This is a genomic window from Vibrio marinisediminis, assembly GCF_014050145.1.
GTDB lineage: Bacteria > Pseudomonadota > Gammaproteobacteria > Enterobacterales > Vibrionaceae > Vibrio > Vibrio marinisediminis.
Window position 1 is genome coordinate 1 of sequence record NZ_JACFYF010000017.1, and the last position, 57,671, is coordinate 57,671.

Consider the following 57,671-nt stretch of genomic DNA (forward strand, 5'->3'; position numbering starts at 1 on the left):
GGATTCGAACCTCCGACCGCCTGGTTCGTAGCCAGGTACTCTATCCAGCTGAGCTAAGGGCGCACGGAATGTGAACTATATCACAAAATCTTAGTTTTGAAACAAAAAAATTGGTCAACGACCAATTAATGGCGGTGAAGGAGGGATTCGAACCCTCGATACGGTATCAAGCCGTATACTCCCTTAGCAGGGGAGCGCCTTCAGCCTCTCGGCCACCTCACCGTTTTAATCTCTGGTAGTAAAAAATTATGGCGCGTCCTGGAGGATTCGAACCTCCGACCGCCTGGTTCGTAGCCAGGTACTCTATCCAGCTGAGCTAAGGGCGCACGGAATGTGAACTATATCACAAAATCTTAGTTTTGAAACAAAAAAATTGGTCAACGACCAATTAATGGCGGTGAAGGAGGGATTCGAACCCTCGATACGGTATCAAGCCGTATACTCCCTTAGCAGGGGAGCGCCTTCAGCCTCTCGGCCACCTCACCGTCTTGCGGAGGCACATATTACGATTTACCAAAAATAAGTCAAACACTTTCTTGGCAAAAATAGTAAAAATTCTTTCAACCGTTGGCTATTTAACCAAAGCGGTGTTTATTCGTGCTTTTCTGAAAGATTTTCCGTAATTTAGCCACAAAAAAAGCTGACAATATGTCAGCTTTTTTTTAGTAATTAATAGTTACCTGAAGCAACGTTACCATTACCTTTTTCTGCCTGAATGCGCATGTAGATTTCTTCGCGATGAACAGACACTTCTTTCGGAGCGTTTACACCGATACGTACTTGGTTACCTTTAACGCCCAGTACCGTTACAGTGACTTCATCACCGATCATTAGAGTTTCACCAACACGGCGAGTTAAAATTAGCATTCTGTGCTCCTTGAGTAATCTCTTAAAATTTCTTGCTACAAAGCCATTATCCAACAAAAGTTATATTTTCGTAAACTCTATTCTTATTCGAATCTAGTTTAGAAAGGCATGTTTTGGTAGGCAAACGTGTGCTTCGCTCTGTGTTATATAAGCTTGATGCAAAATATTTGCAGCACTATCTACACAGTCAGGGAACAATGCAATAGTAAATGACTGATTATCTAGTTTTTGATGAATTGTCATTATCTCATTATCAATTAGTAACTGATAACAAGACCCCGCCAACTCTTCTGCTTTTGCACCAACAGCGGTCAACAAGCTAATAAGCTGACGGTCCGCTACTTTTCCTTGTAAAACCAACTCTAGTTTAGAGTAAGCCTCTTGCTTGACAACAATACCAATCCAATCTGGGTGCTCAATCACATCCCAAATTGCAATACCGATCAGTTGACACTGTTTGGTTACCGCTAGCAACACTTCGCTGGCTATTTTAATCAAGCACATATCACGTTGAATTGCCAATCCACATACAGGCAATAAACAGGCATCACCTTTCACCAAGCTACCTTGATTGGCGCTAAAAGTCGATAAAACTCGTAATGGGACTTGGTTTTTCCATGCATACTGCACAGAAGGGAGATGAAGCACTTTTGCTCCGTGCTTAGCCATGCGCTCCATTGAAGGAAAATCTATTACATTCAACTTCTTTGCATCGCTAACCACACGAGGGTCGCAAGTATAAACACCGTCGACGTCCGTGAAAATTTGGCACTCATCTGCTTTTAAAACTCCGGCTAAAGCAACGGCTGTCGTATCGGAACCACCTCGTCCTAATGTGGTGATATCCCCCTTCTCCGTAATGCCTTGAAAACCGGCAACAATAACAATTTTATCTTGTTGTAATAGATCCGTAATTGGCGCCGCGTCAATATGTTGGATCACTGCGTCATTATACTGGTTATCAGTGACAATCTTGGCTTGAGCACCAGTGAGCGAACACGCTGCGTAGCCCATCTTATTCAAAGTAATCGCTAAGAGTGCCATGGATATCTGCTCACCAGCAGACAGCAATACATCAAGCTCTCGGGCATCAGGCACACTATCAATTTGCTTAGCAAGACCTAACAAGCGATTCGTTTCACCAGACATTGCTGAAACAACCACTACGACCTGATTGCCTTCATTTTTTGCATTGATAATGTGTTCTGCTACTTTGTAAATTCGTTCAATTGAACCTACTGAAGTACCGCCAAACTTCTGCACGATAAGAGGCTTTTCCACCAGTATTAACCTTCCTAAGAGCTTTGTCTTAATCTGCTGCTCGATGTGTTTTCGAGTCGCTATTTTACAAACCAGAAAATTCAGGTTTGCTACAAAAAAGAACGCTCAATCAAAAATGATTGAGCGTAAGTATGTTTTTATGGGGTTTTATAGACGCTCGGCAATCCAAGCATCTACTGACTCCAACGCGCTCGGTAGCGCTGATGCATCAGTACCACCTGCTTGAGCCATGTCAGGACGACCGCCACCTTTACCACCAACTTGCTGAGCAACCATATTAACCAGTTCACCCGCTTTAACTTTACCAGTCAGGTCTTTTGTTACGCCTGCAATCAGACCGACTTTATCATCCGCTACGTTACCTAGCATGATGATACCGCTACCTAGTTGGTTTTTAAGCTCATCAACCATGCCACGAAGTGCTTTGTTGTCTGCGCCGTCTAGTTTAGCAACCAGAACTTTAACGCCAGCAATCTCTTTCACTTGGTCAGTTAAACTTGCGCTAGCTTGAGAAGCTAGCTTGTCTTTAAGCTGCTGAATCTCTTTTTCAAGTGCTTTAGTTTTACTTGCTGCATCAATCAGTTTTTCTTCGTATTTCGCTGTTTGCGCTTCGATTACATCTAGTGCAGCTTCGCCCGTTACCGCTTCAATACGACGGATACCGGCAGCAATACCACCTTCAGAAGTGATCTTAAATAGTCCAATATCACCCGTGTTTGATGCGTGGATACCACCACAAAGCTCTGTTGAGAATTCGCCCATTGAAAGTACGCGTACTTCATCGTCGTATTTCTCACCAAATAGTGCCATTGCGCCTTTTTGCTTAGCAGACTCGATATCCATTACATTGGTTTCGATGTCATGGTTGCGACGTACTTGTGCATTTACAAGACGTTCAACTTCTTTAAGTTCAGCGGCTGTCACACCTTCTAAGTGTGAAAAGTCGAAACGTAGGTTTTCTGCTTTAACTAGAGAACCTTTCTGCGTAACGTGCTCACCCAGTACTTTACGCAATGCTGCGTGCAATAAGTGTGTTGCCGAGTGGTTCAACGTGATCGCAGCACGACGAGCAGCATCAACCAATGCTTGTGCTTTATCGCCTTTCGCTACAACACCTTCAGTCAGTTCACCATGGTGAGCAATTGCGTTGCCTAGTTTTTGTGTATCTTCTACTTTGAACAAACCTGATTCAGTTTTGATCAAACCAGCATCGCCACACTGACCGCCCGATTCTGCATAGAATGGCGTTTGCTCTAAAATAACAATCGCTTTATCGCCTGCTGATAGTGATTCAACTTCCTCACCTTCAACAAACATCGCAACAACGGCACTGTCACCTTCTGTACCTGTGTAACCACAGAACTCAGTTTGTGCGTCTGTTTTAATGACTGCATTGTAGTCGGTGCCGAATTGACCTGCTTCACGTGCACGTTGACGCTGCTCTTCCATTGCTTTCTCGAAACCTTCTTCGTCGATAGCAAATTCGCGCTCGCGTGCCACATCGTTCGTCAAATCAGCAGGGAAGCCGTAAGTATCGTAAAGTTTAAATACGGTTTCACCATCAAGCACTTTGCCGTCAAGGTTATCTAATGCTTCATTAAGAATTGTCATGCCACGTTCAAGAGTACGTCCGAAGTTCTCTTCTTCAATACGCAATACTTTTTCAACGACAGCTTGTTGACGCTTAAGTTCATCACCCGCGGTGCCCATGATTTCAGCAAGAATGCCAACCAATTTATGGAAGAACACACCTTGCGCACCAATCTTGTTACCGTGACGAACCGCACGACGGATGATACGACGTAGTACGTAGCCGCGACCTTCATTTGAAGGCATAACGCCATCAACGATTAGGAATGAGCATGAACGAATGTGGTCAGCAATAACGCGTAGAGACTGGTTTGATAGATCATCACAACCAATCACTTCAGCAGCAGCTTTAATTAGTGCTTGGAATACATCGATTTCGTAGTTTGAGTGAACGCCTTGCATGATTGCAGAAATACGCTCAATACCCATACCCGTATCAACCGATGGTTGTGGTAGCGGCTCCATAGTACCGTCAGCTTGACGGTTGAACTGCATAAATACGTTGTTCCAGATCTCGATAAAACGGTCACCATCTTCTTCTGGTGTGCCTGGACGGCCACCCCAGATGTGATCACCATGATCGTAGAAGATTTCAGTACATGGACCACAAGGACCAGTGTCACCCATCTGCCAGAAGTTATCTGACTCAAATGGCTTACCACCTTTCTTGTCGCCGATGCGAATAATACGATCCGCTGGGATACCTACTTTTTGATTCCAAATATCAAATGCTTCGTCATCTGTTTCATAGATAGTAACCAGTAGACGATCTTTTGGTAGCTGTAGTGTTTCAGTTAAGAATTCCCATGCAAAAGCAATCGCATCTTCTTTGAAGTAATCACCGAAGCTGAAGTTGCCTAGCATTTCAAAGAAAGTATGGTGGCGAGCGGTGAAACCAACGTTCTCAAGATCGTTGTGTTTACCACCAGCACGTACACAGCGTTGGGCCGTAGTTGCTCGTGTGTAGGCGCGTTTTTCTAAACCTAAGAAACAATCTTTAAATTGGTTCATACCTGCGTTAGTGAAAAGCAAGGTTGGGTCGTTATGCGGTACTAACGATGAACTTTCTACGATTTGGTGTCCTTTGCTTTCAAAGAACTTAAGGAACGCGTTACGAACCTCATCTGTGCTCATGTACATGCAGCTCTTCCTGAAAATAGTCGAGATAGAATTTTGCTGTATTGTACACATAAGCGAGTGGTAGATGCTAGCGTGGCAATTGCTCTATTTTGTCGCTTTTGACAATGATTTTTGCCTCAGCAAGACAAAAGCGAATGAATCACTGAGAAAACAGGCAATTAGCCTAGGATGTCACCATTGATTTTCTTCACAATCGTCCAATGCATCTATGATTTGTTCCATACGAAAAACACGATATTGCCGTAAGAGAAGTGGCTGCAGAGACGGCTTACTATTTTAATCTTTTTTACCCTTCAATTATTGTTCTTTGAGTCGTTGACTCCTCTCATATTTCCGCCGTTGAACCCCCTATTTCATTGCCGATAACACTATTGATTTTAGTGATTACACAAATTCCACATACAAAAAAAGCCCCCTAAATTAGGGGGCTTCGAATCTTAGCTATAAGCTAACTAATTAAGCTTCAATGTACTCGAAACGAGAAGTGAAGAAACGTAGTTGCTTAGGCTCGTATACAAAGTTTAGACCTTTGATTGAATCACGGTTTTTGTATAGCTCGATGATGCCGTCAGCTACTGCGTCCATGTGTGCGTAAGTGTAAACACGACGTGGAATAGTTAGACGGATTGTTTCTAGAGCTGGACGGTAGTGATCACCAGTCTCACGGTTACGTCCTGCAGATACGATACCACGTTCCATTGTACGTACACCTGTCTCGATGTATACAGACGCAGCTAGAGTTTGAGCTGGGCACTGATCTTGAGTTAGGTGTGGTAGGAAGCGACGTGCGTCAACGAATACTGCGTGGCCACCGATTGGTTCAATCATTGGAACGCCTGCATCACGTAGCTTGTCACCTAGGTAACGGATTTGCTTGATACGGTGGTCAAGGTAAGGGAACTCTAGAGCTTCTTCTAGACCAAGTGCTAGTGCACCCATGTCACGACCAGCAAGACCGCCGTATGAAGGCATACCTTCGTATACTACAACTAGTTCTTTAGATTCTTCGAATAGGTGCTCATCACGTAGTGCTAGGAAGCCACCGATGTTTGCAAGACCATCTTTCTTAGAAGACATTGTTGCGCCGTCAGCGTAAGAGAACTGCTCTTTACAGATTTCTTTGATTGACTTGTCAGCGTAGCCTTCTTCTTGCTCTTTGATGTAGTAAGCGTTTTCTGCACAACGAGTTGCATCGTAGAATACTTTGATGCCGTTTGCTTTACAGATTTCGCTAACGTCACGCATGTTAGCCATAGATACTGGCTGACCACCTGCTAGGTTAACAGTGATTGCTAGACATACGTAAGCGATGCTTTCAGCGCCGTGCTCAGCGATAGCTGATTGTAGTTTGTCTAGGTCGATGTTACCTTTGAATGGTACGTCTAGTTCAGCGTTGTGTGCTTCATCACGGATGATATCGATGAATTTCGCGCCGTTGTGCTCTTGGTGGAAACGTGTAGTAGTGAAGTACATGTTACCTAGAACGTATTGCTGACCTTTATCTTTAGGGATAGCAATTTGAGAAAGGATGTTCTCAGCACCACGACCTTGGTGAGTAGGAATTAGGTAAGGGAAACCGTATAGACGCTGAACAGCTTCTTCTAGTTTGAAGAAATCTTTAGAACCAGCGTAAGCTTCGTCACCAGTCATTAGAGCAGCCCACTGCTTGTCAGACATTGCAGATGTGCCTGAGTCAGTTAGTAGGTCGATGTAAACATCAGCACTGTTAAGAAGGAAGGTGTTGTAACCAGCTTCTTTCATTTTTTCAGCACGCTCTTCGCGACCAATCATTGAAACGTTTTCAATAGTCTTAATACGAAACGGTTCAGCAGGGTAACGTTTATCCATTTTCTTACTCCAATTTATTTAATGGTCATATTCTTTATTTAATTGGGTGTATCCCCAAACTTCGAAGCTATTAAAGTCTTTTTTTTGGATTAAGGGAATACCTCGCCAATCGGTATATTTTGATAGTTTCGTATAGAAAAATAGACGCGGACTTTATTGCTAAAATTAGATATCAGAGACGTTGTTTTTTTCATTTCTATGATTGATCGGTATTGCACGAGAAAGTCCATTTTGATAGCAAGTGGCTATAATGAGACGTGGTTAACGCTTTAGTATGTACATTTAGCTGTACTCATTTCTTTACACCCCTCCTGTAAAGCCCCTCTTTTGTTCAAATAGCCCTCTCTTTTACACAAAACTAACAATAAGGCCGCAAGTAATTAATTATTTGTATCGCAAAAATCACAACAAAAAGTAGAAAATCACCCTTTATGAAGCCCCGATGGTCTAAAATACCACCAACCACCACCCCACCAACTCCTGCTTTATAAAATAAATATCAATTTACAATCAGCTCTCCACCTGCTTATGTTGCCTATTTGTTGGTGAATATGTTTGATGTATTTATTACCAATGCAAAATAAATGGATTTAGCATTTAAATAATCATAATTATTAACAATTATATTAAATGTATTTTTCTGCCTACCTGATCGGTTTCATTTAATGAATAAAAATAAACTCAGAATCTACTGATAAATAAAAATAGGAATTAAAAAACACTTGAGAATCTTATGATCTTAATTAAATAAGTGCTCTGGATCACAAAATAATATGGGTGACGCTACTCTCGTATTCTTAGTCAAAAACAAATACTAATAAAAATATTCATATCTGAATTAAAGACTGGTAATAGCGGTATTATTTTTAGTTAGAAAAGCCCTTCAGCTAACCAGCCATGGAAGCGCACTGATTTTCGTACGCATTGATTGAAAACCACTCACGTTCAAAAGGAAGAATGATATTGAACAACTTTGGGGAAATGACATCAGGAGTAAGTAGAGTGGTGAGAATAGACGACTGTTACTCGCTAGGGTGGCAATGCACTTACAATAGTAACAATCACCGCCGCAACCTATATGCTCGACTAGAGTTCCTTATATCACTCACAGAAGCACTCTGGTGCTTGAGAGCGACTCACTGAGCTGGTGGTACTGGTAGTGCAGATAAAACAAAGCCCCGCTCAGTTAGAGCAGGGCTTGATATAGAAGCTAATATAAGAGAGTGAGGTGTTAGAACTCTTCTTCTTGAGGCATTTCACCCGTTTCAGGCTCATCAGGTTGAGCTGGAGTCAGCAGCATTTCACGTAGCTTGCTATCAATCGTTTGAGCAGCTTCAGGGTTCTCTTTTAGATACTTACAAGCATTCGCTTTACCCTGACCGATCTTATCGCCGTTATAGCTATACCATGCGCCCGCTTTTTCAACCAACTTGTGCTTCACACCCAAGTCAACCAGCTCACCTTCACGGTTAAAACCTTGACCGTATAGAATCTGAGTTTCAGCTTGTTTAAATGGCGCAGCGATCTTGTTCTTAACCACTTTAATACGTGTTTCGTTACCAACTACTTCATCGCCATCTTTAATCGAACCCGTACGGCGGATATCAAGACGGACAGAAGCGTAGAACTTAAGTGCATTACCACCAGTCGTGGTTTCTGGGTTACCAAACATCACACCAATCTTCATACGGATTTGGTTAATGAAGATACACATACAGTTAGACTGCTTTAGGTTACCAGTAAGCTTACGCATTGCTTGCGAAAGCATACGAGCCTGAAGACCCATGTGGCTATCGCCCATTTCGCCTTCAATTTCTGCTTTTGGTGTTAATGCAGCAACTGAGTCGACAACCAGAACATCAATCGCACCAGAACGAGCTAATGCATCACAGATTTCTAGCGCTTGCTCACCCGTATCAGGCTGAGAGACAAGCAGTGCATCAATATCAACACCCAATTTCTTAGCGTAGATTGGATCAAGAGCGTGCTCAGCATCAATAAACGCACAGGTTTTACCTACACGTTGAGCCGCAGCAATAAGCTCAAGAGTCAGTGTTGTTTTACCTGATGACTCTGGACCATAAACTTCAACGATACGACCCATTGGCAAACCGCCAGCACCTAATGCGATGTCTAGAGAAAGTGAACCAGTAGAAATGGTTTCTACGTCCATGGTGCGGTTATCACCAAGGCGCATGATTGAGCCTTTACCGAATTGCTTTTCAATCTGACCTAGCGCAGCGGCGAGGGCTTTTTGTTTATTCTCGTCCATTACTTTCTCCAAACTATCCATCATGGTTGGTGGATAAAAAATCTAATTCGTTCTGTTCAGCATCTACCGAACAATTTATGAATGCCATTATACTGTTGATTCATACAGTGTCCATACCTGTATGGATTTTTTTTGCTCTTGCACGCTAGAGTACTGATCTAGCAGCAATTTTAAAATTTATTAACAAAAACTATGAACTTTCGCCCAAATACTCACACAGGGTTTTTAGGGCATATTCAACGGCTTGTGAGCGAACCTTCGCTCTATCACCCATAAAATACTGTGTACTCACCTTCTGCCAACCTTTTTTGTCTGCAAAAGCAAAACAAACCGTCCCTACGGGTTTATCATCACTGCCTCCTGCTGGTCCAGCAATGCCACTGATTGAAACCGCAATAGTCGCATTGGCATGATTCAATGCCCCCTGCACCATTTCGATTACCACAACCTCACTTACCGCACCATAAGAGGCTAAGCTCGACGCTTGCACAGCAAGCATTTCCATCTTAGCTTCATTGCTATAGGTGACAAAAGCACGGTCAAACCAAGCTGAGCTCCCCGCGATATCGGTTACCGCTGTCGCAACGCCACCACCAGTACACGATTCAGCGGTAGTTAAAATATGCTGATGCTTTAACAACAATTTACCTAACTCAATACTTAATGTTTGGTGTGATTCCATGTTCAAAATCCTCAATGTGACTTTTCGCCCGAGATCGATTCACGTATCCTAAGCCGCAATTGTCATAAACGAAAGAAGTTAGCCGTGAAAGCCGAACAAAAACACACTCCAATGATGCAGCAATATCTTAAGTTAAAAGCTGAAAACCCTGAGATCTTGTTGTTCTATCGTATGGGTGACTTCTACGAGCTTTTTTATGATGACGCAAAACGCGCTTCGCAATTGCTTGATATCTCGCTAACCAAGCGCGGTTCATCAGCAGGGGAACCGATCCCTATGGCAGGAGTTCCTTACCACGCCGTTGAAGGCTACTTAGCGAAACTCGTCCAACTTGGCGAGTCGGTTGCTATCTGTGAGCAAATTGGTGACCCAGCCACCAGCAAAGGCCCTGTCGAGCGTAAAGTGGTGCGTATCGTTACCCCAGGCACAGTCACTGACGAAGCATTGCTTTCCGAGCGAGTCGATAACCTGATTGCAGCAATTTATCACCATGATGGTAAATTCGGTTACGCCACTCTTGATATTACTTCTGGTCGATTCCAATTAACTGAACCAGAAACAGAAGAAGCAATGGCAGCGGAGCTACAGCGCACCTCTCCGCGAGAACTGCTATTTTCCGAAGATTTTGAACCCGTACACCTAATGGCTGCACGCAGCGGAAACCGCCGCCGACCAGTGTGGGAGTTTGAAATTGATACAGCCAAGCAACAATTAAACCAACAGTTTGGTACACGTGACTTAGTCGGTTTTGGCGTTGAACATGCCAAACTCGGTTTGTGTGCCGCGGGTTGTTTGATTCAATACGTAAAAGACACCCAGCGTACTGCTCTGCCACATATTCGCTCTTTGACTTTTGATCGCCAAGATCACTCCGTTATTCTGGATGCGGCAACTCGTCGTAACCTAGAAATCACCCATAATTTATCTGGTGGCTCAGACAATACGCTGGCAGATGTACTGGATAAAACGGCTACGCCTATGGGTAGCCGAATGCTCAAACGCTGGCTACATCAGCCAATGCGTTGTATTGATACTCTCAACCAACGTCTTGATGCCATCACAGAGATTAAAGAACAAAGCCTATTTGGTGATTTGCAGCCAGTATTAAAGCAAGTTGGTGATATCGAGCGTATTCTTGCTCGATTAGCGCTCCGCTCTGCTCGCCCGCGCGACTTGGCGCGTTTGCGTCATGCGATGCAGCAACTGCCAGAACTTGCCGATGTATTGTCGGCATTGAATCACCCATACCTTGCTAAGCTCACTCAGTACGCCGCACCAATCGATGATGTGTGCGAATTATTAGAACGAGCCGTCAAAGAGAACCCTCCGGTTGTGATTCGCGATGGTGGCGTGATTGCCGAAGGTTACGACGCTGAGCTTGATGAGTGGCGCGATCTTGCCAATGGAGCGACCGAATACTTAGAGAAGTTGGAGCGAGAAGAGCGTGAACGTCATGATATTGATACGCTAAAAGTCGGCTATAACGCGGTTCATGGTTTCTTTATTCAGGTAAGCCGTGGTCAAAGCCATTTGGTGCCTCCACATTATGTTCGCCGTCAGACACTGAAAAACGCTGAGCGTTATATTATTCCAGAGCTCAAAGAGCACGAAGATAAAGTACTCAGTTCTAAGTCGAAAGCACTGGCAATTGAAAAAAGGCTTTGGGAAGAGTTGTTTGACTTATTGATGCCAAGCCTTGAGAAGTTGCAAAATCTTGCCTCTGCTGTTTCTCAACTTGATGTGCTGCAAAATCTTGCCGAGCGTGCTGATAGCCTAGATTACTGCCGCCCTACAATGAGCGAAAAACCGGGCATTACTATCCAAGCCGGTCGCCACCCTGTGGTTGAGCAAGTTATGGATGAGCCTTTCATTGCTAACCCGATAGAACTCAATGCTCAACGTAAAATGTTGATCATTACAGGTCCAAACATGGGTGGTAAGTCTACTTATATGCGTCAAACAGCATTAATTGCTTTGATGGCACACATAGGCTCGTATGTGCCAGCCGAATCGGCGAACATTGGTTCAATTGACCGCATATTTACTCGTATTGGCGCATCTGATGATCTTGCATCAGGTCGCTCTACTTTTATGGTTGAGATGACAGAAACCGCCAATATTCTGCACAACGCCACTGAGCGCAGCTTAGTGTTGATGGATGAAATTGGCCGCGGTACCAGTACCTACGATGGCTTATCACTGGCTTGGGCAAGCGCAGAGTGGCTAGCAAAACAGATTGGTGCGCTAACGCTATTTGCAACTCATTACTTTGAACTTACCGAACTGCCAAGCCAAATAGAGCACCTAGCCAACGTTCACCTAGATGCGGTTGAACACGGTGACAGCATTGCCTTTATGCACGCCGTACAAGAAGGTGCAGCAAGTAAATCTTATGGTTTAGCTGTCGCAGGGTTAGCCGGTGTACCGAAGACAGTGATCAAGCAAGCTCGCGCTAAATTAACCCAGCTTGAGCAACTTAGTCATGCTAATGACGCAAATAGCGTACGAACAAGCGCTGTAGATATTGCCAATCAGCTCAGTTTGATCCCTGAACCGAGTGAAGTTGAAGAGGCATTGGCTAATATTGACCCAGATGATCTAACGCCACGCCAAGCGCTTGAAGAGCTGTATCGCTTGAAAAAACTGCTTTAGAAACCTCATACATCCAATGACTAGCCGCATCTATGATGCGGCTTTTTTATCACGCGACGAATGACGGTTATCGATCGGGCTCAAAGGTCTCAATGATAATTTGTAACAATGAATTTCAATAACCATTAACGCCTCGGAATAAAACCTCTCGCTAATATATCCCCATAACGGTTCATTCTATGCTAACTCCAACTGAACTAACTCACTTGGGGATTGTTATGAACAACCAAACTAAGAAGTTACAACGCGGCTTTACACTCATCGAACTAATGATCGTGGTGGCAATTATTGGCATTCTTGCCGTTTTTTCTGTTCCGGCTTATCAGGACTATACCAAAAAGGCGACTCTCGCCGAATTTCCTACTCTCGCTGCTGGGGTAAAACTCTCTGTCGATATCTGTGCTCATGAGCACGCGAGTGATAACGCAACATTTAAAACGAACTGTATAACCTCTGCTGGCAACGTCCCTAGTGCGTCAATCAACAACGTAGATGTAGTGGCGAAGATCATCTCATCGGCAGTAGCGGTCGAAGCAAAAGCCTCAGCAGATAAAGGACCAATTAAATCGGGTGAATCGTACATTCTCACCGCCACATACTCGGCAAACGGAGTTACTTGGAAAGCCAGTTGTAAAGATGATGGCGGTAACTCACAGAGCAGCTATTGCCCTGATTAGTCGACCGTTCTCTTTATGAGTCAATCACTAATAAAGGTTTTAATAGACACTGGCGAGCTTGATGACGAACTTGCTCGCCAATTGACATCGCTTTTGAAAGCACCACAGCTTAATAACGATGCCATTTTGCAAGTGATAACAGCAACGGATTTAGCACAAACGACAAGTCGATTACTGGGGATTCCTTTAGTCAACCTTCAAGAGTATGACTTTAACTCTTTATGTCATCACTTGGGTTTAAGCTCGTTGATTCAAAAATACTGCGCTATTCCTATTGGACATAGCGACCAAACTCTCACGTTAGCCACCAGTGACCCAACCAATAGTGAAATCGAAAACGAATTCCGTTTTGCCACGGGGTTAAACATCGAACTGGTGATCGCCGACATCAATTCAATCAAAAAAGCCATTCACTCCCTCTATGGGCGTAATATTCCTTCAGGAGGATCCAGTAAGAAAGAGATCAATGCACTGGATCTTGCCCGCATGGTCGATCTCTCCGACGAAGAGTTGGGCAATATAGAAGACTTAAGCCAAGACGATGCGCCAGTCAGCCGGTATATACATCAGGTATTATTAGAGGCAGTGCGTAAAGGCGCTTCTGATATTCACTTTGAGCCCTATGAGGATAGCTACCGCATACGACTACGCTGCGATGGCATCTTACTGGAAACTCATCAACCAGCAGTACAACTTGGGCGACGTCTGTCGACTCGCGTTAAGATTCTATCCAACTTAGACATTGCAGAACGACGGTTACCCCAAGACGGGCGCAGTAAGCTTAAACTCAACTCCGAACTGTCGGTTGATATGCGAGTATCCACACTACCTACACTGTGGGGAGAAAAAGTCGTACTTAGATTATTGGAAAGCAGCGCAACCCAACTCGACATCAACAAGCTAGGTTATAACGAACAGCAAAAACAGATTTACCTAAACGCGCTTAAAAAGCCGCAAGGTTTAATCTTAATGACCGGTCCTACAGGCAGCGGCAAAACCATATCGTTATATTCAGGACTCGCCATACTCAATACCACACAAGTCAACATCGCCACCGCTGAAGACCCCGTTGAAATCAACTTACCTGGAATAAACCAAGTACAAGTGCAGCCGCACATCGGTTTCGATTTTGCCGCTGCGCTGCGTTCTTTCTTGCGCCAAGATCCTGATATTGTGATGGTGGGTGAAATACGAGATTTGGAAACAGCTGAAATTGCCATTAAAGCCTCACAAACTGGTCACTTAGTGCTTTCTACATTGCACACAAATTCAGCCGCCGAAACCTTAGTAAGGTTGCAAAATATGGGGATTCAACCTTACAACATCGCTTCTTCGCTCAGTCTTGTAATTGCCCAAAGGTTAGTTCGGCTTTTGTGCCCAAATTGTAAACAGCGCTACCACATCAGCGCTGAACAATCCCAACAACTCAACCTTCCGAGTAGCCAAACACTATTTCAAGCCAATAGGCATGGCTGCGAAAACTGCAATAGTGGCTATTCAGGGCGAGTCGGTCTGTTTGAAATGATGGAAAATACCTCAGATCTGAATCAGGCAATATTAACCAGTGCTGATGCGCGCACAATCGAAGCAATAGCTGTCAAACAAGGTATGACAACGTTAAGAATGTCAGGTATTGAGAAACTTGCTCAAGGCTTAACCAGTTTCGAAGAGTTACAACGAATCCTCTATTTCTCGTAAGGATTAGCCAATGAAGCCCAAGCGCCCAATTGAACTGAAAAACTATCGCTGGAAAGGGATCAATAACCTTGGTCGACCGACGTCTGGCTACATGTTGGCACTTAGTGAAGCGGAAGTGCGTGATAAGCTAAAACAACAAAAAATAAGCATCAAAAGCTTAAAAGCCAAGAAAATTTCATCTATCCGCAAGCAACTAGAACGAATCAAGGCTAAAGATATCACTCTACTCACTCGTCAATTAGCCACTATGCTAACCACGGGCATACCTATAGTTCAAGCACTCAAACTTGTCAGCGATAATCATCGCAAAGCTGAAATGAAGTCTCTTTTATTGTCATTGAACAAAAGCATTGAATCAGGCACACCACTCTCGATTGCGTTGAAAGCCAACCGACATTTCGATTCGCTCTATGTTGAACTTGTTGCTTCCGGCGAAGCGGCAGGTAATCTTGCTGGCATATTTCAACGTATCGCCAGTTACCGTGAGAAGTCTGAACGATTAAGAACGAAAGTCATTAAGGCGATGATTTATCCGTGTATGATCTTATTGGTTGCGATTGTCGTCAGTTATTTAATGCTCGCCGTGGTTATCCCTGAATTTGAAGGTATGTTTCATAGCTTTGGTTCAGAACTACCATGGTTTACACAGCAAGTCTTATCTGTCTCACATTTCACCCAATCACACAGTCTCAACATTGCCGGAGGGTTATTCGTACTCATCATTACGCTAAAAGTGCTCCGTTCGCGATCGTCGCGATTTCGACTGTTATTAAGTCGCCTTAGCCTCAAAATACCTATCACTGGCAAGATTATGTCAAAAGCAGCCATTGCCAAATTCAGCCGAACCTTAGCCACCAGTTTTGGTGCTGGTATTCCCATCCTTTCATGCCTACAAACCTCAGCAAAAACAGCCAATCAACTGCACTATCAAATCGCGTTAGACTCTGTCTACAAAGATACTGCCGCAGGGATGCCACTGTATTTAGCGATGCGATACGCGGATGTGTTTCCTGAAATGACACTGCAAATGGTGATGATTGGTGAAGAGTCGGGGCAATTGGACGATATGCTCAACAAAGTCGCCACTATCTATGAGACCGAAATTGACGATACAATCGACAACTTAGGTAAAATCATTGAACCAATGATCATCATCTTTCTCAGTCTCATTGTCGGCAGCTTAGTCATCGCTATTTACTTGCCCATCTTTAACTTGATGGATGTAATAGGCTAAGATAGCAGCTTAACGGTTCTTTCCATCTCTTTCATATAACTGAGTTTTCTATGGCTGTATTTCTTCACTACCCTTGGCTGTTTCCAATGTTAGCCACTATTTTCGGTCTTATTGTCGGTAGTTTTCTCAATGTGGTCATACATCGCCTACCAATTATGATGGAGCGTGAATGGCGCAAAGAGTGTAATGAGAGCTTTGCTGAATGCAACCTAGAGATAGATAACAACACCTATAACCTCAGTATTCCGCGCTCTGCCTGCCCAAGCTGTCACACTCCGATCCGCGCCATTGACAACATACCTGTGTTAAGTTGGCTCATGCTAAAAGGCAAATGCCGCCAATGCCATGCCAGTATCAGTGCTCGCTATCCGCTGATTGAAATGTTAACCGCAACACTCTGCCTATTAGTGGCTTGGCAATTTGGATTTAGCTACTTCTCCGTCGCGCTGTTATTCTTTACTTTCGTGCTCATTGCCGCCACTTTTATCGATTTAGACACCATGCTACTGCCAGACCAGCTGACACTACCTCTGGTGTGGGCGGGCATCAGCTTATCACTATTTGGCATAAGCCCTGTCCCTCTTCAAGATGCCGTTATCGGTGCAATGGCGGGGTACCTATGTTTATGGAGTGTTTATTGGGGCTTCAAACTAATAACAGGCAAAGAAGGTATGGGCTATGGGGACTTTAAATTATTAGCGGCTCTTGGTGCCTGGTTAGGGTGGCAATATCTGCCAATGATTATTCTTATATCATCACTTGTTGGTCTCGTTTTTGGCATCATCCAACTTAGAATGCAGAAAAAAGGTATCGACAAGGCGTTTCCATTTGGTCCTTACCTAGCCATTGCAGGATTAATAGCCATGCTATGGGGAGATGAAATCCTACAACACTATTATCGTTTTTTACTGGGAGCCTAACATGACTTTAGTCATCGGATTAACGGGTGGTATTGCCAGCGGTAAAACCACCGTCGCTAACCTTTTTCGCGACCAATTTGCGATCGATATAGTGGATGCGGATGTCGTTGCTCGCGAAGTGGTTGAGCCAAACAGTGAAGGGTTAAGAGAAATAACCCAGCGCTATGGGCAAAAGATACTGCAACAAGATGGTAGTTTAAACCGCCCTGCACTGCGTGAAATAATCTTTGCCAATAAAGAAGAGAAACAATGGCTCGATGCACTGCTTCACCCAATGATCCGTCATGAAATGAAACAGCAACTCAAACAAGTAACTTCTGATTACGCATTGCTGGTGATCCCGCTAATGGTTGAGAACAACTTGCAACAGTTAGCCGATCGCGTATTAGTTGTCGATGTGGAAGAAGAAATACAGATCGAACGCACCATGAACCGTGATGACGTCTCCCGTCAGCAAGCGCAATCAATCGTTCAATCTCAAGCTAGCCGAGAACAACGCCTCGCAATCGCGGATGATGTGATTAAAAACCATACACAAAACCAACAACTTTTGCCCCAAATCACAGAATTACACAAAAAGTACCTAGAAATGTGTAGGGCAAATCTGTGAAAATAAAGCTTCAAATTTCCAGGGCGACCGCTTAATGACCACGCAATATTTCGAACATCCATTGAATGAGAAAACTAGAATCTACTTGCGTGTAGAGGCGTTGCTACATCAGTTAGATGTCTCTTCGAAATTTAGCAATGAATTGCAGCATCTCAACTTCTTCCGTGCCCTGTTTGATTTACTGGAAATCTTTGAACAAATCCAATTGAAAAGTGAACTGGCAAAAGATATTGAGAAGCAACGATTGACCTACCGTACTTGGCTCAACGTCGAAGGTGTCGATCAAGATATGCTACAAAGCATCTTGCAAGAGGTTGATCAAGCACACAGCGAATTAATGTCAGCAGAACGCTTTGGACAAAGTTTAAAAGAAGACCGCTTTTTAAGTGCCATTCGACAGCGCTTTAACTTGCCCGGTGGCGCATGTTGTTTTGACCTACCCGCACTGCATCATTGGCGTCATTTGCCTAATGACGCTAAACAGCAAGATACCCGTAGCTGGATGGAAACACTCAGTTCACTTTCTAATGCTCTCAAATTGTGGCTACGTCTTACCCGAGAAACGGGGCGATTCCAAGCTCAGCTTGCCCACAATGCATTTTTCCAAAGTGATGCTGAAGAAGCGAATATCCTGCGACTAAATATCCCTATGCACTACAGTGTTTACCCGATGATTTCCGGTCATAAGAACCGTTTTGCCATCAAGTTTATTGATTTTAAATCAGGTCAAGCATACACCGGTGATATTGAGTTTGACCTTGCGGTGTGTTGCTAACTTACCGAGCGATAGCAGAATTGCTATACTGCCTTTAACTTTTTCTATTTAGATAGTGTTATGACTAAAATAACCAAAGTAGCTTGCCCACAATGTGGTACTCAAGTCATTTGGGGTGAGCAAAGCCCTTACCGACCATTCTGCAGCAAGAAGTGCCAAATGATTGATTTTGGCGAATGGGCTGATGAAGAAAACAGTATTGCAGGTGCGCCTGATATGTCTGACAGCGATGGTTGGTCCGAAGACCAGTATTAAGTCAGCTGCTCTTAAAAAATCCTAAAGGTTGATGTTATCCATCAGCCTTTTTTATTGCCTCTAATTCATCACTCTAGAAGAAGCCCTTGCTAGCCAACCTATCTTTTACAAATCATAGAGATAAAAAAACGGGGTTGATTGCTCAACCCCGTTAATTACTATGAGAACGCTAGTTATAGCATTACTTCTTAGCAAGTTTCTCTTTGATACGAGCTGACTTACCAGAACGCTCACGTAGGTAGTACAGTTTGGCACGACGTACTGCACCGCGGCGTTTAACTTCAATGCTATCAACGATTGGAGAGTGAGTTTGGAACGTACGCTCAACACCTTCACCGTTAGAAATTTTACGTACAGTGAATGCAGAGTGTAGACCACGGTTACGGATTGCGATTACAACGCCTTCGAAAGCCTGTAGACGCTCACGTTCACCTTCTTTTACCTTAACTTGAACTACAACAGTGTCACCTGGTGCAAATTTAGGTAGGCCTGATTTCAGTTGCTCTTCTTCAAGAGCTTTGATGATGTTACTCATTTTATTAAATTCCTAGAATAAACTGATACTAATTAAATTAGGTTACTAAGCCTGATATTCTTTTATGAATTCAGCCAGTAATTGTTCCTGATCGTCAGTCAGAGCTAGGTTTTCCAGAAGCTCTGGTCTTCTTAGCCAAGTACGGCCCAGCGACTGCTTTAATCGCCAGTGACGAATATCCTTATGATTGCCTGACATCAGTACCGCAGGTACTTCTTTGCCATCCAATACTTCAGGACGCGTATAGTGAGGACAATCCAACAAACCATTTGCAAAAGAATCTTCTTCTGCAGACGCAAAGTCTCCAAGCACTCCAGGTATAAACCTTGAGACCGAGTCAATAAGCGTCATGGCTGGGATTTCTCCCCCCGTCATCACAAAATCCCCAATCGACCATTCTTCGTCGACTTCAGATTGAATGATGCGCTCATCTACCCCTTCGTAGCGACCACATATAAGAAGTAAATTCTCATTTGTTGCCAGCTCTTCAACCCCTTTTTGGTCAAGTTTTCGACCTTGAGGTGATAGATAAATGACTTTCGTCTTACCCGGTGAAGTCTGTTTGGCAGCATGAATGGCATCGCGCAAAGGCTGCACCATCATCAACATACCTGGACCACCACCGTATGGTCTATCATCGACAGTGCGATGTTTGTCATGAGTGAAATCACGAGGATTCCAAGTCTCAATAGACAATAGACCTTTTTTAACCGCTTGACCTGTTACTCCAAAATCAGTAACGCTGCGGAACATTTCAGGAAAAAGGCTAATTATGCCAACCCACATTGTTCAATCGCTCCGTTACTTGGAGTTAGAATCCAGGATCCCAGTCAACTTCGATCCGTTGAGCTTCGCGATCAACTTTAATGATCACTTGCTCTTCAAGGAACGGAATTAATCGTTCCTTTTGCCCGAAAGCATCTTTAAGATTTGCTTTAACTACTAGAACATCGTTTGAGCCAGTTTCTAGAATGTCTGTAACAACACCTAGATCGTAACCTTTAGTGGTTGCGACTTGCATACCAAACAATTCACGCCAGTAGAATTCATCTTCTGACAATTCTGGTAGTACTGCAGGGTCGATAGCAATTTCAAAGTTTGTCATCAGTTGCGCGTCTTCACGAACATCTAATCCAGCTAGTTTACAAACATAACCTTGGCCATGACGTTTCCAGCTTTCTACTTTGTACTCAACCCACTCGCCCTTATGGCTTAAATACCAAGGGCTGTAATCGAAAATGCTTTCAGCATTGTCTGTGTAGGAAAAAACCTTGAGCCAACCTCGAATGCCATAAGTAGCACCAAACTTGCCTACAACAATCTTGTTATCGCTCATTGCTTCTTTACCTTTCATCGACATAAGCTAATTTCTACTTCTTAGTAAGAATTAAGCCGCTTTTTGAGCGTCTTTAACTAGCTTAGCAACGCGGTCAGATACAGACGCGCCTTGACCAACCCAATGGTTAACGCGGTCTAGGTCTAGACGTAGACCTTCTTCTTGACCTTGAGCTGTTGGGTTAAAGAAACCAACTTTCTCGATGAAACGGCCAGTTGCAGCGTTGCGGCTATCCGCAACTACGATTTGATAGAATGGACGCTTTTTAGCGCCGTGACGTGCCAAACGAATGGTTACCATGTCGTCCTCTTTGCTTTCTCAAAAATTAAATTAACCCCAATAACCGTCTAGCTTTGCTATACAGTTTGGGGTCTCGTGCCAAAATAAAGCTCCGGAATTTTACTCTTATTCAGGAGCAATGCAAGGTCTTTAGCTATTTTTTCACCACCACAAATTGGCTAATAAGTGTGTGACATAGCTAACACCTTGAAACTTCAATTATGCTTGGATGATTATCGACCAAATGGGTTGAATCCACCGCCCATTCCGCCACCCATCATTCCTTGCATATTACGCATCATGCCTTTCATGCCACCCTTCTGCATTTTCTTCATCATCTTTTGCATTTGAGTGAACTGTTTCAGCAGACGGTTAACATCTTGTACTTGTGTACCAGAACCCGCTGCGATACGTTTTTTACGTGAACCTTTAATCAATTCTGGGCGCTGACGCTCTTTCATCGTCATTGAGTTAATGATTGCTTCCATCTGGTGGAACATTTTGTCATCAACTTTATCTTTGACGTTGTCTGGTAAGTTGCTCATGCCTGGCAGCTTATCCATCATGCCCATCATGCCGCCCATGTTTTGCATCTGACCAAGCTGCTCACGGAAGTCTTCTAAATCGAAGCCTTTCTTTTCTTTGAACTTCTTCGCCAGCTTTTCAGCTTTTTCGGTATCGACATTACGTTGCAGATCTTCGATAAGCGACAGTACGTCACCCATACCAAGAATACGTGATGCTACACGATCAGGGTGGAACGGTTCTAGCGCGTCAGTTTTCTCACCAACACCCAAGAATTTAATTGGCTTACCCGTGATATGACGAACAGACAGCGCAGCACCACCACGAGCATCACCATCGACTTTCGTCAGGATCACACCCGTTAATGGTAGAGCATCACCAAAAGCTTTCGCCGTATTCGCCGCATCTTGACCTGTCATTGCATCAACAACAAACAGTGTCTCTACTGGTGTAATGGCAGAATGTAGCTCTTGAATCTCTGCCATCATCTGCTCATCGACAGCTAGTCGACCTGCAGTATCGACAACCAATACGTCGTAGAATTTTTTCTTCGCGTGGTCGATGGCTGCATTAGCAATATCAATTGGTTTTTGATCTGCCGAAGATGGGAAGAAATCTACGCCCACGTCAGTGGCTAAGGTTTCTAGCTGTTTGATCGCCGCAGGGCGATATACGTCAGCAGAAACAACCAGGACTTTCTTCTTGTCGCGCTCTTTTAATAGCTTAGACAGTTTACCTACCGATGTGGTTTTACCCGCACCTTGTAGACCTGCCATTAAGATCACTGCTGGTGGTTGAGCTGCGAGGTTTAATGCCTCGTTCGACTCACCCATAACTGCTTCAAGTTCAGTTTGAACGATCTTAATAAATTCTTGGCCTGGCGTAAGAGATTTAGATACCTCAACACCAACAGCACTCTCTTTAACACGCTTAACAAATTCACGCACAACAGGTAGGGCAACATCCGCCTCTAGCAATGCCATGCGCACTTCGCGCAATGTCTCTTTAATGTTGTCTTCAGTAAGACGCCCTTTACCACTGATGTTTTTCAGGGTGCGGGATAGGCGATCCGTTAAATTATCAAACATCTTTTTCTCTTCGCTAAATTCGGCGATAAATTATTGTGAGTATACCTTAGCCAGCCCTTGCTTGGCACTATCCGATTGGAAATTGATATCTCATCTCTCATAATTCAACATCGATCTCCCATAGCCCAAAAGCCGGATGCAAGGTATAATTTGTTAAAAATCCACCAGCTTAATCGAGAGTAATGGACAACTTAGTCGCAGTCAGCGCAGCAATTCTCTATATTTTGGCAATTGCTACGATCATTCCTGGTTTGGTTCATCAAACGGGTATTCGAGCAAAAACCGTGATGGTTAGTGCCGCACTTGCCTTGGCATTTCATGCTTGGTCTTTAGGTGATCTCATCTTGTCCGGTTCAGGGCAGAACTTGAGCATCTTAAATGTGGCATCGCTGATTAGCTTTATCATCTCAATCGTGATGAGTGGCGCCATGCTCAAAACTCGCATCTGGTTTCTTTTGCCCGTGGTATATAGCTTTTCTGCTATCAACCTTCTGGCGGCAACCCTATTGCCAAGCAGTTACATTACCCACTTCGAGAATGACCCTAAGCTACTTATCCATATCTCTTTGGCGCTGTTCTCTTACTCTACGCTAACCATTGGCGCTTTGTATGCATTGCAGTTGGCTTGGCTAGACAATAGCTTGAAAGCCAAAAAAGCACTGGCCATTAACCCTAATGTGCCGCCACTGATGTTAATTGAACGCCAGTTATTTAAGATCATTTTGATTGGTAACCTACTGCTCACGATGACGCTAGCCACCGGCTTTACCTTTGTACAAGATATGTTTGCTCAAGGTAAAGCGCATAAAGCGATACTCTCATTCATTGCTTGGATTATTTATTCAGTTCTGATTTGGGGGCACTACCATAAAGGTTGGCGAGGAAAGAAAATCACTTGGTTCGCCGTCGCTGGTGCAACACTACTCACCATTGCCTATTTTGGTAGTCGATTCGTTCGAGAGATCATTCTTAATTGATAGAAGGTGCAAGTCGCACCTTTTTTCATACCCAATATATAGTATGGGATTCTATATTTACAATTGACTTACAATGGCTGTTAGGTCATAAATTAAGCTAAACATCAAAAGGAACAGGTTAGTTTTGGACGACATATCAACGGGTATCTTATTTGCGCTACTCGCGTGTCTCATTGTAATTTCAGGTTATTTCTCAGGTTCAGAAACCGGCATGATGGCCTTGAACCGCTACCGACTAAAGCACTTATCCAAGAGTGGTCATAAGGGTGCCAAACGAGTAGAAAAACTCCTCGACAGACCGGACCGTTTAATTGGTCTGATTCTGATTGGCAACAACCTCGTTAATATCTTAGCTTCTGCCATTGCAACCATCCTAGGTATGCGCCTATATGGCGACCTTGGTGTTGCCATCGCAACCGGTGCGCTTACCTTAGTAGTACTGGTGTTTGCAGAGGTCACACCAAAAACATTAGCCGCCCTTTATCCTGAGCGCGTGTCATACGCCAGCAGTATCGTCTTAACCTTACTGATGAAACTGTTGTCACCACTAGTCATCTTCATCAATTTTATTACCAATGGTTTTATTCGCATGCTCGGTGTAAAAGCAAGCCATGGCGATGATGACCACCTAAGCTCAGAAGAACTTCGCACTGTGGTTAATGAAGCGGGCAGCCTAATTCCACGCCGCCACCAAGATATGCTGGTGTCGATCCTTGATCTAGAAAATGTCACGGTAAATGACATTATGGTGCCGCGTAATGAAATTACGGGTATTGATATCAATGATGATTGGAAATCTATTGTACGTCAGCTCACTCACTCACCTCATGGTCGAGTGGTGCTTTATCGAGACCAAATCGATGAAGCGGTTGGAATGCTTCGCCTTCGAGAAGCGTACCGCTTAATGCTTGAAAAAAATGAGTTTACCAAAGAGCGACTACTTAGAGCTGCCGATGAAGTTTACTTTATTCCCGAAGGAACGCCCCTTAACGTCCAACTGCTCAAGTTCCAACGTAAGAAACAGCGTATTGGACTGATTGTCGATGAATATGGCGATATTATTGGTTTGATTACCTTGGAAGATATATTGGAAGAGATTGTTGGGGAATTCACAACGTCGATTGCACCTAGCCTAGCAGAAGAGATTGTGCCTCAAGGTGACGGTAGCTTCTTGATTGAAGGGAGTGCCAACATTCGAGATATTAATAAAGGGCTAAAATGGACGCTCCCAACGGATGGTCCTCGTACACTTAATGGATTGATCCTTGAACACTTGGAAGATATCCCAGAGAGCCATTTGAGTGTGCAGGTGGCTGGTCACCCGATGGAAGTGGTTGCGCTGGAAGAAAACCGCATTAAATTGGTCAAGGTTTTTCCCAAATTCAAACAAGCATCATAACCTCAGCATCGTTCTCCGTTAAAACTAAAAACGCCTTGGCTTGCCAAGGCGTTTTACTTTCAATCAGTCATGATTAATCGTCTTCTACACTGAATAGGTTTTCCATACTCAAACCTTGTTTGATTAGGATTTCACGTAGTCGACGTAGACCTTCCACTTGAATTTGACGGACACGTTCACGAGTTAAATTAATCTCACGCCCCACCTCTTCTAGCGTTGACGGCTCATACCCTAGCAATCCAAAACGGCGTGCTAAAACTTCTTTCTGCTTAGGGTTAAGCTCATCTAACCAGCTGATAAGCGAATCTTTGATATCGTCATCTTGAGTCGATACTTCTGGGTCTGAGTGCTTCACGTCTGGAATAATATCCAGTAACGCTTTCTCACCGTCGCCACCGATAGGGGTATCAACTGAACTTATGCGCTCATTTAAACGTAGCATCTTACTTACATCGTCAACCGGCTTATCTAGCTGAGTGGCTATCTCTTCTGCGGTTGGCTCATGGTCAAGCTTTTGAGAAAGCTCACGAGCAGTACGCAGGTAAATATTAAGCTCTTTAACGACGTGAATAGGCAAACGGATAGTACGAGTTTGGTTCATCAACGCGCGCTCAATGGTCTGACGGATCCACCAAGTTGCGTATGTAGAAAAACGGAAACCTCTTTCTGGGTCAAACTTTTCAACCGCTCGAATTAGACCAAGGTTGCCCTCTTCAATAAGGTCAAGTAGTGCTAATCCACGATTGCTGTAACGGCGAGATATTTTAACCACTAAACGTAAGTTACTCTCGATCATACGTTTACGAGCAGCTTCGTCACCACGCAATGCACGACGAGCATAAAGTACTTCTTCTTCAGCGGTTAATAGTGGAGAAAAACCAATTTCTCCGAGGTAAAGTTGAGTGGCATCGAGATTCTTACTCGATACTTCGAATTCTTCTTTGACAGTGTCATTTGATGATGCTGGTTTATTTGTATTTTGTTGTCTATTTTCGAACGATTCCATGTTCTCAATATCAAACTCTTCTACTTTTGCTGCTGTGTTGCTGATACTCATAGTGCCTCCCCCTGGCGAGCTAGCAAGACATTTTATACATCTAATGCCCTTGGTCGTCCTCTTCTAGCAAATCTTATGGTAAGTAACGCTTCGGATTTACCGACTTACCCTGATAGCGAATTTCAAAGTGCAAGCGAACACTGTTGGTTCCAGAACTGCCCATCGTTGCGATTTTTTGGCCAGATTTAACACTTTGACCTTCTTTTACTAGCAACTGATCGTTGTGCGCATACGCGCTTAAAAATTTATCATTATGTTTTATTATCACGAGGTTTCCGTAACCTCTTAACGCATTTCCTGAATAAACGACGGTACCCGCAGCGGTTGATGATATGGATTGTCCTCGCTGTCCTGCGATATCAATCCCTTTATTGCCTTGGTCTCCCGACGAAAAATTCTTAATTACTCTCCCTTTCGTTGGCCATAACCATTTGGTAACTTTAACATTATTTGTTGCCGGCTTATTGACGGCATTGTTAACATTTTGTTTACCTTTAGAACCAACATACTCCTTTGGTTTAGATTGTTCAACCCCTTTCGTCGTAGCTTTCTGTGCTACTGGTTTAGTATTGCTTGAGGTTGGTTTCGTAACTTGTTGATTTGAGTTTTTACTCGAAACGATAGGCTTTGCGGTTACAACTGCCGCAGTTGTTGCTGCAGCCGCTTTGGTTGATTTTCCACCAGCCCCTGTTCCTGCATAAGCTGGAGGCTGGTAAGCAGGCTGCCAAAGTTTTAATTTTTGCCCTGGATAAATGGTGTACGGAACCTGCAAATGGTTATAGCGGACAATCTCATTTACATCACGATCAGTAACATAAGCGATGAAATAAAGCGTATCGCCCTTTTCCACTTCGTAATAGCTGCCTCGATAACTGCCTCGTGAGATCGAGTCGTAATCTTTATTCAAACTTGATACTGGCGCAGGGGAATGAGCCGCACATCCGGCTAGGGCGCAACTCAACGCAAACATCAATAATGAACGAGATTTATTAGGCATGATTAAGCGAGATCACCTGCAACCAATGGAACAAAACGAACCATTTCGACTAATTCAGATAGGTATTCTTGACCTTGACGAGTAATTTTTAGCAACTGCTGTTCATCAACTCCCACAGGGATCACCATAATACCACCGTCTACCAACTGCTCAAGCAATCCATGTGGGATACTTTCTGCAGCAGCCGTTACAATAATGGCATCAAAAGGGGCTTTCGCCGCCCAGCCTTGCCAACCGTCACCATGCTTCGTTGAAATGTTATAGATATCTAACTGCTTCAAGCGACGCTTTGCATCCCATTGCAGTGCTTTGATTCGTTCAATGGAATAAACATGGTTAACTAACTGAGCAAGCACGGCGGTTTGATAACCAGAACCTGTACCTACCTCTAGGACTTTACTCTCTTGTTTTAGTTCAAGAATTTCAGTCATTTTAGCCACAATATATGGCTGAGAGATCGTCTGACCATGACCAATAGGAAGCGCATTATTGTCATAAGCTTGGTGCATCATCGCTTGAGAAACAAAACTCTCTCGCGGTAGCTTATAAATTGCGTCAAGCACCGCTTGATCTTGAATGCCACTCGCGACAAGCAACTGCATTAATTTGTCGGCATGTGGGTTTGCCATTACTAATTACCTTTTAACCAATGGGACATTGTCGCAATAGATTCGTGCGCCGTTAAATCAACTTGAAGAGGCGTAACAGAAACAAACCCCTGTTCTATCGCGAAGAAATCGGTACCTTCCCCAGCATCTTGTTCTTTCCCTGGAGGACCTAACCAATAGATATCATGCCCTCGAGGATCTTTTTGTTTAATCATATCCTCAGCATGGTGACGGGCACCTAAGCGAGTCACTACTGTCCCTGCCAATTCCGAGTATGGACGGTCAGGAATATTGACGTTCAACAACCGATTGGTTGGGATCGGCTGCTTTAGATGTTGTTGTACTAACTCGATTGCCACTTGCGCCGCCGTAGCAAAATGCTCTTTTCCTGCGAGAGAAAGAGCAATGGCTTGGACACCCAAGAAATGCCCTTCCATTGCCGCCGCTACGGTACCAGAATAAAGCACATCATCACCCAAATTGGCACCATGATTAATGCCCGACAATACCAAATCTGGCAAATCATCTTTCATCAGTTCATTTAGTGCAAAATGGACACAATCTGTTGGTGTACCTTGCACTGAATATGTATTGGGTACAATTTGCGTTACTCTCAGTGGTTGCTCAAGAGTTAACGAGTTCGATGCACCAGAACGATTTCGGTCTGGTGCGACAATGATAATGTCGGCAAAAGGCTCAAGAGCTTTAGCGAGGGTATGAATACCCTCAGCATGCACGCCATCATCATTACTTAATAAGATTTTTAAGCGTGATTCACTCATGAATAAACACGCTCGACTTCTACTTCTTCAATAAGCTCACGGACGATTGCAGTAGCAAAACAACCGGAATCTAAAGCAAAACGCAGTGTGACTTCATCACCTTCAACTTGCCATGACAAGTTTTGTGCTTTGAGCGCAATTTCACGACGATCGTGACGCATACGGTTACCACGGATCAGCGCCATCAAATCAGGTTCAGCATCAATCTGAGGTTGCTCTAATTGCAGTGCTTGTGCTTTGGTTGGTAACGCATTGTCACCGGCCATTGCTGCGGTAATCTGGTATTCACCCGCCGTGACTTTCTCGTTTGCAATAGCCAAGTCCGCGCTCTCAATGAGTAACAACTCATTACCCGCTTGCAGTAAATCACCATCGATCGCTTGATCAAAAGAGCCTTGCTCAATACGAGCAGAAACAATCGCATTAAATATCCATGAACGAGCCGCAGAAAGATACAAGCTACGCTTGTTCTGGTTGCGAGTACGGACGTTTTCACGCCCCCAACGACGAGCTTCATCGACATTGTTACCATCATGACCAAAACGCTGATTGCCGAAATAATTTGGCACGCCTGTTATCGCCACTTTCTCTAAGCGAGCAAGCACTTCTTCAACGTCGGTCACTTCCGAGAGCGTTACCACAAACTCATTGCCAACCAGATCACCAGGGCGAAGTTTTTTGTTATGACGATCGGTTGCGACAATATCAATCGATGGGTATTGCGCTAGGAAAGCACTGAAATCTGGCATTTCACCTTTCGGTAAATGCACACTCAACCACTGCTCTGTTACCGCATGGCGGTCTTTCAAACCCGCCCAACTAACATCTTTTGATTTAACACCACACGCTTTCGCTAACTCGTTAGCAACGAAGGCTGTGTTTTCGCCCGTCTTGCGGATGCGCACCATTAGGTGTTCGCCTTCACCCGTAAAATCAAAGCCTAAGTTCTCGTTTACTTGAAAGTGCTCTGGCTTAAGTTTTAATTTGCCTTGAGCCGTTGGCTTGCCATTTAAATAAGCGAGCGAAGATAAAATATCTGACATGATGGTTTCCATCGCCTAGTACCTGAGGTAACTGGCGATCTAAATTAATTTTGTTTGACCAATAAAACCACCGCTTCACAAGCGATGCCTTCTTTACGTCCAGTAAAACCAAGGCGCTCTGTCGTGGTTGCTTTCACATTGACATTACCAATCTCGGTTTCCAAATCTTGAGCAATCGCGGCGCACATACTTTCGATATGTGGCGCCATTTTCGGCGCTTGCGCCATAATGGTGACGTCCGCATTCCCCAGCAAGTAGCCTTGCTCTCTTACGCGGCGATAAACATCACGCAGCAGCATTCGGCTATCTGCGCCTTTCCATTTATCATCGGTATCGGGGAAGTGACGTCCAATATCACCAGCAGCGATGGCGCCAAGTAATGCATCACAAAGCGCATGCAGAGCAACATCACCATCAGAATGAGCAATTAAACCCTGCTCATAAGGAATAGCAACACCACCAATAATTACCGGACCTTCACCACCAAATTTATGTACATCGAAGCCGTGACCAATTCGCATCATAGGTTATCCTTTATTTCGCTCAAGATAGAACTCTGCTAACGCCAAATCTTCAGGTTGGGTAATCTTGATATTATCCGCCGAACCTTGGACTAAAGCGGGGTGATAACCCGCCCACTCCAGCGCCGATGCCTCATCAGTAATGATAGCACCCTCGGCTAAAGCCTCAGATAAAGTGCGCGTCAGTAGAGCAGCTCTAAACATTTGTGGGGTTAACGCATGCCACAACGCTTCACGATCAACGGTATGTTCAATATTATTATTTCCGTTTGCTCGTTTCATCGTATCACGCACTGGGGAAGCCAAAATACCGCCAACTTCATGCGTTTGTGATACGTCGATCAGTGTATTTATATCTGCTTCGCGAACACATGGTCGCGCCGCATCATGCACCATCACCCACTCACCGAGTTGATGTTGCTGCACGTATTGTAAACCGGATAATACCGAGTCAGCGCGCTCTCGCCCACCGGAAACTCTTACCACATCAGGATGTGTGGCAATTGCCAACTCAGAAAAATATGGGTCACCGTCGGTAATGGCAACCACCACTTTATTTATTCGAGGGTGATCGAGAAGTTTAAGCAGTGTGTGTTCTAATACCGTTAGCCCGCCAATCATTAAATATTGTTTAGGCTTGCCGGCTTTCATTCGGCTGCCGACACCCGCAGCAGGCACAATAGCAACAATCGAATCAGAGGGATTAATCATCATTATTGCTCTTCCTCTCCAATCATGCGGTAAAAGGTTTCACCCTCTTTAACCATGCCAAGTTCATGTCTTGCGCGTTCTTCAATGGCATCAAGCCCCTGACGCAAGTCATCAATCTCGGCAAACATCTCGTTGTTACGGGATGTCAGGCTCGCATTAACTTGTTTTTGTACTTCAATCTCAGAGCTAACGGTTTGATAGTCAACCATACCGTTTTTACCCTGCCACCAGGTGTACTGAAGCCAGCCTAAAAGTAACAATAAGATCAGTGCAAAAGCTCGCATAAAATTTTGTTAGAAAAGAGAAAAAGAAAGACCACATATATACCACAATGTCGCGATTGGCGCGAGATTGGGTTGATATGCGGTCTCAGAAGGATCGGTTAAATTGATTAGTTTATTGCAAGAAAAGCAAACAAACCGACACCAAGAAGAAGGCGATAAATCACAAATGGGGTCATGCCCATATGCGAAATCATCTTCAAGAAGAAGTGAATACAAATATAGGCACTGATGAACGAGGTAATGATACCAGTGACTAAGAAGCCAAAGTGAACTGGCTCACCACTTGTCACCAACTGCATCCCCAAGTAACCACCTGCTAATAAGATGATTGGGATCGACATTAAGAATGAGAAGCGAGCCGCGGCTTCTCGGGTAAAGCCAAGATAAAGAGCGGCGGTAATTGTCGCCCCTGAACGAGACGTACCAGGGATCATTGCTAATGCTTGAGCAACACCAATAAACAAGGCTTTTTTCCATGTCGCTTGGTATTCATCATCTTCAAGGGCTGACTTTTTATCAACGTACCAAAGTAACAAACCAAAAATGATCGTTGTCACAGCGATGATCCAAGCACTACGCAAATAGATCTCAATGATGTCTTTCATCAATAGACCAAAGATACAAGCTGGGATTGTCGCTAAAAAGATCATCCATGCGAGCTTGGCTTCTTTACTTCGATTACCTTTAAAAATCGAACCAAAGAAGGCTCTTAATAAACTGACAACTTCACTACGGAAGTAGATCATGACCGCCGCTAGCGTTCCGACATGAACAGCAACATCAAATGCCAAGCCCTGATCTTCCCAACCTAATACTACCGACGGCAAAATTAAGTGGGCAGAACTCGATATAGGCAAAAATTCAGTAAAACCCTGAATCAACGCCAATATAAACGCTTCAAAATAACTCATTAAAAACTCATTAAAGATTCATTCAAAACCATGGCGCAACGATCTTAAGCGACTCCATATGGCCCGCTTTTTGGTGTATTTGCGCTATAGTTTGTCCATCATTTGGTACCACCAAATTTGGACATAATTCATATAGAGGTTGGATGACAAACGCATATTGGTAGATATCATCACGAGGTATCTGCGGCTTATGCCGCGAAACATGCTCACCAAACAAAATGATATCAAGATCTAATGTGCGTGGTTCAAACTTAGCTGCGTCTTCCTTGCGTCCCCATCTAAGTTCAATTTTACGAAGGGCACGTGAAAAATCCGTCAATTCCATTGCGGTTTTCATTTCCACCACCAGATTGTAAAAAGCCTCACCGTTGAAGCCAACTGCCTCACACTCATAAATCGGAGAAAGACGCAATTCTTCTCCGATATGAGACAATTCAACAATTGCGGCTTCAATATGTTTTTCTCGCTCTAAATTCGAGCCAACGCCAATATAGGCGGTGATCATTGCTTTCCTCGCTCAATCACAACACCCACACCTTTCGCTTGTGGCACAGCACCCGGCTTAGTCAATCGAATTTTGATCCAAGGCACGTTAAAGCGCGACATAATTAATTCTGCTACTTCTTCGGCAACACGCTCTACTAATAAGAAACGACCATTGACGATATGTTCGATTACCGCACTACTCACTTGTGCGTAATCTAATGCATCAATTACATCATCGCTTTTACCCGCAGGTCGGTTGTCATGAGCCATCTCAATATCGAGTACAAGCTTTTGTTTGATCTCTTGTTCCCAATCGTAGACACCGATGGTAGTGATCACTTCTAATTGTTCAATGAATACTTTATCCATGCTTAATGACTTCCTAATACAGGTCGGATACCTATTGAAGATAAAAAAACGTACTATTTAACTCACTTATGCTTGTGACGAGTAGTTTGCTCGCAACAAGCGCGATATGATAGCAACTACTTGCTTTTTAAACATCTGTTTCATCGAGTTTACCTTCTATGACGCCACTAGCACTTGCCATGATCATTTCAGCCTATCTGTTAGGTTCGATCTCAAGTGCGGTTTTGATCTGTCGTGTTCTACGTTTACCAGACCCTCGCAAAGTCGGCTCTCACAATCCGGGAGCTACGAATGTCTTACGTATTGGTGGGAAAAAAGCCGCTATCTCAGTACTGTTGTGTGACATGCTGAAAGGTACAATTCCTGTTTGGGGCGGGTATTTCTTACAGATTGATCCGATCATGCTGGGGCTTGTCGCGATAGCAGCCTGCCTTGGGCATATGTACCCACTATTTTTCCACTTTAAAGGAGGAAAAGGTGTTGCTACAGCATTAGGTGCGATCGCGCCGATCGGTTTGGATCTTACCGCAATGGTCATTGCCACGTGGATCGTTGTCGCGTTGATCTTCCGCTATTCATCCTTTGCTGCATTGGTTACCGTCTTATTGGCACCTATGTACACCTGGATGGTCAAGCCTCAATACACCTTGCCAGTCGCTATGTTGTGTTGTTTGATTGTCTTCCGCCACCACCAAAATATACGCCGCTTATATGACGGTACTGAGCCAAAACTAGGCGAGAAAAAAATAGATCAAGCCCCTAAAGAGACTTGATCTATCTTGATCGCCGTGAGTATTACTTAAGAGTAAACGCGCGCGAAAAAGCCTTCCAGCATATTACCAACAAATTCAGGCTGTTCTAAATTGGAAATATGCCCAGCTTTAGGGATCTGAATGAACTCTGCGCCAGCGACACAATCTGCCATTAAGTAAGATTCAAGTACCGGTCTTGGCTTATCTTCTTGTCCAACTGCAATCAAGACTGGCAAGGCAAATTTTTCTAGTTCATCGATAAGATCACGACGCCCAAATACCATCCGCCCGATACGTGCCATCTCTTGCGCTTTTTCACCTTGAATGTCAGCCAAGCTCTGTTTAAAAGTAGAAACGAGTTGCGGATTATCTTGCTCTGCATTGTTAGCAAAAAACAGCGGCACGATGGCATCAATGATTGATTCAGGCACCTGTTGCTCGTTTTCAATCGTACTTAACATTGTGAAGTACTTTTTATGTGCAACTTCAGGCTCTAAGCCAACGAAGGTATCCATGAGCACTAAGCCTTTTACTCGTTGAGGAGCGAGTGTGACCAATTCAGTCCCCCACATTCCGCCCACCGATAAACCCACTAGAATGCACTCTTCAATATCAAGGTGATCAAGTAGTGCGAGCACTTGCTGTGCGTAATCTTTCAGTGTTCGAGTTGCCTGCGGTGCACAATCAGACTCTCCATGCCCCCAAAACTCAGGCACAATACAGCGATACGATTGGCTAAATTGCTCAATTTGTGGTGCCCACATTTGGCTGTCCCACAAGTAACTGTGTCCAAACACAACAACTGGTCCTTGCCCCACATCGAGATAAGCCATTTGGCGGTCATCAACTGAAAATTTGTTCATATTTCTATCCATTGATTATTATTTTTACTTGAGGATCAAAGCCGATCACATTGGCGTTTTGTAAAAAAGGCCGCTTAAACGCGACCTTTAATAATTGTATTAAACGATGGGATCAAGTTGATCAATTGGCCAGCGTGGTTTGGCTTGCACGGAAAGATCCGCCACTTCACCATTTTTCAGACGCTGCATGCCAACATAAGCGATCATCGCGCCGTTGTCGGTGCAGAATTCAGTTCGTGGGTAGTACACCTCACCACCAATCTTCTTCGCCAACGCACCTAATTCAGCTCGTAATCGCTTGTTCGCGCTCACGCCACCGGCAATAACAATGCGCTTAAATCCCGTTTGATCCAATGCTCGCTTACATTTGATCGACAAGGTCGCGCACACCGCTTCTTCAAATGCCAACGCAATATCTGCACGCGTCTGTTCATCATCACCATTTGCCGCAATCGTATTAGCAGTAAAGGTTTTTAAACCAGAGAAGCTCATATCTAGCCCAGGCACGTTAGTCATTGGACGTGGGAACTTAAATCGACCTGGTGTACCTTTTTCTGCCAGCTTAGACAGTAAAGGACCACCAGGGTAATCAAGACCCATTAACTTCGCCGTCTTATCAAAGGCTTCACCTGCCGCATCATCAATCGATTCGCCAAGGATCTTGTACTCGCCAATGTCTTTAACTTCAACCATCATTGAGTGACCACCGGAAACCAATACCGCGACAAACGGAAATGGTGGTGGGTTATCTTCCAGCATTGGCGCCAGCAAGTGACCTTCCATGTGATGAACAGGAACAGCAGGTATATTCCATGCGTAAGCAAGACTGCGACCAATGGTTGCGCCGACTAAAAGTGCCCCCACTAAGCCAGGACCGGCAGTGTAAGCAATACCATCAATATCTTTTGGCTCAAGGTTCGCTTCTGCCATTGCGGCTTTGATCAGCGGAATGGTTTTCTTTACATGATCGCGAGACGCTAGTTCAGGAACCACACCGCCGTAATCAGCGTGCAACTTTACTTGACTGTACAATTGATGAGAAAGCAGCCCTTTCTCGTCGTCATAGATGGCAATTCCCGTTTCATCACAGGAGGTTTCGATACCGATAATACGCATGGTCTACTCGGGATGTTTCTTCAATAGTTGCAAATTGGCGCCAATCTTACCCCGCCTTGACCTCGCAAACAAATTTTGTACAAAGGATCTCTCCACTTTTTCTGTACAGCTTCTATCCATTTTTTACCCGTATTTGTAAGGATAAACATCGCTATGTGCCTAGTTTTGCTTGAACAAAGAGCGGGGATGTTAGGTACGATTTCATTGATTAATATATGTACTAACATTCTGATTTAAAAATGATAACTGACAAACAAGCCTTAACCCTTTGCCAGCAATGCATGTTATGCAGAACTACACCTTGGCACTACATGGGTGTATACTCGACAAAGTGCTTTACAAAGCCATAGTGATCGGATTAAAATTCCGCACCATTTTTGATCAAGCTGGTTATAGACCGAACAGCATTGTTTGGGTTTCAGATACCAGCGTTAACGAATAACCCCTGAGGTGAAAGGCATATGCCAATAGTTAAAGTACGTGAAAACGAACCGTTCGACGTTGCCCTACGTCGTTTCAAGCGCTCTTGTGAAAAAGCAGGCATCCTTTCTGAAGTGCGTCGTCGTGAGCACTACGAAAAGCCAACTACAGTTCGCAAACGTGCTAAAGCAGCAGCTCAAAAGCGTCACGCTAAGAAGCTAGCTCGCGAAAACGCTCGTCGCGTTCGCCTGTACTAATAACTAATTCCTAAAGGAACCTAGTTATGGCTCTAATTGATACACTCAAAGACGAGCAAAAATTAGCGATGAAAGCCAAGGATAAGTTACGCCTTGGCACTATACGTTTAGCTCTCGCAGCAATAAAGCAACGTGAAGTTGACGAACAGATCACTCTGGGCGATGACGACATTCTTGCAGTGCTGACCAAAATGGTTAAACAACGTCGCGACTCTGTCGCTCAATACGAATCAGCAGGTCGTCAAGATCTTGCCGATGTGGAAAGCGCTGAAATTACCGTACTTGAGGATTTTATGCCTCAACCGCTAACTGATGATGAAGTGGCTCAGCTTATTGAAGCTGCGATCACTGAGTCTGGTTCGGCGGGCATGCAAGACATGGGGAAAGTAATGGGCGTTCTTAAACCACAAATTCAAGGGCGTGCAGATATGGGTAAAGTAAGTGGTTTAGTTCGCGCTAAACTTGCTTAATTACCCAACCTTATTGCAGCAAGCCGTGCACTCCATTGGATCGCACGGCTTGTTTGTATCTGGATAAAGGAATTTCTGAGATACTTATCTGTCTTAATCTCACTACTCATTCTCTTTTTTGTTAGGTTTTATGGCTGGACACATCCCTCGCAGTTTTATTGATGACCTTCTAGCTCGACTTGATATTGTCGATATCATTGACGCACGCGTGAAACTTAAGAAAAAAGGCAAGAACTACGGCGCTTGTTGCCCATTTCATAATGAAAAAACTCCTTCATTTAGCGTAAGCCAAGAAAAACAGTTCTATCACTGTTTTGGTTGTGGCGCGCATGGCAACGCCATCGACTTCATGATGGAATACGAACGCCTTGAATTTGTTGAAGCGATTGATGAATTAGCCTCATTCCTTGGTTTGGATGTCCCGCGTGAACAACGCCAAGGCGGCGGCTTTCGCAATGATCAACCACAAGCGAGCAGCGATCAAAAGCGCAGTTTGTATGATCTTATGGGTAGCATCGGTCAGTTCTATCGCGATCAACTCAAACAACCAAACAGCAAGATCGCCATTCAATACCTAAAAGATCGCGGACTCTCAGGTGAGATCGTACAGAAATTTGGTATTGGCTACGTCGCTGATGAATGGGATCTGGTTCGTAAAAATTTCGGTCAACAACCGGCCACGCAAGAGATGCTGGTCAGCGGTGGCATGCTGATCGAAAACGATAAAGGCAATCGCTACGATCGCTTCCGTGGTCGCGTAATGTTCCCTATTCGTGATCGCCGTGGACGAGTGATTGGCTTTGGTGGACGAGTTCTCGGTGACGGTACACCTAAATACCTTAACTCACCGGAAACGCCTATCTTCCATAAAGGCAAAGAGCTGTATGGTCTTTATGAGGTATTGCAAGCTTATCGTGAACCCCCTCGAATCCTCGTCGTCGAAGGCTATATGGATGTGGTCGCTTTAGCGCAATATGGCGTCGATTACTCAGTAGCCTCGCTTGGTACGTCAACAACCGGCGATCACTTGCAGGTATTATTTCGACAAACCAGTACTGTCGTGTGTTGTTATGATGGGGACCGAGCAGGTCGCGAAGCCGCATGGCGAGCAATGGAAAATGCCTTACCTTTCCTGACGGATGGTCGACAGCTCAAATTTATGTTTTTGCCTGACGGTGAAGACCCAGACTCTTTTATTCGTCAGCAAGGTAAACAAGCATTCGAACAGCAAATGGACTCGGCAATGTCATTGTCAGAATTCATGTTCAGTTCGCTCATGCAACAGGTCGATGTATCAAGTAGAGAAGGCATGGCAAAGCTAACTAGCCTTGCTGTTCCGCTGATTGATAAAGTCCCAGGCGGTACGTTACGCCTTTATCTACGTGACTTATTAGGTAAGCGTCTTGGTTTAATGGACGAACGCCAGCTTCAGCAGCTAATCAGTAAAGAAGCTCAAAAAGAAGCTCGCCCACTCCCACACCAAGAGATTAAACGAACGCCAATGCGAGAAGTAATCGCTTTGCTAATTCAAAATCCGAGCTATGCTGATATGGTACCGGATTTAAGTAGTGTGAAGAGTCTAACAGTTCCTGGACTAAGTTTATTACTTGAGGTGCTTGAATATTGTCAACAACACCCCAATATCACTACAGGTCAATTGCTTGAGCAATGGCGAAATAGTAGTCAGTCAGCACTGATGTTACGTCTCGCGGGATGGCAAATACCTCTCGATGACGACAATGAAACAGATATATTTTTAGACTCATTGGACAGAATACTGTCTCAGTGCGTCGAAAAACAAATTGAAAACCTGCAGGCCAAAGAAAGAAGCATCGGTTTATCAGCCGAAGAGAAAAGGGAGCTACTAGCGCTAATGCTAGATTTGAAAGCGTAACCCTGTTTGTATAGGCAGCAATCAATTAATTTGTTAATATGTATGGTTTGCATATCGCATACTAATTCCTTCACCAAATACTAAGTTGGATACCGTCTATGGATCAAAATCCGCAGTCACAGCTGAAACAACTTGTCATTAAAGGCAAGGAACAAGGCTATCTGACCTACGCAGAAGTTAACGACCACCTGCCTGCAGAAATCGTAGATTCTGAGCAGGTTGAAGACATCATTCAAATGATCAATGACATGGGTATCCGAGTGGTAGAAACTGCTCCGGATGCTGATGATCTAGCACTAAATGATGATGACACTATTACCGATGAAGACGCAGCAGAAGCAGCAGCGGCAGCACTTTCAAGCGTAGAAAGCGAAATCGGTCGAACCACTGACCCAGTACGCATGTACATGCGCGAAATGGGTACAGTTGAGCTACTAACTCGCGAAGGCGAAATCGACATCGCGAAGCGTATCGAAGATGGTATCAACCAAGTTCAAAACGCCGTTGCGGAATACCCTGGTACTATCCCTTACATCCTAGAGCAATTTGATAGGATTCAAGCGGAAGAACTTCGTTTAACAGACCTAATTACAGGCTTTGTTGATCCAGATTCAGATGAAACAGCTGCACCGACTGCAACACACATCGGTTCAGAGTTGCAAAAATCAGATCTTGAAGACGAAGATAAAGACGAAGATGAAGATGAAAATTCTGACGATTCTGACGATTCAGAAGAGACAGAAGAAGATACGGGTATCGATCCAGAGCTTGCTCTTGAGAAATTCACGGCACTTCGCAACACATTCCAGAATTACCAGTTAGCGGCAAATGAGCACGGTAAAGAAAGCCCGAAAGCACAAATTGCGCACGAGCTTGTTATCGATGTATTCAAAGAGTTCCGTCTAACGCCTAAACAGTTTGACTACTTAGTAGAAGAACTGCGTACTTCTATGGAACGAGTTCGTACTCAAGAGCGCCTAATCATGAAGGCAACTGTTGAATACGGCAAAATGCCTAAGAAGTCATTCATCACTCTATTTACGGGTAATGAATCAAATGAAGCATGGTTAGACGAAGTACTTGCGTCTGACAAGCCATACGCAGACAAGATCAAACTAAGTGATGCTGATATTCGTCGTTCAATCATGAAGCTTAAAATGATTGAAGAAGAGACGTCTCTGACTGTACAAAACATCAAAGACATCAGCCGTCGTATGTCTATCGGTGAAGCGAAAGCTCGTCGTGCGAAGAAAGAGATGGTAGAGGCGAACTTACGTCTTGTAATCTCTATTGCGAAGAAATACACCAACCGTGGTCTACAATTCTTGGATCTAATCCAAGAAGGTAACATCGGTCTAATGAAAGCGGTTGATAAATTTGAATACCGTCGTGGTTACAAGTTCTCAACTTACGCTACATGGTGGATTCGTCAGGCAATCACGCGTTCTATCGCTGACCAAGCTCGTACTATCCGTATTCCGGTACACATGATCGAAACGATCAACAAGCTAAACCGTATCTCTCGTCAAATGCTACAAGAGATGGGTCGTGAGCCATTACCAGAAGAACTGGCAGAGCGCATGCAAATGCCAGAAGATAAGATCCGTAAAGTACTGAAGATCGCTAAAGAGCCAATCTCTATGGAGACACCAATTGGTGACGACGAAGATTCGCACCTAGGTGACTTTATCGAGGATACCACTCTAGAACTACCTCTAGACTCTGCAACGGCAACAAGCCTACGTGCAGCAACTAAAGACGTTCTAGCAGGTCTAACACCTCGTGAAGCGAAAGTACTGCGTATGCGTTTTGGTATCGATATGAACACTGACCACACTCTAGAAGAAGTGGGCAAGCAGTTCGACGTTACTCGTGAACGTATTCGTCAGATCGAAGCGAAAGCACTGCGTAAACTACGTCACCCTAGCCGTTCAGAAACCCTGCGCAGCTTCCTAGACGAGTAATTCGTACTCTATCGTGATGAAAGGTGAGCAATAGCTCACCTTTTTTATATTTAATCGGTTTAACTGAATAAAAACTAAGCGGAATTAACCCCTGTAGTGGCTAGACACTCCAAGGCTCATCCCCTATAATCGTTCACCTAATTCGGCCCCTTAGCTCAGTGGTTAGAGCAGTCGACTCATAATCGATTGGTCCCCAGTTCAAGTCTGGGAGGGGCCACCAAATTTGAAAAGCTCGTAGAGAAATCTACGGGCTTTTTTTATAACTCAATAAAACATTCTCTCGCAGCAAGATATAAAAAAGGCTGACGAATCTCGCCAGCCTATCAATCTTTATCCGAGTCATTTTAGTGCGTTAACTAAATTGCCCAGCCACCCGCATAGAAGCCAACTAGAATCGCTGTCAGCAATACGATACCGAAGCTTAACTTCTTCCACTCACCAGCAACCACTCGTCCGCATACCAAGCATAGGAAGCCAAGCATGATGCCTGTTACGATGTTTGCAGTTAGAACAATAAATACCGCACACACAAGACCAGCCAATGCATCAATTGAGTCACCAAAGTCGAGTTTGCTGACATTACTCAGCATTAGCAAACCAACGTACATTAGTGCCGGTGCTGTAGCATAGTTTGGCACTAGGTAGCTAATTGGCGAGATAAATAGCACTAGCAAGAACAACAAACCAACCACAACTGCGGTTAGACCTGTTTTACCACCAGCCGCCGTACCAGCTGCAGACTCAATGTAAACAGCCGCAGGCGCACCACCGACAACACCAGAAACAATACTGCTCACTGAATCAGAAGTTAGCGCTTTACCACCATCAATGATGTTGCCATCTTTGTCTAACAAGTTCGCTTGGCCAGCAACCGCGCGAATCGTGCCTGTCGCATCAAAAATTGCCGTCATCACTAGCGCTAAAACACTAGGCAGAACCAGCGGGCTAAATGCCCCCATGATATCCATCGAGCCAAATAACGAACCTTCGCCACCAAAAGAAGGCATAGCAAACAAACCTTGGTAAGTTACGTTAGGATCAAAGATTAGACCGAAGACTGAGATCGCAACGATCACCAATAAAATACCACCAGGAACACGACGCTTCTCTAAACCAAAAATCGCCGCTAGACCTAATACTGACATCAGCACTGGTAATGATGTGAAATCACCAAACTTAACTGGTAAGCCTGCCGCTGGGTTTTTCTCAACCAGACCAACACCGTTTGCTGCGATAAGAAGCAAAAACAGACCAATACCAATCCCTGTACCATGGGCAATACCAACCGGTAAGTGAGTCAAAATCCACTGACGTAAACCAGTTACGGTAATCGCTGTAAATACCACACCCATTAAAAATACAGCGCCTAAGGCAACTGGAATTGAAACACCCTGCCCTAGCACTAAGCTAAATGCCATGAACGCGGTCAGTGAGATAGCGCAACCAATCGCCATTGGTAGATTTGCCCATAAGCCCATCAGTAATGAACCAAATGCAGCGACCAAACAGGTAGCGATGAAAACAGAACCCTGATCAAATCCAGCCGCGCCCAACATACTTGGAACTACAATCACCGAGTACACCATTGCTAAGAACGTTGTCAGACCCGCCAGCACTTCTTGGCGGACATTGCTTCCTCGCTGGGTAATTGAAAAGTACTGGTCCAGCTTACTTCCTGTTGGAGATAAAGCTTGTTGACTATTCTCTGGCTGAGATGGGGTCTTGTCAGACATGATTTTTCCTATTCGATGTTATGACTAAATACCATTAGAAGCATTAGTAAGTAATTACTTACCCAGAACCACCGCAATGCTTGGTTCGGATGAGTCATTTTTAGATATTTAACAAAGCCGCTATACCCAAGAAACTTGAAGGTGCAGGTAGGCGGCAAGTAAGAAAGTCCCCCTGAGCATAGGTGAACTATGTGATTGGGGCGCACGAACACAGCCAACACCGCTGCAACTTCAAGTATGACGGGTATAAATCTGGTTAAAACAGAACACCTACATTAAGTAGGGCTGATTAAAGGCGGGAAAATACATGGTAATTTTGCTGATGACAAGCGATTTAACCGATTAAAGCAAACGATTCCGTAATCAAGTTATTGTCATTTGTATTGTGCAATTTACAGTCACTCTTTAAGTTGTTTGCCAATTCAATAGATCATTGAGCTCACATTGATGATAGATAGCAAAATAACCAAGAATCGCTACAATATCTGCATACTGAAAATATGAAGAAAATGATGATGCAGCGCGACTACACCTTTGATTGTTTATCAACGACAGCCCGTGAAGAGCTAGAAGAACTCAGCCTACGTATGATTCACCGCTTAGTACCTGAAGAGTACTTAAGTGAGATCTTTACCTTCGATGGGGAAGAAACTGAATCAGAAGATAAGCTACAAGAAGCTCAACTTGATGCAATGCTACGCCTCAATGCTATTGCGCTTAGCCAACTGCCCGCGTTATTCCAAGATTCCGAGAACGCAGCGCAAAATACCCTGCGCATGCAGCGACTGATTCTGTGGCATTTCTATGCGGTTTCCTTTCATTTGGAGCGTGCAATTTCACTGCAAGTTCACTGTAACCATGTTGAAGCTATTTTGAAGCAAAGTCCTGAGAACACGCTTGAATGGGTCACAACGCTGACTGATTTACTGCGTCAATACTCGAAAATTGCGCAAGCATGATCAAATAGGCAACGATTAGTGAGTGTTGTGATTCTAAACTGGCATCAAGTCTGTCTTCTGATGTAAAAATCGGTGTCACCTCGCTAGAATACAATCTAGCTCACCACCACTAATCCCCCGGCGGCAAAGTCGATAGGCTTTGCCGTGATCATATCTACAAATACAAAAAAGCGATCATTCTCTAGCGTGTCCAAATAACCTATCACGAACAACACGCATCGCTTTCGCTATCGAAACACTCTCCTATGCTTTGTAGAATTTACCATAGCTTATTCTTTGCATTGGCAACGACCTACATATTTGACGCTTGACGAATCGGATCAGAACTTTAACTCTACTGACGATAAAGTAGTCAATATGGGAAGTGACAACAATGAATAAATGGACCAAACATGCGTTAGCCGGCGTTGTAGCTGTGTCGTTCAGCTTAAGCTCGCTAAACGCATTCGCACAAGAAACCGTGTATCGCTTAAAACTGGCAGAAACTTGGGGACCCAACACCCCAATCCTCGGCGATGCTTCAAAAAACTTAGCCAAGCTCGCTGAAGAAATGTCCAATGGTCGTATACAGATCCGCATCGATTCAGCCAACAAACATAAAGCGCCATTAGGCGTGTTCGATATGGTTAAATCGGGGCAGTATGATTTAGGGCACTCAGCGTCTTATTACTGGAAAGGTAAGGTGCCAAATACCCTTTACTTCTCAGCGATGCCCTTTGGCATGATGTCGACAGAGCAATACGCTTGGTTCTATCACGGTGGCGGCTTGGAGTTGATGCAAGAAGTCTACGCGCCACACAACCTACTCTCTTTCCCTGGCGGTAACTCTGATATTCAAATGGGTGGCTGGTTTCAAAAAGAGATTAAGACCATCGATGATCTAAAAGGTCTCAAGATTCGCATTCCGGGTTTTGCTGGCGAAGTAATGGCTCGTGTGGGAGCGAAACCAACCAACATTGCACCGGGTGAAATGTACACCTCACTAGAACGTGGCACCATTGATGCCCTTGAGTGGGTAGGGCCGGCTTTTGATCTGCGCATGGGCTTTCATAAAATCGCCCCTTACTACTACACTGCATGGCATGAGCCAGGCTCAGAAACTCAGTTCCTAGTAAATAAGAAGACTTGGCAAAAATTACCTAAAGATATTCAAGTGATCTTAGAAACCGCCTTCCGCGTGGCTGCCTTTGATATGTACACCCAAGCGATTGATGCCAATGCCAATAGCTGGGCATCTATGAGTGAAGAGTACCCCAACATCAAAGTGCTCGATTTCCCACCGGAGGTGATTAAACGGCTCAATCAAGAAAAAGAAATTCTACTTGATGAGTTTGCCGCTAACGACCCACAGGCAAAACGTATTATTGAATCTCAACGTCAATATTTGAGCAAGGTTCGCTCTTGGACCGATATTTCTACCAAGGCTTATCTCAACAGCAATTAAGTCATAATGAAAAGCCAGAGCGATTAAATCGGCTCTGGCTTTTTTACGGCAGTTTGTTTTTACACTAAAGTGAAATTAGAAAGCGTAAATTACTGTGATACCAGTCAATGTGTCTTCATGCTTCCCTGCTAAATCTACATCTTCTTCTGAAGTCTTTCTTACTTCACCAGAAATGATGAAGTTAGGCGCTGCGTGGTAGCTTAAACCCATAGAGTAGATGCTACGCTCACCTTGAATAGAGCCATCATCAAAATCTACGTTTGATAGGTAAACATATGGGCGAAGACCGATAGCAAAGTAGTACTCTGCATAAATATCCATACCTTCAGCATCTGCGTATTTGTTGGTCTTCAGCGGAGTATTCGGATCCGCAGCATTAAAGCTATACGCTAATAGATCAGTTTCATGCGCTTTAGTACCATCAGTGTAAGCCGCTGCTACTTTGAAAGCTTCGTATGAATACTTAACCGCTACAGTAGTGATCTTTTGCTCATCAGACGCTTCAAGATTCATGGTGCCAGCAGTCGTTTTGATTTTATTCACCATATGAGTGGCACCTAAACTAATGCCATTGTCAAAATCGTAGCTTGCGGCAAGTGCATAGTTCGAATCACGTTTCACGTCTTGACTCGTGTTTTGAACGCCTTTGAAACCATGTTGAACCGAAAGATTCAAGTTATCAAAGCTCTTACGGTAAGTAACTAGATCATCACCGCGTGCTGTCGCCATGAAACCACCATCTTTGCCATCGCTAAAGAGTGGTGTTGCATCTGGATCGAATACAATTAAGTTATCCATGTAACCAGCCACATCGTGGTACACAGAGTACTGTTTACCAAAGCGCAAGCTACCTAGCTCTTCGTTATGGATAGAGAAGTAACCTAAACGAGTACGGAATTGGTCATCTGATTTGGTTCCAGATTCATCTGACGGTGCACTGGTGAGGTTGTCCCACTCAAATTTCACATCGCCAGACCAACCGTTACCTAATTGCTGCTCAACACCAAAACCTAGTGTGCTGCGGCTAGTATTAAAATCATGGTCATCAAGTAAATGTACAGGTTTCCAATAATCCATTAAGAATGCACCCGAAATATCGACTTTCATAGTGTCATTTTCGTAAACAGTTGCAGCAAATGCTTGGCTAGAAAGCGCTAAGCTAGTTAGAAGTACGATCTTCTTTTTATTAAATTTCATTCCACGCTCCGATTTGGATATTATTATTTATAACCAAATTTATAATTGGTCTAATTTATTACAGGCAAAAATGTCGATTTAACTTAATAGCAATAGGAATGAATACTAGAAACATCAGCTAGTACAATAAAATCACCTTATCGGTAACTGTTAGACATTTTGTATCCAAAGTGTTAAATATTTATTGATTTACTGAGCTAATATAATTTCTGGCACCACCGAGAAGTCCAAAAATGGAAGACTATAGATTTTGACAAGAAGGTAGGATAGATAGAGTGAAGTCATGAGTGTACCAAGCTACAGAGCTTGACCTCGACCTACTTTTATTTTCACGACCAGTATTCATCTCGAATCTCATTACTAATTGCGGTTAATTTCGACAGGATGATATTTAAACAAAAATAATATTAAGTGAATGAAAATAATAAATAAGTGTGATCATGAGCGCTGCAGATAATAATAAAGTATTTCGAATATCACAAAAAAGGAGACTTTCATATACAACTAGTCTCTATCTGTTTTTTATTGAATAGACAAAAATATTTTAATTAAAAAGTTCATTTATTAATTTAGGGCACTAAATTAATAATATTAAAAAAGAAACACTCAAACTATATTATTATATAATATAGAAAGAGAAATATACATATAGATTTGAAATATATAAATACGACCACAACGCCCGTTACATCTAGCATTGTTTGATATAAATACCAGATTGCAATTGTTACTTTGTTAATAACTTGAGTGGTATTAATTAAATATTTTGGCGTGTTCTTTTTTTCTAAATGATAAAAAGTTGACACAAAAAACGCTGCCGAAGCTAGACTTGGGCAGCGTTTTGTAGCGAGTTCGGCTACTCGACTGTAACGGCTTTGGCTAAGTTACGTGGTTGATCCACATCAGTTCCTTTAATCAAGGCGACGTAGTAAGAGAGCAACTGCATTGGAATGGTGTAGTAAATTGGCGCAGTAATATCACTCACGTGCGGCATGGTGATGATCTTCATCGTTTCATCCGCTTCAAAACCGGCATCTTCATCGGCGAAGACATACAATAAGCCACCACGAGCACGCACTTCCTCAATATTCGATTTTAGCTTCTCTAACAAGTCATTACTTGGTGCGACCACTACCACTGGCATATCGGCATCAATCAGCGCTAATGGACCATGTTTAAGCTCACCTGCTGCGTATGCTTCAGCGTGAATGTACGAAATCTCTTTAAGCTTTAAAGAGGCTTCCATGGCGATTGGGTAAAACTCACCACGCCCCAAAAACAGCGTATGGTGCTTATCAGCAAAATCTTCAGCTAATGCTTCAATTTCTTTTTCGAATGACAAAGCCTGCTCAATTTGTTTTGGTAGGGCATGCAGTGCTTGCACAACTTCTAATTCACGCGCTTTATCGATACGTCCTTGCTGTTTGCCCAGTGCAGTTACCAGCATTAATAGAGCTGACAATTGAGTGGTAAATGCTTTGGTTGAGGCCACGCCAATTTCAACCCCAGCGCGAGTCATAAAGGCAAAATCGGATTCGCGTACCAGAGATGAGCCTGCTACGTTACAAATCGTCATGGCTGCCATGTAGCCTTTTTCTTTCGCTAGACGCAATGCCGCCAAGGTATCTGCCGTCTCTCCAGATTGAGATAGGGTGATCAGTAAACTGTTCGGGCGAGTCACGAATTTGCGGTAGCGGAATTCAGAGGCGATCTCCACATCACAACTAACACCTGCGATATCTTCAAACCAGTAGCGCGCCGTCATACCTGCATTATAGGAGGTACCACAAGCCACAATCTGCACGTGTTCAACTCGGCTTAAGATATCTTTCGCATGGACGCCAATTGCGTCAGTCACAACAGAATCGTGAGTAATACGACCTTCCATTGTGTTGATCAAAGCGGTTGGCTGCTCATAAATCTCTTTTTGCATAAAGTGACGATATTGACCTTTGTCACCCGCATCGTGTTCTGCACTTGACTCAATCACTTCACGCTCGACTTCTTCACCCGCTTGGTTTAACACCGTCACTTTACGACGAGTGATTTCAGCGATGTCACCTTCTTCTAGGTACATAAATCGACGAGTCACGCTAAGCAGTGCCAATTGGTCTGAAGCAAGGAAGTGCTCACCGACACCAATACCAATTACAATAGGGCTGCCAGAGCGGGCTACCACTAGGCGACTTGGGTCTTTGCGATCCATCACTACTGTACCGTATGCACCTTCAAGCTGCTTTGCGGTATTTTGCAACGCTTCAATTAATGAAGCGGCACTGCGTAGTTCCCACTCAACCAAGTGAGCAATCACTTCAGTATCGGTTTGTGATTCAAACACATAACCACGTTGACGTAGCAATGCACGTAGCTCTTCATGGTTTTCAATAATGCCATTATGAACAACGGTAATATCACCAGAGATATGAGGGTGAGCATTGATTTCTGAGGGCTCACCGTGAGTCGCCCAACGTGTATGAGCGATACCTGTACCACCAATCACTTCTGCGCTTTCAACGGCGTCAGCAAGTTCTTGGACTTTACCCAAGCGGCGAATACGAGTCAGATTTGATTCAGCATCAACCACTGCCACACCTGCAGAGTCATAACCACGATATTCTAAACGTTTTAGGCCTTCTACTAGGATTTCCGCCACATCACGCTGCGCTACAGCACCAACGATTCCGCACATAGAGTTTTCTCCGATTTCTTATTTTGTTCAATGGGCTGCAAACAAGCCCTGATTTGATTAAGCGAGGATGACACGCACGCCATGTGACTCGATCTGCTGCTGATGCTCTGTTGGCAGGTCACTATTGGTAATGAGTACATCAATAGCACCCCAGCTCAATTCCAAGTTTGGAATTTTCCGCCCTACCTTCTCAGACTCCACCATCACAATTACTTCGCGTGAAACTTCAGCCATCACTTTACTCAGCCCAACCAGTTCATTGAATGTTGTCGTACCGCGATCTAAATCCACGCCATCCGCGCCGATAAACAGCTGATCAAAATCATACGAACGCAGGACGGTCTCAGCGACTTGACCTTGAAATGACTCAGAATGTGCATCCCAAGTGCCGCCTGTCATTAACAAATGTGGCTCACTTTCAAGTTCGTTTAATGCGTTAGCGACATTCAGTGAGTTTGTCATTACAACTAAACCTCGTTTGTCATTTAGCTGTTGGATCAATGCCGCCGTTGTACTGCCACTATCGATAACAATTCGATTGTGGTCGCGAATTAGCTCCGCTGCCGCAAGTGACAAATCAATCTTACGAACCGAAACTTTACCATCCAGTTCGTCACTCACCACTTCCGATGGCAATGCAATTGCGCCACCATATCGGCGTAATAATTGACCGTTTTGTTCCAGTGATGAAAGATCCTTTCTAATTGTGACTTCTGAGGTTTCAAATTTGAGTGAAAGCTCTTCAACACTGACTTCGCCCTTAGTATTAACCAAGGCAGAAATAGCATGGCGTCTTAGCTGTGTGTTTCGTTTTGACATTTGCTCACTGACTTTAAGTTTCGCTTCGAAAGTTATTATAGTCAAATCGAAACTTTTACGTCCATTTATTTCGATGCAAAAAATTAATATTTAGAGAGAAAACCTTGTCCTAAGACAATTCTTAAGCAGTGATATTGAATTGATTCAGTGGTAGAATTCACAACCGAAAAGAAAAAAAATTACAAAAATCGACGTTATTTTTGCACTTAAGTGCTGTTAAGGTGGCATAAATCACAGAAATACCGCCATCAACAAGGTCAGATTGGTCATAAAATGACTAAATTAGATAAAAGACTTTCAAAACTGGAGCAAAAAAAGAAGGTGTTACTACACTGATAATTTGCAGGCACAAAATGCAACCTATCAACACTTGCTTCAGATATGAGTGTTCAGTTAAGAACGGGCACTCTTTATAAACAACCGAATTTAAATTTAACTATATTATTTACCGGAGAGAATCTTCCATGAAAAAGACCAAAATCGTATGTACGATTGGCCCTAAAACTGAATCAGTAGAGAAGCTAACTGAACTTGTTAACGCTGGCATGAACGTAATGCGTCTAAACTTCTCTCACGGTGATTACGCTGAGCACGGTGTTCGTATCGATAACTTCCGCAAAGTAATGGAAGTTGCTGGTAAGCAACTGGCTATCCTTCTAGATACTAAAGGTCCAGAAATCCGTACTATCAAACTAGAAGGCGGCAACGACGTTGATCTAGTAGCGGGTCAAGAATTCACTTTCACAACTGATACTTCAGTTGTAGGCAACACAGATACTGTAGCAGTTACTTACGCTGGTTTCGCACAAGACCTATCTGCTGGTAACACTATCCTAGTAGACGACGGTCTAATCGAGATGGAAGTTATCTCTACTACTGCTACTGAAGTTAAGTGTAAAGTTCTTAACAACGGTGCTCTAGGTGAAAACAAAGGTGTAAACCTACCAGGTGTTTCTGTGCAACTTCCAGCGCTATCTGAAAAAGATAAGAACGACCTTAAATTTGGTTGTGAGCAAGGCGTTGATTTCGTAGCGGCTTCTTTCATCCGTAAAGCATCAGATGTTAAAGAAATCCGTGAAATCCTAACGGCTAACGGTGGCGAAAACATCCACATCATTTCTAAGATCGAAAACCAAGAAGGTGTTGATAACTTCGATGAGATCCTAGAACTTTCTGACGGTATCATGGTTGCTCGTGGTGACCTAGGTGTTGAAATCCCTGCCGAAGAAGTAATCTTCGCTCAGAAGATGATGATCGAGAAATGTAACCGCGCTCGTAAAGTGGTTATCACTGCAACTCAAATGCTAGATTCTATGATCAACAACCCACGTCCAACTCGCGCAGAAGCGGGTGACGTTGCGAACGCAATCATGGATGGTACAGATGCAGTAATGCTTTCTGGTGAAACGGCTAAAGGTAAGTACCCAGTTGAAGCGGTATCTATCATGGCTCAAATCGCGAACCGTACTGACTCTGCACTTAAAGCTGAGCTAGGTTCACGTCTAGACAGCCCTCGTCTACGCATTACTGAAGCAGTATGTAAAGGCGCTGTAGACACAGCTGAGAAGCTAGCAGCTCCACTAATCATCGTTGCAACTGAAGGTGGTAAGTCAGCTCGTTCAGTACGTAAGTACTTCCCAACAGCAAGCATCGTTGCTCTTACAACCAATGCAAAAACAGCGGCACAACTAGTTCTAACTAAAGGTGTTCGTCCAGTACTAGTTGATTCAATCGACAGCACTGATGAGTTCTACAAAAACGGTAAAGAGTACGCTCTAAGTTCTGGTTTTGGTAAGAAAGGCGACATCGTAGTAATGGTTTCTGGTGCACTAGTTGCTTCAGGCACAACTAACACGGCATCTGTACACGTTTTATAATTTTAAAATGTATACCTGCAAATAAACAAAAAGAGGGCTATGCCCTCTTTTTTTATATACCCGCTTGCCTCACTATTCAGTCCGCTGTATATTCGCGCAAAAGTACTACGTACCGTTAAATCAGATTCAAGGTTGAAGTAGCTCTGATTGCTATAGCGAGGATTGTATAGTGCCAAGCCCGACGTTAACTGACAAAGTCGCTAAGATGATCCGTCAAGATATCTTAGTTGGAAAATTTGAACCCAGTGAAAAACTGGTTGTTGCCGATCTAAAGAAGCGATATGAAGTGGGAGCATCTCCCATTCGTGAAGCTTTAGTTCAGCTTTCATGGTCTAAATTTGTGGTTGTAGAACCACAAAAGGGATGTTGGGTTGCCCCAATATCTACATCTGAATTAGCTGATTTACACGAGAGTTTATGTGTAATCACGCCTGTATTACTTAAGCAAGCTATTGCTCATGGCGATGAAAGCTGGGAGCTCGAATTGCTTACGGCTTATCACAAGCTATCGCGCTTAAAATCAATGCAAGAAGAGTATGATTGGGTTGAGTGGCAAGATCGCTTGCGCAATTTCCATGAATCTCTGCTTAAAGCGGCAACCTCAACAACCATGTTGTCGTTCTTCGCCGATCTCCTTAACCAGATCCAACGCTACCGATTCCATGCCATCAATAATGGATTGAGCATCAATACCATTGATGTAGACGAGTGCGAGTCGATTGTAAAATGCGTGCTGGCTAAAGATACTGAGAATGCGGTTATTAAATATAATCGTTACTTATCAAATATGATTTTGCAGCTAGACCAAGCCGTTAGCCCAGCCGCATAATTCATCGTTTTATCCTTCGGCTTGCAGTATTAATCTTCAAGCCGAAAAATCACGTCTACTCTATCTCGGATAACAATGGTTGAGTCTTGATAACCATTCGATTCCGTTTTCATATCCATACTCATTGCACGCATCAACACAGGTTTAGCGCTGTGCGAATTGTAGTTGATCTGCCAAACATGCCCGAGTTCTTGTCCAAAACCTTGTGCTAAAGAATTCGCTTTGTTTTTCGCATCATCAATCGCAGCCATACGTGCTTTTTGTTGATACTTAGCTTCATCCTTCACTTTAAGTGTAATGTTGTCGACTTGATTAATACCAGAGCTCAATGCGATATCAAGGTATCGATTAAGATTATCCAATTGCTCTACTGTCACTGTAATAGAACGACTTGCTCGGTAACCAACGAGCTCAGGCTGTCCTTTTTTCGGATAGTGGTATTGAGGTGCCAAATAGAGATTGGTACTGGTGATATCTTCCGCATCCACGCCTTGCTGTTTCAACGTTGCAAGAAATGCGGCAACGGCTTTGTCGACACTTTGCTTAGCTTGCTCTGCCGTCATGGTGGTTTCGACCACTTTAACTGAGAATTCAGCCATATCCGGCTTGGCAACGATTTCGCCATAACCTGTAGTGGAAAGGTGAGCAAAACTCAATTCATTCGCCATTGCACCAAAGCTCAAACTGCTAGAAAGCGCAATCAAAGCCATAGATAACTTATTCATATCTAACACCTTATTCGTATTGTAGACCTATACATAATAAGTGAATATCACACTTTAACCAGTCACCTAGTGGTAATCTGACACAACTTTAACTCTATTAACTTGGTAATATTGCTCGGGAGTGATTAATAATCGCATCAGATATCGATTTCAAAATACCAGTTTCCAACTGCCAGTGATGCCAGTAAATGCGATGAGATAAAAAGAACCCTGGGGTAATATCAACCAGCAACCCTGTGGCGAGCTCCTCTTCAATTTGCAGCTTAGGGATTAAACAATAGGCGACACCGGTTAGAGCCAGCTTTACAAAAGCCTCAGAGCTTCTCACTGTGTGTTTTAAGACGCTGCCTTTAGGTAAGTTAAAATGTTGATGGATAAAGCGATCATTCATATCGTCATGGTAATCAAAGGCTACCGTTGGTGCGCGTAAAAGTGACTCTCGATTTACACCATTAGGAAAGTAGTGTTGAGAAAACTCAGGGCTAGCAACGCATAAGTAGTCCACGCGCCCCAAATAGTCAGCATCACATCCGGGTATCGACTGCGATTCCAAGCTAATAGCTCCTGCGACCTCACCGCTTCTTAACTTCTCAAGTGTCCGACCTTCATCATCAACCACAAGATTAAGTGCCACCCGCTCGCGCTGAAGTAATTGTGTTAATGCTGGTAATAGCCACGTAGCCAAACTGTCGGCATTGGTTGCCAAAGACAATTGCAGAGGTTTGAAGCTGGCATCATTCATGAGTTCTGGCACCAGTTCACTTTCAAGCAACCTTACTCGGCGATATAAGCCAAGCAGCTGCTTACCTACCGGGGTCGGTTTGGGCGGCTGCTCTCTCACTAAAGCGGGTTGTGCGAGGAATTTTTCCAACTGTTTGATGCGTTGAGAAACCGCAGATTGCGATATACAAAGTTGCTCAGCCGCCCGTTCAAAACTGCCAAATTGCACGATAACATCTAGCGCCTCAATCCATTTGTAATCCAGTCCACGCATCTATTTCATTTTCCCAAGCAACTAAATAAGTAAAACTTATAATAGATTAAAATCATTAAATATACTTATTTAATCACTAGCGTTATCTTCGCCGCAATTAATTTGTTTCACTCCGGAGAGAAGATAGTGAATTTTTGGGTATTACTACAGGGATTTGGACTTGGTGCGACCATGATCATCCCGATCGGCGCACAAAATGCTTATGTATTGAACCAAGGCATTAAGCGCCAACACCATTTAACCACTGCGATAACTTGCAGCCTGCTCGATGCTATTTTTATTTCTCTCGGAGTCTTTGGTGGCGGCGCATTGCTTTCACAAAATGAAACATTGCTCGCAGCAGTCACGCTAGGAGGCATTGCCTTTCTCACCATCTATGGTGCTTTAGCGCTTAAGAGTGCTTTTCGCGATCCGGCGAAACAAGAAAATGCGCAGCATGTTCTGGCTCGTGGTCGTCGCACCGTTATTTTAGGTGCCTTAGCGGTCACGGTACTCAACCCGCATCTGTACTTAGACACGGTTGTCATACTTGGTTCTATTGGTGGGCAATTTGAAGGACAAGATCGAATTTCATTTGCCATCGGTACCATTATGGCTTCTTTTGCTTGGTTCCATACTTTGTCATTTGGAGCAGCAAAGTTAGGTCCGACACTTTCAAAGCCGAAAGTCAAAAAAGGCATCGATATCCTGATTGCGATAATGATGTTTACTATTGCAGCTCTACTTACAAATCAGTTAGTCACCCTGTACTGGTAACCATCAGATATAAAAAAAGCGAGGTATAGACCTCGCTTTTTACTTTCCACTTACTTACGCATCCACTTTGTTGAGGTGTACGTCCATTTGCGGAAATGGAATCTCGATACCGTTCGCATCTAACGCCTCTTTGATTGCTTGGTTAGAATCAAAGTACACATCCCAGTAATCCGCTGTTTTACACCAAGGGCGTACAACAAAATTCACTGAAGAGTCAGCTAATGCAACCACACCGATAGTAATGTCGTGATCTTTTAGAATTCGCTCATCTTTTGCCAGCGCATCATGAATCACTTGCTTGGTCAGTTTAAGATCTGAGCTGTAAGAAACACCAATGGTTAAATCAACACGGCGTGTATCATGGCGAGAGTAGTTCGTAATTGGCGAGCCAATTACACCTGAGTTAGGCACAACCACCATTTTGTTGTCTGGTGTTTTTAGTACCGTTTGGAAGATTTGAATGGCTTCAACACTACCCGCTACACCACCAACTTCAACGTAATCACCCGATTTGAATGGGCGGAAACCGACAATAAGTACACCCGCAGCAAAATTCGATAGTGAACCTTGTAGCGCAAGACCAATCGCTAAACCTGCCGCACCGATAACCGCGACAACAGAAGCGGTTTGCACACCAATTCGGCTTAGTGCAGCAATAAGTACAATCACAAATAGAGTGTAACGTACGATGCCATGGATAAACTCAACAACCGCTCTATCCATCTTTTTCTTGCCAAGCATTTTCGCTACGCTATTAGCAACCATCTTGGCAACGATATTACCAATAAACAGAATCAGTACTGCTGAAATAATGTTCACACCGTACTGAATCAATAGATCAGAGTTACTGTTTAACCAAGTTTCAACTTTTGCTAGACCGTCGACCAATGGAGCTTCAACCCCAATAGACTCACTTGCCATATAAATTTCCTCTCAAATACATGTGACTAACTAGTCATGCTGCTTTAAATAATAACGACAATGTCCCTATCAGTTTACTGAACGAATGCCAGTTTGCCGGCAAGATAGCCCAATTTATGATTTTAGCAAAGTAAAGATTCTGCAAAGATAATCAAAACAAAGAGTTACCTAGAAGCCATGATGTAGACCTGTTAAAGCCTACTCATTCAAGTAACATTTCGCCACATTTATTTATCAAAATCAAAAAGTGTCTTAGTTTAAAGGCACAAAAAAGCCCGCTCAAAAGCGGGCTTTCAACTATCTAATTCTAAAACAGAATTATAGTACGTCGATTGCGTTTAGGTCAGCAAATGCTTTCTCTAGACGTGCAACCATTGACTCTTGACCTGCGCGTAGCCATACGCGTGGATCGTAGTATTTCTTGTTAGGCGCAGCTTCACCCGTTGGGTTACCGATTTGACCTTGTAGGTATTCACGGTTTTTAGCTTCGTACTGACGAACGCCATCCCAAGAAGCCCACTGTGTATCAGTATCAATGTTCATTTTGATTACACCGTAGCTGATAGATTCTTTGATCTCAGCTTCAGTTGAACCAGAACCACCGTGGAATACAAAGTTTAGAGCATTTGGTGCAATACCAAATTTCTCTGCACAGTATGCTTGAGAATCACGAAGGATAGTAGGAGTTAGTACAACGTTACCGGCTTGGTAAACACCGTGTACGTTACCGAAAGATGCAGCGATAGTGAAACGGTGGCTGATAGCGCTTAGTTTCTCGTATGCGTATGCTACGTCTTCTGGAGAAGTGTATAGCTCAGACTGATCCATATCAGAGTTGTCTACGCCGTCTTCTTCACCACCAGTACAACCTAGTTCAAATTCTAGAGTCATACCCATTTTTTCCATGCGCTCTAGGTACTTAGCACAGATATCGATGTTCTCTTCTAGAGACTCTTCAGAAAGGTCAATCATGTGAGAAGAGAATAGTGGCTTACCAGTTTGAGCGAAGAACTCTTCACCAGCGTCTAGTAGACCGTCGATCCATGGTAGTAGTTTCTTAGCTGCGTGGTCAGTGTGAAGAATAACAGGTACACCGTAAGATTCAGCGATAGCATGTACGTATTTTGCACCAGCTACTGCGCCAATGATTTGCGCTTCTTGACCTTCAAGTTTTAGACCTTTACCACCAAAGAAAGCAGCGCCGCCGTTAGAGAACTGAACAACAACAGGAGCTTTAACTTTAGCAGCAGCTTCTAGAACACCGTTGATAGTGTCTGTGTTAACAACGTTAACTGCTGGTAGTGCAAAGTTGTTCTCTTTTGCTACTTCAAAAACTTTCTGTACGTCATCGCCAGAGATTACACCTGGTTTTACGAAATCGAAGATCTTAGACATGGTATGGAGTCCTATTTATCTGTCGTTTTAAAAATTAAAACTTACTAATTTAAAATTTTGCAAACGTTTGCTCACAACTGCCGCCATTCTAACAGAGAATAATGTGACATGCAGCAAACAACAAAGCGGGAGATTTCTCTCCCGCTCTTTTTATTCTTACTTCGCGCGTGCTTCTAGCATTTCAACTGCTGGAAGTACTTTACCTTCAACGAACTCAAGGAAAGCACCGCCGCCAGTAGAGATGTAAGATACATCAGCTTTGATACCGAATTTGTCGATAGCCGCTAACGTGTCACCACCACCTGCTACAGAGAAACCTGCAGACTCAGCGATTGCTTTAGAGATACCTGCTGTACCCGCTTCGAAGTTTTTGAATTCGAATACGCCTACAGGGCCGTTCCATAGGATAGTTTTTGCGTTGCTGATGATTTCAGCTAGCGCTGCTGTTGAATCAGGACCTAGGTCGAAAATCATGTCGTCATCTTGAACATCAGCAACGTTTTTGATTTCTGCTTCTGCATTTTCATCAAATGCTTTTGCACAAGCTACGTCAGTTGCTACTGGAATCGCACACTCTTTCATTAGTTTTTTAGCGGTTTCAACTAGGTCAGCTTCGTATAGAGACTTACCTACGTTGTGACCTTCAGCTGCGATGAAAGTGTTCGCGATACCACCGCCAACTACAAGTTGGTCAGCGATTTTAGATAGAGACTCAAGAACAGTCAGTTTAGTAGAAACTTTAGAACCACCAACGATTGCTACTAGTGGACGCTCTGGATTGCTCATTGCTTTACCAAGCGCTTCTAGCTCAGCAGCTAGTAGAGGACCAGCACAAGCTACATCTGCGTGCATGCCTACACCATGAGTAGACGCTTGTGCACGGTGAGCAGTACCGAATGCATCCATTACGAATACGTCACATAGTGCTGCGTATGCTTTAGATAGTTCTTCTTCGTTTTTCTTCTCGCCTTTGTTAAAGCGAACGTTTTCAAGAACAACTAGTTCACCAGCGTTTAGTTCTAGACCGTTTAGGTAGTCTTTCGCTAGTTTAACGTCGCAGTCTAGTGCGTCGTTTAGGTAGTTAACAACAGGTTGTAGAGAGAACTCTTCAGCGTATTCACCTTCAGTTGGGCGACCTAGGTGAGAAGTAACCATCACTTTAGCACCCGCTTCTAGGCAAAGTTTGAT

The 57,671-nt window shown here is 43.8% G+C and carries 53 protein-coding genes and 4 tRNA genes (1 of these 57 running past the window's edge); 21 read left to right on the forward strand and 36 right to left on the reverse strand.

The genetic code is table 11. The annotated features are described in order from the left end of the window. Positions 1-129 precede the first annotated feature (129 nt). The 9 genes from H2O73_RS17930 to pncC all read right to left on the reverse strand — a co-directional run bounded on the left by H2O73_RS17930 (position 130) and on the right by pncC (position 9,680). Positions 130-222: transfer RNA gene (locus H2O73_RS17930), tRNA-Ser, on the reverse strand. A 27-nt stretch (positions 223-249) separates the two neighbouring features. Next, positions 250-326, reverse strand: a tRNA-Arg gene (locus H2O73_RS17935). A 66-nt stretch (positions 327-392) separates the two neighbouring features. Further along, positions 393-485 (reverse strand) — tRNA-Ser (locus H2O73_RS17940). Between the two features lie 184 nt (positions 486-669). Continuing rightward, positions 670-867: a carbon storage regulator CsrA gene (gene csrA, locus H2O73_RS17945; RefSeq protein ID WP_004415691.1), complete on the reverse strand. Its 198-nt coding sequence runs from the start codon at positions 865-867 to the stop codon at positions 670-672. 93 nt (positions 868-960) lie between these two features. Further along, positions 961-2,148 carry an aspartate kinase gene (locus H2O73_RS17950; protein ID WP_182110306.1) on the reverse strand — a complete coding sequence of 396 codons (1,188 nt, stop codon included), beginning with the start codon at positions 2,146-2,148 and terminating at the stop codon, positions 961-963. Between the two features lie 147 nt (positions 2,149-2,295). Continuing rightward, entirely contained in the window at positions 2,296-4,878 is a 2,583-nt protein-coding gene (alaS, locus tag H2O73_RS17955) for an alanine--tRNA ligase (RefSeq protein ID WP_182110307.1), read from the reverse strand. A gap of 456 nt (positions 4,879-5,334) precedes the next feature. Next, positions 5,335-6,726, reverse strand: coding sequence for a tyrosine phenol-lyase (locus H2O73_RS17960; RefSeq protein WP_182110308.1), 1,392 nt, complete (start codon positions 6,724-6,726; stop codon positions 5,335-5,337). A gap of 1,231 nt (positions 6,727-7,957) precedes the next feature. Continuing rightward, on the reverse strand, positions 7,958-8,998 hold the full coding sequence (recA, locus tag H2O73_RS17965) for a recombinase RecA (protein ID WP_182110309.1): 1,041 nt from the start codon (positions 8,996-8,998) through the stop codon (positions 7,958-7,960). A 190-nt stretch (positions 8,999-9,188) separates the two neighbouring features. Then, a complete protein-coding gene (gene pncC / locus H2O73_RS17970; protein WP_182110310.1) occupies positions 9,189-9,680 on the reverse strand; it encodes a nicotinamide-nucleotide amidase in 492 nt (163 codons plus the stop codon). Positions 9,681-9,764: 84 nt separating this feature from the next. Between pncC and mutS the strand changes: the two genes are divergently transcribed. The 8 genes from mutS (at position 9,765) to yacG (ending at position 18,501) form a co-directional block, all read left to right on the forward strand. Continuing rightward, positions 9,765-12,332 carry a DNA mismatch repair protein MutS gene (gene mutS / locus H2O73_RS17975; RefSeq protein ID WP_182110311.1) on the forward strand — a complete coding sequence of 856 codons (2,568 nt, stop codon included), beginning with the start codon at positions 9,765-9,767 and terminating at the stop codon, positions 12,330-12,332. Positions 12,333-12,550: 218 nt separating this feature from the next. Further along, positions 12,551-13,009, forward strand: coding sequence for a pilin (locus H2O73_RS17980; RefSeq protein WP_182110312.1), 459 nt, complete (start codon positions 12,551-12,553; stop codon positions 13,007-13,009). 15 nt (positions 13,010-13,024) lie between these two features. Beyond that, the gene (pilB, locus tag H2O73_RS17985) at positions 13,025-14,707 is read left to right on the forward strand and encodes a type IV-A pilus assembly ATPase PilB (RefSeq protein ID WP_182110313.1); all 1,683 of its coding nucleotides are present in this window, start codon (positions 13,025-13,027) and stop codon (positions 14,705-14,707) included. A 10-nt stretch (positions 14,708-14,717) separates the two neighbouring features. Then, the gene (locus H2O73_RS17990; protein WP_182110314.1) at positions 14,718-15,941 is read left to right on the forward strand and encodes a type II secretion system F family protein; all 1,224 of its coding nucleotides are present in this window, start codon (positions 14,718-14,720) and stop codon (positions 15,939-15,941) included. A gap of 50 nt (positions 15,942-15,991) precedes the next feature. Beyond that, positions 15,992-16,861: a prepilin peptidase gene (locus H2O73_RS17995; RefSeq protein ID WP_182110315.1), complete on the forward strand. Its 870-nt coding sequence runs from the start codon at positions 15,992-15,994 to the stop codon at positions 16,859-16,861. Position 16,862: 1 nt separating this feature from the next. Further along, a complete protein-coding gene (gene coaE, locus H2O73_RS18000; protein ID WP_182110316.1) occupies positions 16,863-17,471 on the forward strand; it encodes a dephospho-CoA kinase in 609 nt (202 codons plus the stop codon). 34 nt (positions 17,472-17,505) lie between these two features. Further along, the gene (gene zapD, locus H2O73_RS18005) at positions 17,506-18,246 is read left to right on the forward strand and encodes a cell division protein ZapD (RefSeq protein ID WP_182110317.1); all 741 of its coding nucleotides are present in this window, start codon (positions 17,506-17,508) and stop codon (positions 18,244-18,246) included. A gap of 60 nt (positions 18,247-18,306) precedes the next feature. Beyond that, entirely contained in the window at positions 18,307-18,501 is a 195-nt protein-coding gene (gene yacG, locus H2O73_RS18010) for a DNA gyrase inhibitor YacG (RefSeq protein WP_182110318.1), read from the forward strand. A 181-nt stretch (positions 18,502-18,682) separates the two neighbouring features. Here the strand turns inward: yacG and rplS are convergent, their stop codons facing one another. From rplS to ffh, 5 genes are all read right to left on the reverse strand, one after another. Next, complete coding sequence (gene rplS, locus H2O73_RS18015) at positions 18,683-19,036, reverse strand: 50S ribosomal protein L19 (RefSeq protein ID WP_159655596.1); 354 nt, start codon at positions 19,034-19,036, stop codon at positions 18,683-18,685. Between the two features lie 45 nt (positions 19,037-19,081). Continuing rightward, entirely contained in the window at positions 19,082-19,822 is a 741-nt protein-coding gene (gene trmD, locus H2O73_RS18020; RefSeq protein WP_182110319.1) for a tRNA (guanosine(37)-N1)-methyltransferase TrmD, read from the reverse strand. A gap of 25 nt (positions 19,823-19,847) precedes the next feature. Continuing rightward, positions 19,848-20,396, reverse strand: coding sequence for a ribosome maturation factor RimM (rimM, locus tag H2O73_RS18025; protein WP_182110320.1), 549 nt, complete (start codon positions 20,394-20,396; stop codon positions 19,848-19,850). A gap of 27 nt (positions 20,397-20,423) precedes the next feature. Beyond that, positions 20,424-20,672, reverse strand: coding sequence for a 30S ribosomal protein S16 (rpsP, locus tag H2O73_RS18030; protein ID WP_004742593.1), 249 nt, complete (start codon positions 20,670-20,672; stop codon positions 20,424-20,426). A 212-nt stretch (positions 20,673-20,884) separates the two neighbouring features. Continuing rightward, positions 20,885-22,264, reverse strand: a complete 1,380-nt coding sequence (gene ffh, locus H2O73_RS18035; RefSeq protein WP_182110321.1) for a signal recognition particle protein — start codon at positions 22,262-22,264, stop codon at positions 20,885-20,887. Positions 22,265-22,446: 182 nt separating this feature from the next. Between ffh and H2O73_RS18040 the strand changes: the two genes are divergently transcribed. Then, the gene (locus tag H2O73_RS18040; RefSeq protein WP_182110322.1) at positions 22,447-23,241 is read left to right on the forward strand and encodes a cytochrome C assembly family protein; all 795 of its coding nucleotides are present in this window, start codon (positions 22,447-22,449) and stop codon (positions 23,239-23,241) included. A 124-nt stretch (positions 23,242-23,365) separates the two neighbouring features. Beyond that, positions 23,366-24,640, forward strand: a complete 1,275-nt coding sequence (locus H2O73_RS18045; RefSeq protein ID WP_182110323.1) for an HlyC/CorC family transporter — start codon at positions 23,366-23,368, stop codon at positions 24,638-24,640. 73 nt (positions 24,641-24,713) lie between these two features. On the opposite strand, the gene rpoS is transcribed toward H2O73_RS18045, so the two are convergent. From rpoS to folB, 11 genes are all read right to left on the reverse strand, one after another. Then, positions 24,714-25,697: an RNA polymerase sigma factor RpoS gene (gene rpoS / locus H2O73_RS18050; protein WP_182110324.1), complete on the reverse strand. Its 984-nt coding sequence runs from the start codon at positions 25,695-25,697 to the stop codon at positions 24,714-24,716. A 73-nt stretch (positions 25,698-25,770) separates the two neighbouring features. Continuing rightward, the gene (locus H2O73_RS18055; protein WP_182110325.1) at positions 25,771-26,694 is read right to left on the reverse strand and encodes a peptidoglycan DD-metalloendopeptidase family protein; all 924 of its coding nucleotides are present in this window, start codon (positions 26,692-26,694) and stop codon (positions 25,771-25,773) included. Positions 26,695-26,696: 2 nt separating this feature from the next. Continuing rightward, positions 26,697-27,323 carry a protein-L-isoaspartate(D-aspartate) O-methyltransferase gene (locus H2O73_RS18060; protein WP_182110326.1) on the reverse strand — a complete coding sequence of 209 codons (627 nt, stop codon included), beginning with the start codon at positions 27,321-27,323 and terminating at the stop codon, positions 26,697-26,699. A 2-nt stretch (positions 27,324-27,325) separates the two neighbouring features. Further along, complete coding sequence (surE, locus tag H2O73_RS18065; RefSeq protein ID WP_182110327.1) at positions 27,326-28,084, reverse strand: 5'/3'-nucleotidase SurE; 759 nt, start codon at positions 28,082-28,084, stop codon at positions 27,326-27,328. After that, on the reverse strand, positions 28,081-29,127 hold the full coding sequence (truD, locus tag H2O73_RS18070) for a tRNA pseudouridine(13) synthase TruD (protein WP_182110328.1): 1,047 nt from the start codon (positions 29,125-29,127) through the stop codon (positions 28,081-28,083). The genes surE and truD overlap by 4 nt, the downstream gene beginning before the upstream one ends. 44 nt (positions 29,128-29,171) lie before the next feature. After that, positions 29,172-29,651 carry a 2-C-methyl-D-erythritol 2,4-cyclodiphosphate synthase gene (gene ispF / locus H2O73_RS18075; protein ID WP_182110329.1) on the reverse strand — a complete coding sequence of 160 codons (480 nt, stop codon included), beginning with the start codon at positions 29,649-29,651 and terminating at the stop codon, positions 29,172-29,174. 3 nt (positions 29,652-29,654) lie between these two features. After that, entirely contained in the window at positions 29,655-30,359 is a 705-nt protein-coding gene (gene ispD / locus H2O73_RS18080; RefSeq protein WP_438696093.1) for a 2-C-methyl-D-erythritol 4-phosphate cytidylyltransferase, read from the reverse strand. A gap of 2 nt (positions 30,360-30,361) precedes the next feature. Continuing rightward, positions 30,362-30,643 (reverse strand): cell division protein FtsB, encoded by a 282-nt coding sequence (ftsB, locus tag H2O73_RS18085; protein ID WP_182110331.1) that lies wholly within the window; start codon positions 30,641-30,643, stop codon positions 30,362-30,364. Between the two features lie 107 nt (positions 30,644-30,750). After that, entirely contained in the window at positions 30,751-31,554 is an 804-nt protein-coding gene (locus H2O73_RS18090) for an undecaprenyl-diphosphate phosphatase (RefSeq protein WP_182110332.1), read from the reverse strand. 22 nt (positions 31,555-31,576) lie between these two features. Then, positions 31,577-32,059 (reverse strand): 2-amino-4-hydroxy-6-hydroxymethyldihydropteridine diphosphokinase, encoded by a 483-nt coding sequence (gene folK / locus H2O73_RS18095; RefSeq protein WP_182110333.1) that lies wholly within the window; start codon positions 32,057-32,059, stop codon positions 31,577-31,579. Continuing rightward, positions 32,056-32,409 carry a bifunctional dihydroneopterin aldolase/7,8-dihydroneopterin epimerase gene (gene folB / locus H2O73_RS18100; protein ID WP_182110334.1) on the reverse strand — a complete coding sequence of 118 codons (354 nt, stop codon included), beginning with the start codon at positions 32,407-32,409 and terminating at the stop codon, positions 32,056-32,058. Before folB ends, folK begins: the two co-directional genes overlap by 4 nt. Positions 32,410-32,567: 158 nt before the next feature. Between folB and plsY the strand changes: the two genes are divergently transcribed. Then, positions 32,568-33,182: a glycerol-3-phosphate 1-O-acyltransferase PlsY gene (gene plsY, locus H2O73_RS18105; protein ID WP_182110335.1), complete on the forward strand. Its 615-nt coding sequence runs from the start codon at positions 32,568-32,570 to the stop codon at positions 33,180-33,182. A gap of 26 nt (positions 33,183-33,208) precedes the next feature. On the opposite strand, the gene H2O73_RS18110 is transcribed toward plsY, so the two are convergent. Together H2O73_RS18110 and tsaD are read right to left on the reverse strand one after the other, a co-directional pair. Next, the gene (locus H2O73_RS18110) at positions 33,209-34,024 is read right to left on the reverse strand and encodes an alpha/beta fold hydrolase (protein WP_182110336.1); all 816 of its coding nucleotides are present in this window, start codon (positions 34,022-34,024) and stop codon (positions 33,209-33,211) included. Between the two features lie 99 nt (positions 34,025-34,123). Next, positions 34,124-35,140 (reverse strand): tRNA (adenosine(37)-N6)-threonylcarbamoyltransferase complex transferase subunit TsaD, encoded by a 1,017-nt coding sequence (gene tsaD, locus H2O73_RS18115; RefSeq protein ID WP_182110337.1) that lies wholly within the window; start codon positions 35,138-35,140, stop codon positions 34,124-34,126. 461 nt (positions 35,141-35,601) lie between these two features. Here tsaD and rpsU point away from each other — a divergent pair, with 461 nt between their 5' ends. The 5 genes from rpsU (at position 35,602) to H2O73_RS18140 (ending at position 40,365) form a co-directional block, all read left to right on the forward strand. Then, entirely contained in the window at positions 35,602-35,817 is a 216-nt protein-coding gene (rpsU, locus tag H2O73_RS18120) for a 30S ribosomal protein S21 (RefSeq protein ID WP_004396009.1), read from the forward strand. A gap of 26 nt (positions 35,818-35,843) precedes the next feature. Then, entirely contained in the window at positions 35,844-36,287 is a 444-nt protein-coding gene (locus H2O73_RS18125) for a GatB/YqeY domain-containing protein (protein WP_182110338.1), read from the forward strand. Positions 36,288-36,417: 130 nt separating this feature from the next. Then, positions 36,418-38,181 (forward strand): DNA primase, encoded by a 1,764-nt coding sequence (gene dnaG, locus H2O73_RS18130; RefSeq protein ID WP_182110339.1) that lies wholly within the window; start codon positions 36,418-36,420, stop codon positions 38,179-38,181. A 98-nt stretch (positions 38,182-38,279) separates the two neighbouring features. After that, on the forward strand, positions 38,280-40,145 hold the full coding sequence (gene rpoD / locus H2O73_RS18135) for an RNA polymerase sigma factor RpoD (protein WP_182110340.1): 1,866 nt from the start codon (positions 38,280-38,282) through the stop codon (positions 40,143-40,145). 144 nt (positions 40,146-40,289) lie between these two features. Then, positions 40,290-40,365 (forward strand) — tRNA-Ile (locus H2O73_RS18140). A 136-nt stretch (positions 40,366-40,501) separates the two neighbouring features. Here H2O73_RS18140 and H2O73_RS18145 read toward each other — a convergent pair. Beyond that, positions 40,502-41,878, reverse strand: a complete 1,377-nt coding sequence (locus H2O73_RS18145; RefSeq protein WP_182110341.1) for an NCS2 family permease — start codon at positions 41,876-41,878, stop codon at positions 40,502-40,504. Between the two features lie 515 nt (positions 41,879-42,393). On the opposite strand from H2O73_RS18145, the gene H2O73_RS18150 reads away from it, so the two are divergent. Together H2O73_RS18150 and H2O73_RS18155 are read left to right on the forward strand one after the other, a co-directional pair. Beyond that, positions 42,394-42,837 carry an exoribonuclease R gene (locus H2O73_RS18150; protein WP_182110356.1) on the forward strand — a complete coding sequence of 148 codons (444 nt, stop codon included), beginning with the start codon at positions 42,394-42,396 and terminating at the stop codon, positions 42,835-42,837. A gap of 373 nt (positions 42,838-43,210) precedes the next feature. Beyond that, entirely contained in the window at positions 43,211-44,281 is a 1,071-nt protein-coding gene (locus H2O73_RS18155; protein WP_182110342.1) for a TRAP transporter substrate-binding protein, read from the forward strand. Between the two features lie 75 nt (positions 44,282-44,356). On the opposite strand, the gene H2O73_RS18160 is transcribed toward H2O73_RS18155, so the two are convergent. The 3 genes from H2O73_RS18160 to H2O73_RS18170 all read right to left on the reverse strand — a co-directional run bounded on the left by H2O73_RS18160 (position 44,357) and on the right by H2O73_RS18170 (position 48,986). After that, entirely contained in the window at positions 44,357-45,478 is a 1,122-nt protein-coding gene (locus H2O73_RS18160) for a porin (RefSeq protein WP_182110343.1), read from the reverse strand. An 856-nt stretch (positions 45,479-46,334) separates the two neighbouring features. Continuing rightward, positions 46,335-48,167 carry a glutamine--fructose-6-phosphate transaminase (isomerizing) gene (glmS, locus tag H2O73_RS18165; protein WP_182110344.1) on the reverse strand — a complete coding sequence of 611 codons (1,833 nt, stop codon included), beginning with the start codon at positions 48,165-48,167 and terminating at the stop codon, positions 46,335-46,337. A gap of 57 nt (positions 48,168-48,224) precedes the next feature. Further along, complete coding sequence (locus H2O73_RS18170; RefSeq protein WP_182110345.1) at positions 48,225-48,986, reverse strand: DeoR/GlpR family DNA-binding transcription regulator; 762 nt, start codon at positions 48,984-48,986, stop codon at positions 48,225-48,227. A 464-nt stretch (positions 48,987-49,450) separates the two neighbouring features. Between H2O73_RS18170 and pykF the strand changes: the two genes are divergently transcribed. Then, the gene (gene pykF, locus H2O73_RS18175) at positions 49,451-50,863 is read left to right on the forward strand and encodes a pyruvate kinase PykF (protein ID WP_182110346.1); all 1,413 of its coding nucleotides are present in this window, start codon (positions 49,451-49,453) and stop codon (positions 50,861-50,863) included. A gap of 169 nt (positions 50,864-51,032) precedes the next feature. Further along, entirely contained in the window at positions 51,033-51,692 is a 660-nt protein-coding gene (locus H2O73_RS18180) for a GntR family transcriptional regulator (RefSeq protein ID WP_182110347.1), read from the forward strand. A gap of 29 nt (positions 51,693-51,721) precedes the next feature. Here H2O73_RS18180 and H2O73_RS18185 read toward each other — a convergent pair whose 3' ends face one another. Together H2O73_RS18185 and H2O73_RS18190 are read right to left on the reverse strand one after the other, a co-directional pair. Further along, positions 51,722-52,417, reverse strand: a complete 696-nt coding sequence (locus tag H2O73_RS18185) for an oxidative stress defense protein (RefSeq protein ID WP_182110348.1) — start codon at positions 52,415-52,417, stop codon at positions 51,722-51,724. 97 nt (positions 52,418-52,514) lie between these two features. Continuing rightward, complete coding sequence (locus H2O73_RS18190) at positions 52,515-53,411, reverse strand: LysR family transcriptional regulator ArgP (protein WP_182110349.1); 897 nt, start codon at positions 53,409-53,411, stop codon at positions 52,515-52,517. Positions 53,412-53,537: 126 nt separating this feature from the next. Between H2O73_RS18190 and H2O73_RS18195 the strand changes: the two genes are divergently transcribed. Then, positions 53,538-54,167 (forward strand): LysE/ArgO family amino acid transporter, encoded by a 630-nt coding sequence (locus H2O73_RS18195; RefSeq protein ID WP_182110350.1) that lies wholly within the window; start codon positions 53,538-53,540, stop codon positions 54,165-54,167. A gap of 54 nt (positions 54,168-54,221) precedes the next feature. Here H2O73_RS18195 and mscS read toward each other — a convergent pair whose 3' ends face one another. The 3 genes from mscS to H2O73_RS18210 form a co-directional block, all read right to left on the reverse strand. After that, the gene (gene mscS / locus H2O73_RS18200; protein ID WP_182110351.1) at positions 54,222-55,088 is read right to left on the reverse strand and encodes a small-conductance mechanosensitive channel MscS; all 867 of its coding nucleotides are present in this window, start codon (positions 55,086-55,088) and stop codon (positions 54,222-54,224) included. A gap of 318 nt (positions 55,089-55,406) precedes the next feature. After that, complete coding sequence (fbaA, locus tag H2O73_RS18205) at positions 55,407-56,483, reverse strand: class II fructose-bisphosphate aldolase (protein WP_182110352.1); 1,077 nt, start codon at positions 56,481-56,483, stop codon at positions 55,407-55,409. A 156-nt stretch (positions 56,484-56,639) separates the two neighbouring features. After that, positions 56,640-57,671, reverse strand: the 3' portion of a protein-coding gene (locus tag H2O73_RS18210; protein ID WP_182110353.1) for a phosphoglycerate kinase. 129 nt of this gene lie beyond the right edge of the window; 1,032 of the gene's 1,161 nt are visible here — the last part of the coding sequence; its start codon lies off the right edge, out of view — the gene reads right to left on this strand; the stop codon is at positions 56,640-56,642.

Excerpts from the sequence above, each read along its gene's own strand:
- H2O73_RS18150 (WP_182110356.1), top strand. The coding sequence starts at position 42,394 with ATGCAGCGCGACTACACCTTTGATTGTTTATCAACGACAGCCCGTGAA.
- truD (WP_182110328.1), bottom strand. The coding sequence starts at position 29,127 with ATGTCAGATATTTTATCTTCGCTCGCTTATTTAAATGGCAAGCCAACG.
- coaE (WP_182110316.1), top strand. The coding sequence starts at position 16,863 with ATGACTTTAGTCATCGGATTAACGGGTGGTATTGCCAGCGGTAAAACC.
- zapD (WP_182110317.1), top strand. The coding sequence starts at position 17,506 with ATGACCACGCAATATTTCGAACATCCATTGAATGAGAAAACTAGAATC.
- folB (WP_182110334.1), bottom strand. The coding sequence starts at position 32,409 with ATGGATAAAGTATTCATTGAACAATTAGAAGTGATCACTACCATCGGT.
- yacG (WP_182110318.1), top strand. The coding sequence starts at position 18,307 with ATGACTAAAATAACCAAAGTAGCTTGCCCACAATGTGGTACTCAAGTC.
- rpsU (WP_004396009.1), top strand. The coding sequence starts at position 35,602 with ATGCCAATAGTTAAAGTACGTGAAAACGAACCGTTCGACGTTGCCCTA.
- pilB (WP_182110313.1), top strand. The coding sequence starts at position 13,025 with ATGAGTCAATCACTAATAAAGGTTTTAATAGACACTGGCGAGCTTGAT.
- alaS (WP_182110307.1), bottom strand. The coding sequence starts at position 4,878 with ATGTACATGAGCACAGATGAGGTTCGTAACGCGTTCCTTAAGTTCTTT.
- rimM (WP_182110320.1), bottom strand. The coding sequence starts at position 20,396 with ATGTCGATGAAAGGTAAAGAAGCAATGAGCGATAACAAGATTGTTGTA.
- mscS (WP_182110351.1), bottom strand. The coding sequence starts at position 55,088 with ATGGCAAGTGAGTCTATTGGGGTTGAAGCTCCATTGGTCGACGGTCTA.
- H2O73_RS18125 (WP_182110338.1), top strand. The coding sequence starts at position 35,844 with ATGGCTCTAATTGATACACTCAAAGACGAGCAAAAATTAGCGATGAAA.
- folK (WP_182110333.1), bottom strand. The coding sequence starts at position 32,059 with ATGATCACCGCCTATATTGGCGTTGGCTCGAATTTAGAGCGAGAAAAA.
- H2O73_RS18090 (WP_182110332.1), bottom strand. The coding sequence starts at position 31,554 with ATGAGTTATTTTGAAGCGTTTATATTGGCGTTGATTCAGGGTTTTACT.
- recA (WP_182110309.1), bottom strand. The coding sequence starts at position 8,998 with ATGGACGAGAATAAACAAAAAGCCCTCGCCGCTGCGCTAGGTCAGATT.
- H2O73_RS18185 (WP_182110348.1), bottom strand. The coding sequence starts at position 52,417 with ATGAATAAGTTATCTATGGCTTTGATTGCGCTTTCTAGCAGTTTGAGC.
- rpsP (WP_004742593.1), bottom strand. The coding sequence starts at position 20,672 with ATGGTAACCATTCGTTTGGCACGTCACGGCGCTAAAAAGCGTCCATTC.
- tsaD (WP_182110337.1), bottom strand. The coding sequence starts at position 35,140 with ATGCGTATTATCGGTATCGAAACCTCCTGTGATGAAACGGGAATTGCC.
- H2O73_RS18055 (WP_182110325.1), bottom strand. The coding sequence starts at position 26,694 with ATGCCTAATAAATCTCGTTCATTATTGATGTTTGCGTTGAGTTGCGCC.
- ispD (WP_438696093.1), bottom strand. The coding sequence starts at position 30,359 with ATGATTAATCCCTCTGATTCGATTGTTGCTATTGTGCCTGCTGCGGGT.
- H2O73_RS18110 (WP_182110336.1), bottom strand. The coding sequence starts at position 34,024 with ATGAACAAATTTTCAGTTGATGACCGCCAAATGGCTTATCTCGATGTG.
- H2O73_RS17960 (WP_182110308.1), bottom strand. The coding sequence starts at position 6,726 with ATGGATAAACGTTACCCTGCTGAACCGTTTCGTATTAAGACTATTGAA.
- csrA (WP_004415691.1), bottom strand. The coding sequence starts at position 867 with ATGCTAATTTTAACTCGCCGTGTTGGTGAAACTCTAATGATCGGTGAT.
- H2O73_RS18060 (WP_182110326.1), bottom strand. The coding sequence starts at position 27,323 with ATGGCAAACCCACATGCCGACAAATTAATGCAGTTGCTTGTCGCGAGT.
- rplS (WP_159655596.1), bottom strand. The coding sequence starts at position 19,036 with ATGAGTAACATCATCAAAGCTCTTGAAGAAGAGCAACTGAAATCAGGC.
- pncC (WP_182110310.1), bottom strand. The coding sequence starts at position 9,680 with ATGGAATCACACCAAACATTAAGTATTGAGTTAGGTAAATTGTTGTTA.
- H2O73_RS17990 (WP_182110314.1), top strand. The coding sequence starts at position 14,718 with ATGAAGCCCAAGCGCCCAATTGAACTGAAAAACTATCGCTGGAAAGGG.
- H2O73_RS18040 (WP_182110322.1), top strand. The coding sequence starts at position 22,447 with ATGGACAACTTAGTCGCAGTCAGCGCAGCAATTCTCTATATTTTGGCA.
- trmD (WP_182110319.1), bottom strand. The coding sequence starts at position 19,822 with ATGTGGGTTGGCATAATTAGCCTTTTTCCTGAAATGTTCCGCAGCGTT.
- plsY (WP_182110335.1), top strand. The coding sequence starts at position 32,568 with ATGACGCCACTAGCACTTGCCATGATCATTTCAGCCTATCTGTTAGGT.
- H2O73_RS17980 (WP_182110312.1), top strand. The coding sequence starts at position 12,551 with ATGAACAACCAAACTAAGAAGTTACAACGCGGCTTTACACTCATCGAA.
- rpoS (WP_182110324.1), bottom strand. The coding sequence starts at position 25,697 with ATGAGTATCAGCAACACAGCAGCAAAAGTAGAAGAGTTTGATATTGAG.
- H2O73_RS18145 (WP_182110341.1), bottom strand. The coding sequence starts at position 41,878 with ATGTCTGACAAGACCCCATCTCAGCCAGAGAATAGTCAACAAGCTTTA.
- H2O73_RS17995 (WP_182110315.1), top strand. The coding sequence starts at position 15,992 with ATGGCTGTATTTCTTCACTACCCTTGGCTGTTTCCAATGTTAGCCACT.
- rpoD (WP_182110340.1), top strand. The coding sequence starts at position 38,280 with ATGGATCAAAATCCGCAGTCACAGCTGAAACAACTTGTCATTAAAGGC.
- H2O73_RS18155 (WP_182110342.1), top strand. The coding sequence starts at position 43,211 with ATGAATAAATGGACCAAACATGCGTTAGCCGGCGTTGTAGCTGTGTCG.
- glmS (WP_182110344.1), bottom strand. The coding sequence starts at position 48,167 with ATGTGCGGAATCGTTGGTGCTGTAGCGCAGCGTGATGTGGCGGAAATC.
- H2O73_RS18190 (WP_182110349.1), bottom strand. The coding sequence starts at position 53,411 with ATGCGTGGACTGGATTACAAATGGATTGAGGCGCTAGATGTTATCGTG.
- H2O73_RS18170 (WP_182110345.1), bottom strand. The coding sequence starts at position 48,986 with ATGTCAAAACGAAACACACAGCTAAGACGCCATGCTATTTCTGCCTTG.
- pykF (WP_182110346.1), top strand. The coding sequence starts at position 49,451 with ATGAAAAAGACCAAAATCGTATGTACGATTGGCCCTAAAACTGAATCA.
- ftsB (WP_182110331.1), bottom strand. The coding sequence starts at position 30,643 with ATGCGAGCTTTTGCACTGATCTTATTGTTACTTTTAGGCTGGCTTCAG.
- H2O73_RS18160 (WP_182110343.1), bottom strand. The coding sequence starts at position 45,478 with ATGAAATTTAATAAAAAGAAGATCGTACTTCTAACTAGCTTAGCGCTT.
- ispF (WP_182110329.1), bottom strand. The coding sequence starts at position 29,651 with ATGATGCGAATTGGTCACGGCTTCGATGTACATAAATTTGGTGGTGAA.
- surE (WP_182110327.1), bottom strand. The coding sequence starts at position 28,084 with ATGAGTGAATCACGCTTAAAAATCTTATTAAGTAATGATGATGGCGTG.
- fbaA (WP_182110352.1), bottom strand. The coding sequence starts at position 56,483 with ATGTCTAAGATCTTCGATTTCGTAAAACCAGGTGTAATCTCTGGCGAT.
- dnaG (WP_182110339.1), top strand. The coding sequence starts at position 36,418 with ATGGCTGGACACATCCCTCGCAGTTTTATTGATGACCTTCTAGCTCGA.
- ffh (WP_182110321.1), bottom strand. The coding sequence starts at position 22,264 with ATGTTTGATAATTTAACGGATCGCCTATCCCGCACCCTGAAAAACATC.